The following is a 48,332-nucleotide window of genomic DNA, read 5'->3' as shown; positions in this document are numbered from 1 at the left end:
CAATCTGGGTGGTCATAACAGTTAAAAAAACGACCGTTTATTTGACCTTATAGTTGCAATTAATTCTGGTTCAAATTTTAATATATTTTTGTAAAGTTGAAGCAGTTTTTAAGTAAACTCCCAAACTCCTGTTTGACAGGACTTTGGNTTAGTTGCAAATAATCCTGGTTGAAACCGATGATTGCAGGTTGGTTGCAGTTAATCCTGGCTCAGTTGCAATTAATCCTGGTTGAAGTGTAATTATAGTTGCAAATAATCCTGGTTTGGAAATGCGTTGATTGCAGGTTTGAGTGATTAGTATTGCAGGTTATTACAACTAGTGGTGAAACAATTGCCATTATACCACTCGACCCAAACAAACCAGCCCAAGGTCAAGGGTTGACACCAGACGAGGTGAAGGAATTTTTACAATTCAATGAGAAATTGAAAAAATTGTCACAGCAGAAGCAGCAAGAGTCCAAGCAACAACCAAAACCCCAACAGCAACCAAGTCGTCAAAAGCCGCAACAACGGAATCGTTCCGACTCTGGTTTTGAATTGTAAAGCCATCTCAAAGGAGTCGCGCAAGCTATCGCTTGAAGAAGCGCATATAATAATGCAGAAGTATCGCGCAGCATCTTCATCTACCGGCGATCGCTCCGTGAGAATTGACCACCTCAAGCCACTGAACTACCTGGAGTTGGAATGTCAGCAGATGCAGCAGATTAGCGATCGCATTCATCGGAAAGTCACAATTAGTGAGCAAGAGAATAATCAACAAAGAATTAGGCTAGATGAATTGGCACAGAGTTTACCTCAAGAGGCTTTTAGCGAAATTCAACTAAACTTAGAGAAACCCAGAACAGTGTGGGTAGCAACAATAGTTGTAGAGATATCACGTCTAGAGGGTAAGCGAAGTATAGCTATCGTTATGAATGCTGCTACTTTCTCTGGTGCCACTGATATCGACTACTTTATTACCAATGTTTCTGCATCTGTTGTCACTCCAAAATGGATAGTCAACACCTATTCTCAACGAAATTGGGTGGAAGTTTTCTATCGAGAAGCAATCATGCTTTCTAGGATTAAAAGAATATCAAGTCCGAGATCAAACCAGTCTCATACGACATTTTATCCTGGTGTTTTGTGCCTATACTTTTATTCTTTGGCATCAGCTGACTGGTGGTTTGAGACGTAGGTGGGCAACTAAACCTTTGAACACCTTCGCTGAGGCTTTAGAAGCCTTTAGGGCTGCTATTTCTTTTCGTTTTTTTGAATGGCTCACCATAAATCGTGACGTATTTGCCGCTCATAAAGCCGAAACTGGCTTTATTTGGGCTTGATTTTTGTCTAAGTCCCACTATCGAACTTGAAAGGAGGTCAGCATGAACACCAAAGAAAGAATCTGGTGTTGCGCCGAGCCAAATCTTCCCAGTCCCCAGTTCAATGCATGAGCACAAAGTTTTGTAACAATTGTGGCTGGTTTGTGTAAAAGTTGCAATCAATCCATGAGATATATATGAATTCGCAACTTGGTGCGTTCTGATTCGAGGTCTTTTATGACTAATGATTGGAGAAAACAACTAGATGCACAACTTAAAGAATTAGCGATCGCAGCCCAACAATACACACACCTAACCAAGGAAAAGCGGATAGCTCTAACACGTCTGATAAATGCTATTTGGCAGTCAGGTAAGCTTGTTCGTCCTTATAAAGGCCAATTTCAACTACTTTACGAAGATATCTATGATGAGGCAGTACAAAATTTATTTTTCTATCTTTGTCAAGATAACAATATTAATAAATATGACCCAGAACGCGGCGAAGTAATGACTTGGGTAAATATGTTATTAACTAAACGTTTTTTCCCAGAAGCTATCCCCAAAGTTATCGGCAAAGAAAATGAAATAAATCTGGAAAACTCTCACTGGGAAAATATACCCTCATCTCAACCCATATCTTTATTTGAACAAGTAAGAGAATGTATAGAATCAGATCCAGAGTTAATTTTTTGCAAAGAACACATCAAAGGTCATCCAGAGGCAAATTTTCAAGCCATAGCTCAAAGAAGATGTTCTGGCATTTCTTGGAAAGATATTTCAGCAGAATGGGGTATTGGAATCACATCTTTACACAATTTTTACCAACGTTGTTTGAAAAAATTTGCCAATAAATTTCAAGAATATTTGTATATTTAATATTATCTAATTAGCTAGGAAAAATATGAGCAAAATCATAGAAGTTTTAACATTTTCAGCCCCTATACCTGTGGATGGAAGGCATCGAGCAGAAGAGTTACGCATACAACAAGCCACGCAAGCAAAAGGGGAACAAGTTTATCTCAATACTTTGGCTGTATCTTTTGTAAACTATTATCTATGTTGCATGGGATTTGAAACAGACTTGAATAAAAGTGACAGTTGGAATGTCATCCAACAGACACTTATGGATGTCGCTGATTTGTCGCTTAAAAACTTAGGCTTGTTAGAATGTCGCCCAGTATTGTCAGATACACAATTTGTTTATGTGCCGCCGGAAGTACAGTCAAATCGAATTGGCTATGTAGCTGTGCAGATTGGCAAATCATTTAGAGAAGCGAAGTTGCTGGGATTTGTCAAGCAGGTAGAAACTGATTTGTTACCCATTAACCAATTGCAACCTTTAGATGAACTATTGGAGTATTTAGAAGAACTTTCTCAAATCCAACTTGCTGATAATTCGCTGACCTGTAATCAGAATTTAGTTAATTTGAAGCAATGGTTAGAGAATATTTTTGAATCTGGTTGGCAAGAAGTTGAGACTCTTTTAGACACTCAATGTATCAATCCAGCTTGGAGTTTGAGAAGTGCTAATGGCACTTTTATTAGTAGGGGCAAGCTGATTGATTTACGAAAAGTTTTGAGCGATGCCTACGGCGGGCTACGCCAACGCGCAGTGGTTTTAGTCGTTACCCTACCACCAGAAAACGAGCAAGAAATGGACGTTATCGTAGAAGTACATCCAACAAATGGGCAACATTATCTACCCCCAAATCTCCATCTAATGATACTAGATTTTGAGGGCGCATCTGTGATGGAAGCTCAAACTAGAAGCAGCAATAAGAATATTCAATTGGAATTTAGTTGTGAAATGGGAGAACGTTTCAGCGTTAAACTAGCTCTGGGAGATATCAGCATTACAGAAAATTTTGTCATTTGTTAATCACAACAGCAGGGGTACTGCCAATGAGAAAATTAGTTGTGCTGAAGCTAGATGGTGATTTGCACTTAGGCGTGCAGGTAACGCTGGAAATTGGAGAAGAAGGCAAACGTCCCACTACAGAAATTACTGGCAAGCTGCCTTCAAATCTAGATATGGCAACAGCAATTGACCAGTGGCAGTCCATCTATCGCAGTTTGTGGAAATTTACCCGCATCAAAGCAAAAAAAATTATTTACGATGGTTCTATCTCCCAGCGACGTAAGGAGTATGACACAAAAGCTAGTGAGGTGCAGGAGCATTTGAATAACTGGTTGCTGTCAGAATCTTTTCGTCCCGTGCGGGAAAAATGGCTCAAACATCTGATGCCAGATGAAGAAGTGCGGGTGTTGATTCGCACTCATTGTTTGCAACTCAAGAAACTTCCCTGGCATTTGTGGGATTTGATAGATAGAGATTACCTCAAAGCTGAAGTTGTTCTTAGTATTCCAGAATCAGAAAGAGTAACATCTGTATTGCGGACATCTACCCGGAGAAATAAAATTAGAATTTTGGCAATTTTAGGCCATAGTGACGGTATTGATGTGGAGCAAGATCGGCAGTTACTAGAAAAATTACCTAATGCCGCTACAACTTTTTTAGTAGAACCTCAATATTCAGACATCAACGATAAATTGTGGAAACAACCTTGGAATATTTTATTTTTTGCAGGTCATACCAAAAGCGAAGGTGATACTGGTTGCATCTATATTAATAAGACAGATAAATTAACAATTGATGCACTCAGACATGACCTGAGAAATGCTGTTGCCAACGGTTTACAATTAGCGATTTTTAACTCTTGTGATGGATTAGGATTAGCGCGAGAACTACAAGATTTACAAATTCCGCAAATTATTGTCATGCGAGAACCAGTGCCAGACTTCGTAGCTCAAAAATTTTTAAAGCATTTTCTGGAGGTTTTTTCATCAGGACAATCTATATATACTGCGGTTCGCACTGCCAGACAAAGGCTTAAAGGAATAGAAAAAGAATATCCGGGTGCAAGTTGGTTACCAGTGATTAATGAACATCATGCGGTAGTGCCGATGACTTGGCAGTTGCACCGAAAAATGTTTGCTCTCAAGAGTGGAATGGCAATATTGCTGACAAGCTTGTTGGTAACAAGTTTGGTTTTGGGAGTGCGGTATTGGGGTTATCTGCAAACGTCAGAATTACAGGCTTTTGACCATTTTATGCAATTGCGATCGCAATTTGTCACCGAAAAACCTGACGAACGGATTTTAATTATCACTATTGATGAAGCGGATATCCAGTACCAACTTAATAAAGGAATGCAAATGCGATGGTCATTATCTGACCAAGCTCTTGCCCAACTATTAGATAAATTAAATAAGTATCAACCAAGAACTATCGGTTTAGATATTTATCGTGATGGGATTCTAGACCCGAAATATCAAAATTTAGCTACTCGTTTTCAGGAAGATAATCGGCTATTTTTTGTCTGCAAAGTTGCGACTATTTATGATGATGGTGATACCGATGGAATTCCCCCACCTGATGGAGTTTCCACAGAACGTTTGAGTTTTAGTGATTTTGTTGCAGACGAAGAAGATATTGCTCGTCGCCAACTTTTACATTTAACTCCTCCCTCAAAATCTCTGTGTACTACAGAATACGCTTTTAGTCTACAACTAGCACTTCATTATTTAGATAAAGAAGGCAAAACATCAAGTGTTACGAAAGAAGGTTATTTGCAGATTGGTAACGTTGTGTTTGAGCAACTAAACGAACACACTAGCGGTTATCAAAAAGTGGATGCATCTGGTTATCAAATATTGTTAAATTATCGTTCTCTCTCCTCTGTGGAAAAAATTGCCGAGCAAATTAGTTTGAGAGATGTGTTAGATGAAAAAATCCCATTAGAATCAGTTCAATTACTCAAAGACCGCATTGTTCTTATTGGTCTTTCTGCCCCCACCAATACAAACGATTTTTGGAAAACACCTTTTAGTTCTAATGCAAAACCGAAGCAAAAGCAAATACCAGGAGTCTTCGTACAAGCACAAATGCTAAGTCAAATCTTAAGTGCAGTTTTAGACAACAGACCTTTATTGTGGTGGTGGTCTGGATGGATGGAGGCACTTTGGATATGGGGATGGTCATTAATAGGAGGTATTACAGCATGGTATTATTCAAAACCGCTGCACCTGGGATTGGCGGTGATAGTAACACTTTTAATATTATTTGGGTTATGTTTTGGCATTTTTACATTAGCTGGATGGGTGCCACTTATTCCTCCAATATTAGCATTATTAGCTACTCAAGTAATGTTAATTTCATCGTTTAAACGTTTTCATCTTAATAAGAGAAGATCATTAAATTTTGGTCATGATTAGAAAAAAAATAATTCCAAGTGTTTGTGTAATTCCTCTAGTATTCATTAGTTTGATGAGATACTCACAATCAGTGCAGGCACAACTTCCTAATTCAATTCAAAACACTGTTAAAAATTCGCACTTCCAATCTTTTCGCCAACCGAAATTGCCCAGAAATGGCGCACCGACAGGTCGGCGCAGAGCAGGGGCTGGGCGTAATCCTGAGTGTCCTAACTCTCTGACACGTCTGACTGCTTTAGTCCCTGGCGATGCAGAGAAATCATTTTTAGCATCAACAGTTGCAGAGAATCCAACATTTTGGTTTTATGTTCCCCAATTGCCACAAACCACGCGTTATGGAGAATTCGTGTTACAAGTGCTAGATGGTAAAGATGTACAAAATGTTTATCGAACACCTCTTACTCTTTCTGGAAAATCTGGTATTGTTAGCATTACTTTGCCATTGCGATCGCAATATTCATTAAAAGCAGATAAAAAATATCACTGGTATTTTCATATTTATTGTGGCGATCCGCAAAAAACATCTGACAATTTTTATGTAGATGGGTTTGTGCAAAAACAAGTGTTGACAGAGGCTCTTAATAATCAATTGAAGACGGCAAAATCAAGGGAGTACATTGTTTATAGTGCCAATGATATTTGGTATGATGCTCTAACTAATTTAGGTCAACTGCGCCGCGCTAATCCGCAGGATGCAACTATTAATAAAGATTGGGTTGACTTATTAAATGTAGTTGGCTTGCAAGACCTTGCCAAAGAGCCAATTATACAGCATTACAACTTGGAAAAATAAAACTAATCACACGGTGAAGTTACTGATTTATTGGAGGTGCTATGTTAGGAATAACTCAAGGTTGGCAATGCTGGTGTAGTAGTTTGGTGGTATGTGGGGTATTAATTGCTTCTTCGCAAGAATATGTTTTTGCTCAAATTACCCCAGATAACACCTTGCCTAATAATTCCAGCGTCACAAGAGAGGGTAATATCTTCAATATTACTGAAGGAACGCAAGCAGGAAGTAATTTGTTTCACAGCTTTGGCGAGTTTTCTGTGCCTAATGGTAGTGCTGCTTCTTTTAATAATGCTGTAGATATTCAAAATATCATTGGTCGGGTTACGGGTGGGTCAGTTTCTAATATTGATGGGTTAATTCGCGCTAATGGTACAGCTAATTTGTTTCTAATAAATCCCAACGGGATTATTTTTGGGCAAGGTGCGAGGCTGAATATTGGTGGTTCGTTTGTAGGGACTACAGCTAATGCTATTGGATTTGGCGATCGCAGTTTTTTTAGTGCTTCAAATCCAGAAAGTTCTTCATCCCTGCTAACGGTCAATCCTTCAGCTTTACTGTTTAATCAAATCAAAACCGCATCTATCGAAAATAACTCAGTTGCTCCCTCCGGTTTAAATCCATCTTCTGAATTTATAGCAAGAGGTTTGCGCGTACTAGATGGCAAAAGCTTGCTGTTGGTAGGCAGTGATATCAATATCGATGGTGGAGGATTGTTTGCTTTTGGTGGGCGAGTTGAATTAGGTGGGTTATCAGGCGCGGGAACAGTTGGGTTAAATAGCAATGGTAATAATCTGAGCTTGAGTTTTCCAGATAGTGTAGAAAGAAGTAATGTTTTCCTTCGCAATGGCGCTCTGGTAAGAGTTACTGCTGATGATGGCGGAAGTATCGCGGTTAATGCTCGGAATTTAGAGATGACAGGAGCAAGTTCCCTGGTTTTAGGGATAGAAAGTGGGCTAGGTTCTGATAATAGTAAGGCGGGAAATATTGAGGTTAATGCAACTGGAGCAATTAGTCTTGATAATGTGAGTCAAATTGCTAATCAGGTGCGACGAGAAGCAAACGGACAGGGAGGTGATGTCAATATCAGTGCTAGCACGTTACAAGTGAAGGGAGGATCACAGGTGAGTACTGGTACTTTTGGTGCGGGTAAGGGTGGAAATTTAACCATTGATGTCCAGGATGTGCAAGTGATTGGTGGAAGTGCCGAACAGTTTCCCAGTGGCTTGTTTGCTTCCGCAGAGCCAAACTCAGGAGATGCAGGAGATTTAACAATTAAAACTAATACTTTGCTAGTACGAGATGGAGCACTGGTGGTAACTAGTACTTTTGGTGCGGGTAAGGGTGGAAATTTAACCATTGATGCTCAAGATGTGCAACTGATTGGTAGAAGTGCTGATAATCGATTTGGCAGTGGCTTAAGCACTTCCGCACAGGCAAATTCAACAGGGGATGCGGGTGATTTGACGATTAAAACTCATACCTTGCTATTGCGAGATGGGGCAGAGGTGAATGCTAATACATCTGGTGCGGGTAAGGGGGGAAATTTAACAGTCGATGCCCAAAATATACAATTTATTGGTAGAAGCACTGATAATCGGTTTGGCAGTAGATTGAGTGCTTCCGCAAACCGAAACTCAACAGGGGATGCGGGTGTTGTGACAATTAAAACTCATACCTTGCTATTGCGAGATGGGGCACAGGTAAGTGCTATTACATCTAGTAAAAGTAAGGGCGGAAATTTAACAGTCGATGCCCAAAATGTGGAATTAATTGGGACAGGTGCTGATAGCCGACTTCCCAGTGGCTTAAGTACTTCCGCACAGCCAAACTCAACAGGGGATGCGGGTGACTTGACGATTAAAACTCATACCTTGCTATTGCGAGATGGGGCACAGGTGAGTGCTAGTACATTTGGTGCGGGCAAGGGAGGGAATTTAACAGTAGATGCCCAAAATATACAAATTATTGGTAGAAGCGCTGATAATCGGTTTGGCAGTAGATTGAGTGCTTCCGCGGAGCGGAACTCAACAAACGATGCGGGTGATTTGACAATTAAAACTCATACTTTGCTAGTACGAGATGGGGCACAGGTGAGCACTGGGACATTTGGTGCAGGCAATGCAGGAAATTTGACCGTTGATGCCCAAGATATACAAGTGATTGGTGGAAGCGTTGATAGCCGGGTTATTAGTGGCTTATTCGCAGACGCAGAGCCAAGCTCAACAGGGAATGCGGGTGACTTGACGATTAAAACTCATACCTTGCTACTACGAGATGGTGCACAGGTGGGTGCTGGTACATCTAGTAAAGGCAAGGGAGGAAATTTGACCGTTGATGCCGAAGATGTGCAACTGATTGGTAGAAGCACAAATGGTGAATTTGCCAGTAGTTTGTATGCTTTCGCACAGCCAAATTCAACAGGCGATGCGGGTGATTTGACTATTAAAACTAATACCTTATTAGTGCGAGATGGAGCTGCAATAACCGTGCAGAGTTTGGGAACAGGAACCGCAGGCAACATGACATTAAATGCTCGCTCTATTCGTTTAAACAACAACGCCTTACTTAGCGGTAACACACAAAGCGCTAGAGTTAACCCAAATAGGGAGCAAGCGACAATTAACATTAACTCAGAAAATTTGATCATGAGCCGTAATAGCAACATCTTCACCAACGCCAGGGGCGAAAACGTCATCGGCGGCAATATCAACATTGACACCGATTTTCTCATTGGTTTTGAAAATAGCGATATCAGCGCCAATTCTGCTAACTTCCGTGGCGGGAATGTGCGAATCAATGCCCAAGGTATCTTTGGCATACAGTTCCGAGATGTGGCATCTGATAGCACAAGTGACATTACCGCCACAGGAGCAAGTTCCGATCTCAGTGGTTCTGTGGAACTAATTACACCTGAAATTGACCCTAACAGTGGCTTAGTTGAATTGCCAACAATATCAGTTGATACTGAAGTAGCCCAAGGCTGCTATAGTCCTAATTACGCTCAAAGCAAGTTTGCGATCGCCGGACGCGGTGGTTTACCAACTAACCCTAAAGATATTCTCACTCCTGATGCAACCCAAATAGATTGGGTGTCTCTGAAACCCAACAATAACAACCGTTCCCTACCACCTGTTACCACGAAACCAACTATCTCCACTCCCAAACGTATTGTTGAAGCCACAGGTGTAACGCTAAACGCCAAAGGGCAAATAGTCCTGACTGCTAATTCATCCACCGCTAGTCCTCACACTTCCAGACAGAACCCAATTCAATGTCATGGTAGCTAAAGTTAATCATATTTTTGTAGCGTCCTGCATCCTTATGTTGTTCAGCAGCCTGACGACTACATCCAGCAGGGCGCAAACAGTAGATGGCGTACAACTACCCCAAAACAATTCTCCCTCGCTTCCCCAACTCCCGCCGCCGCAGGATGTCCAACCACCTTCACCCAGAACACCACCAACACCACCAACACCACCACCGCAACTTCCGCCTCCAACCGAACTACTCAAACCTGAGCAACCACTGACACCAGATGAACCACTCCCCGAAACATCACAAATCTTCACTGTTAAGCAGTTTGAAGTCATTGGCAGTACAGTATTCAGCCGAGAAAAATTAAATCAGGTACTTGCTGAGTTTATCAACAAGCCCATAACATTTGCACAATTATTAGAAGCTCGTTCCAAAATTACCGAACTTTATATTAATGCCGGATACGTTACTTCTGGAGCTTATATTCCTGAACAAATTCTCACTACCGGTGTTGTCCAAATTCAGGTAATAGAAGGTAAATTAGAGGATATCCAGATAACTGGTACTAGGCGACTTAACCCAAATTATATCCGTAGCCGTATAGCTTTGGGCGCATCCACTCCTTTGAATCAAAAACGCCTACTAGAGTCCCTGCAACTATTGCAACTCAATCCTTTAATTCAAAACTTGTCTGCTGAACTGTCTGCTGGCTCACGTACTGGTGCTAATTTACTGGCTATCAAGGTAACAGAGGCAGATTCATTCAATGTACAAACAGTGTTTGACAACGGTCGTTCCCCCAGTGTTGGTAGTTTCCGACGGCAATTGCAAATAAACGAAGCCAATTTATTAGGGCTTGGAGATAGTATATCGTTAGCGTACAGCAATACTGACGGCAGTAACAGTATAGATGCCAGCTACAGCTTACCCCTCAATCCTCGCAATGGTACTCTCACCTTCAGCTATGGAACTACATCAGCTAATATCATTGAACGTTCCTTCAAGGAATTAGGTATTGCATCAGCTTCCCAATATTACGAACTTACATTCCGCCAGCCACTAGTGCAAACTCCTAACCAAGAGTTCGCTCTGGGAATAACCGCTTCTCGCAGAGAAACTGATATTTCTTCGTCTTTGCTAGAAGATAATGATGTTCCTCTTTCTCTACTTTCACCGGGGGCTGACGAAGAAGGACGCACCAGAGTATCTGCATTGCGATTTTTTCAGGAATGGACTTCTCGCAATAGCCAAGAAATAATTGCCGCTCGTTCTCAATTTAGTTTGGGAATTGGTGCATTCAATGCCACAATCAATAATAACGCCCCTGATAGCCGCTTTTTCGCTTGGCGAGGACAGGCGCAATGGGTACGCCTCTTAGCTCCTGATGCTTTACTATTAATTCGTGGCGATGTGCAACTGTCTTCCAAAAGGCTTTTAGCTTCAGAACAATTTGGTTTAGGTGGTATAAATAGTGTGCGGGGGTATCGTCAAGATTTCCTGTTGACAGATAATGGCGCTCTTGCTTCTGTTGAATTGCGACTGCCAATTGTGCGTGTACCACAATGGAATGGAGTTCTGCAAGTTACTCCATTTGTTGATGTTGGCACTGCTTGGAATAATTCGTCAAGTAGAGATGAAAGTAATACTAACACCCTAGCTTCTGTTGGTTTGGGTTTGCGTTGGTCACAGGGTAATAACTTTACTGCTGGTGTTGAGTGGGGTATTCCTTTAGTTTCTGTTGATACTCAAGGCAATACATGGCAAGAAAATGGTTTGTATTTTTTTGTACAATATAATCCGTTTTAATTTCACGCAGAGAGTTTTACAAGGTCTTTATGATAATTAATTAGAAGGAATAGATATCAAAAACAAGTAGGATTTAAGAATTTATATGAGATTTTTAAGGCATTTTTTACTAGCATTCTTGACTGCATTTCTCTCCATATCTTTCCCGTATTTTTTGGAATCATCTAATTATTTAACGGCAGCTTTTGCAAAATCTAAAATCGTATTGTCTCCTGATTTAGCAACATCTGCTGTTAACCCCAGCCAGATTTATAGCCTAGTGCAGCAAAGTCAAGCACTTTATGAAGCGGGACAGTTTGTGGAAGGGGTACAACTTCTAAAAAAAGCAGCAGCTGAATTTAAAGCTAATAATGATGCGTTGAACGAAGCTATAGCTTTGAGCAATCTTTCTTTAGCCTACCAACAACTAGGACAATGGCAAGAAGCAACTGAAGCGATTCGCAATGCGATAGCTTCGCTTAACGCACAAAGTATTAAACTATTACAAACTTTCAAAGATTCTAATTCTTCCCAAGCTCAATCGCAAATCTTTGCCCAAGCTTTAGATGTGCAAGGAAGTCTGGAGTTAGCACGGGGGCAAACTGAAGCCGCTTTGGGTACTTGGCAAGAAGCAGCTAAAATTTATCAACAATTAGATGATACATCGGCACTGATTCGCAATCGGATTAATCAAGCCCAAGCAATGCAAGCTTTGGGAAATTATCTGCAAGCACATAAAACATTAATATCAGTACAAGGAATTCTCCAAAAACAAGCAGATTCTTCTCTGAAAGCCACAGGATTGCAGAGCTTAGGGAATGTGCTACGAGGTTTGGGTTATTTAAACGATTCGCAGAAAATTTTAGCAGAAAGTTATGCTGTTGGTAAGAAAGTAGGAGATGCGATCGCTCAAAGTAATGCTTTACTAAGTTTAGGTAACACAGCCCGCGCTCAAGCATCCCCTCAAGTTAGTTTAGGTAACTCAAACAGCGCCGATAATTACACTAAAACAGCAATCCAATATTATCAACAGGCCGTGCAAATTGCATCTGCAACACCTACTGTGCGCCTCCAATCTCAACTAAATCTATTAAGACTCTTGGTAGAGCAAAAGGAATTTAGCACAGCAAAAGCATTATTATCCCAAATTCAGTCTCAGATAAACAATTTGCCTCCAAGTCGGACGGCTGTTAATTACCGGATTAACTTTGCCCAAAGTCTGAGCAAAATGATCCAGAACGAAGTTCAGCCAAAAGATATTGCTCAAATGCTAGCGCAAGCTGTAGGAATTGCTAAGAGTTTAAAAGATGAACGAAGCGAATCTTATGCAATTGGTACTCTTGGCGAACTGTACGAACAAAGCGGACAATTATCTGATGCCAAAGGACTTACGCAGCAAGCCTTGGTGAAAGCTGAGTCTATTGATGCTCAAGACATTGCTTATCAATGGCATTGGCAGATGGGACGGATACTTCAAAAGCAATCTAATATCCCAGCAGCAACAGCAGCTTATAATCGAGCTTATAACGCCCTTAAATCCCTTCGTAACGATTTAGTTGCAATTAATCCTGACGTACAATTTTCTTTCCGCGAGAGCATAGAACCACTGTATCGACAGTACGTTGATTTACTGTTGCAATTGGAGGAAAATACAAATCAAAAGTCAGATAAACTCCTTCAAGCCCGCGAGGTAATTGAATCTCTCCAATTAGCAGAATTAGATAACTTTTTTCGTTCGCCTTGTTTACTACCAAGAGTTGGACTTGATAAATTAGTTGAAAAAGAAAAATCCACAGCGGTTATCTATCCAATTATTTTAGATAACCGACTAGAAATTATTACTAGATTGCCAGGGCGAGATACAATTTACCACAATACTACTAAAATATCTAAAAATGTATTAGAAAACACTGTAGAACAATTACAAAAAGATTTACCGATTGCTAGCCGAGAGCCTGATGTTAAGCAGTATTCACAACAGTTATATGATTGGTTAATTAGACCTATTGAAGCAAATTTAGCAACCCAAGAGATAAAAACTTTAGTGTTTGTACTAGATGGTGCGTTGCGGAATATCCCAATGGCTATTCTCTACGACAAACAACAGCAAAAATATCTAATAGAAAATTATGCTATTTCTTTGGCCCCTGGTTTGCAACTTGTCGATCCCAAACCTTTACAAAACGTGCAGCTAAATGTTTTAGTTGCTGGAGTTGAGCAAGAACGCTTAATTGAAGGTCAATCCTTTTCTGAACTCTCAAATGTGACACAGGAATTAAAACAAGTCCAGTCTGAAGTTAAAACAAGTAAAAAACTTTTAAATCAGGATTTCACTCAAACTAATCTGGAAAAGCAAATTCAATCTACTCCGTTTTCAGTGGTGCATCTAGCAACTCACGGGCAATTTAGTTCAGATGTTGAACAAACCTATATTATTACCTGGGACGCTCTACTGAAGGTTAGAGAATTAGATAATTTACTACGAACTAGGGGTGAAAGCCGACCAGAAACAATTGAATTACTCGTTCTTAGTGCTTGTAAAACTGCTACGGGAGACAAACGAGCTGCTTTGGGATTAGCAGGCGTGGCGGTGCGGGCGGGCGCACGCAGTACCCTAGCAACTTTGTGGACAATAGATGATGAATCTACTAGCGAGTTTATGGGTGAATTATACCGACAGTTGGATGCTGGGGTAACTAAAGCCCAAGCTTTGCAACGCGCCCAACTGGCAATTTTAGCTAAAGAAAATCGCCCATATTTTTGGGCACCTTATGTTCTTGTGGGCAATTGGTTGTAATTATACTGATATATGGGTCATAGGCAGTCAAAGTTTAATCATTTGCACTGACAAATGAGTTGTATTGAATCTCTCAAGTCAAGCAGATGATTATTTTATTATCTTTAGTGAAAAATGGGAAGAGAAAAACTATTGATGTTATTCAGTACGGGAAGTAGAGGTGGTGTTTGCTTGTAGCCAATCTTGAAAGAGGGATTTAAAGATTTGCTCTCGACTTTCACTGAATTCAGCAGGGAAGCGCTTCTCAATTCTGAGAATGTGATAACCCAGTTTTGTATGTATTGGCCCAATCACTTCGCCTTCTTTTGCTTGAGAAATAGCTTGTACAATCTCTGGCATTAATTCTGATAAAAAGCGAACGCCAACAAAGCCACCATTTTGTTTAGACTGTTTACCTTTGGAGTATTCTAATGCTTTAGCACAGAAAGATTCATTTGATTCTTGAATTGCATAAATTACTTTCTTCGCTTCTGTGAGGTCGCTGATTAGAATTTGAGATAGAGCAACACGTTGATAATGTTGACGATGACTCAAATAATGAGCATCAATAACATCTCCAAATAAATGTTCTTTTAACTTTTTTGTAAGTAATTCTAATTTGATACCCCTAGACCAATCTTCTACAGTAATTCGTTGTTGTTGCAGCCAAGCCAAGGTTTCAGAAATTCCTAGTAATTTATGTTCAAGTCGAAATGCATCTCCGGCTGTTTGCAATTCTTCATCAGTAACAGTTAAGTCAAGCTGTTGACACATACTTAAAACACATGCATTTCGTTCAGCTAAAACTGCATATTCAGCTATTTTGTGACAAGAGCGCAGGTAAGCAATCACATCTTCGTCGGTTGCTAAAGCAATTTCTGGCATAGACACTAATTCTATGTTTTCTAAAGTTTCTATCATGGTTTTGTTTTCCTATGAAATTTGATTTGGGTGAGATTGTTGCTGATTAGCTGCGATAAATTAGTTTTTCAGAGGGAATTTTAGGAACTGTCAATTTATTACGATGTAAATCGCCGTAAAGATTCATGTATTCAACTTCAGCAGTCGTTAACTTACCTTGCTGAACACCTGCGATCGCCGCATCAATTTCTTCGCGCTTAGTCAAACCTGTTAAGCAAACATCAACACAGTTCTGCGTTAAGGAGTATCGGTATAAGTCAGGAACGGTAGGTTGCCAGCATTTTTTAGGTAAGCCAACTGGAACATCCCAAAGTGCGCCTGAGTGAGAACCTGTCGATTTGAAGGTAACAATACCTGGTCGAGATGGGTCTTGCGCGTTCAATTGATTAAATATCTGACTCTGAGCAGACCGATGAGCAACATTGTGTCTGACCATAACTACATCCAATAGGTCGTTATGCAAGTACTGTTGTGCTAAATTAATATCGTGGAACGAAGCACCAATATAGCGGACGGCTCCCATTTTCTTGAGTCTTTCTGAAGCGCCAAACATTCTTTCAATGGTGCGCTGATAGACAGAATTAGTGCCTCTTAAATCAGGAGAAAGCTGCAAGCAATTCTGTAAAATTGACTGATCGTTGGAACCAATCCAGCCCCAAAACAACACGTCAATATAATCAATATTTAGTTCTACAAATTGATCTAATAAAGCGGCTAGTGCCATTTCTGGACTCTTGATATAAGTCACAGTTGCCAGTACTACTTTTTCCCGCACTGAGGAGCGACGGCTACACATCTGACGCAGTGCCCCAGACATGGAACTGTAAATATAATGGTGCAAATCGCTAGAGTAGAAAAAGTAATTAATCCCACGCTCGAAAGCGTAAAGTGTATCTTCACTTGAGATGCCACCACCACCACCCAAGCCGAGACAGCTAACTGTTAAATCAGTTCGTCCTAGTTTGCGGTAAAAGGGTAAGTCTGACTCTGGGAATTTATTTGTTACATGACTAACTTTGCTGACTGAGGCTACTTGAGGCGATGCGAGATCGGTTAGTTTCATTAGTCTAATGGAATGTATATGTCTTCAGAGTTGGCATTCAGATAAGAATGCTGCCAATCAATTCCTAAAAGGGAGAAGTGTTGATGGATAAATGCCATCCGATTCTGGGGAGATTCATCACCTGTAGCCCGTGCTTCTAGCAAGCCATTGGCAACAATTTGACAGCGATTCATCCCAAAACTTTCTACAGCAGCAAATTTACAATCTGGTTCTTCTGCTAAAGCAAGTCCAGGCGCAAGTAATTTTGTAAACAGGGGTACTTCTGTGCGGAAATGCAATTGATTTTCTGCATAAACACTTTTTAGCACTTGTCTGACTATTTCATAATTGCTTTTTTCAAAGTAGAGAACCCCTGAGTCATAGCGTCCGTAATCAGAAGGGTTGTATAGCACTTTAAAGGTGAAGGGAATTCTGATTTGGTTTAATTGCTGTGTCAGGCTTTCCATGACGACAACTGCACCTTCGGGTGTCAAGTTAAAGTAAACTCTGACTGTCTGAGGATGAGTGTCTGGGCCAGCATCGCTAACAGCCATGTAAAATCCATTTTGAACTAAATTTCGAGGCATTCGGATAGCTACTAAGTTGCCTACAGATGCAGATTGTTCGGCAGGTTGTAAATGGCGATCGCGCTCAATATGCAAAGTCAAACCGCCTTTGTTGACAGCGAGACTTTCATCACTTTCTTGGCGCAGCACACACCAACCTGGATCGAAGTAGCCTTCACCAAGATTACTTTTATGTAGGCGATCGTAAAACTCTACGTCTATTCCTAGAAAAGTATTGTTTTCTAGATTCTGATGAAGTACTAGATTATCTGAACTTGCATTTGCTGCTAGGGCAGTTTGCATAGAGCCATTGTAATAAATACCGTAGAGAAAACTTTGCAGTTGTAGACTCAGGTATTTATTTTGAAGCTCCAGAGGTATTTGTTGAAAACGAGTTACTATCTCAGCAGGGATTTCAAAGGGTTTGTAAGCTGGATGGCTAATACAGAAGTTAGGCTTTATTGCAACATTGTTGGCTATGTCTTGCAGAGAATCTAGCACAGAAGTTGATAGTGAACTTTGAGGATAATCTAGTAGTTGCATATTACAAATTCCGAATTACAAATTACGAATTAGCATGAGTTCAGATTCTGCTACGCCAAAAACAGTAGGGATGGATTGTTCTGGACGGCACAACAAAGTCTTAGCAACCTGAAGCATACAGATACCCGTATTACCAAAGGATTTTTGGTATTGGAGCATTGCTTGAATTTGCTGAATCAAGGCAAGACCAGAAAACTGCACAACTCGTCTCAAAAAATCAGGGCGGCGCTCTATAATTTCTGGAAAGTTATCAAAATAAGCTTTAGTAAGCGCTGCAATAGAAGGTTGGAGTAGATCAAGCGGTGTCATAGCTAGGCGTAAAGATTCTTCGACATCGATAGATTTACTCACAACCAAGCTGCTTAACCAGATTTGTAGATAGCTGGCGATGAGCGTTCCTAAATCAAATGCAGGGTCTCCCCAAGCGCCGCGCTCCCAATCAATTAATCGAATGATGCTGTTAGTGGATTGTTCTAGGCCTTCTTCCCAATTGTTATGTAAGAGGATATTGTTCAGCTTGAGGTCATTATGTGTTAAACAGCACGGTACAAATTCATTGATGAGTTGTGCGATCGCTTTTCCAAGGCTGTCATATCGCTGATAAAGAGCAAAGAATTTGAGTCCATCGGCGGGAACCTGACCAAAAATTTCAGGGCTAATCCGCTCCAGACCCTTTGTGAGAGATGAACTATGAGAAACATCGTCACGATTCTGAACTATAAAGTCCGGATAATTCTGATGATCTAAGGTTGCTCGATGGATGGTAGCCAAAGTTTTCCCAGTTTTAGTTGCAATCTCAATTGGAAAAATATTTTCTTTGGCATAAAAGTTGCTCAGATCGTCGTAAGTACTCAAGTAATTGAAGACGATGATCGAATTATCTGCGTCAAAATGGAGAACTTCTGAAACTAACGTACAAGTGTGAGCAAGCTCTTGAAATTGTTTTAAGAACTTATGAATTAGCCACTCATTCAAAAACTCACCAGCAGTTTTTCTATTATGATATAGACGCTCCTGCTTCACGAATAGTTTACGTCCATCTCGTAAGCTGATTAACAAATTAAAATTTTTGGCAGCTTTTAGTTCTGGTTGCTTGAAATCTTGCTCTTCCTGAGAACAGAGGTTCTGCATGATTAAATATCCAAAAACATTTTGAGAGTTTAACGAAAATTTCATAGCTTGGTACTCTTCCTAACTTTGATAAGCTCAAATACGTTTGCCCTAATTGTTCCACTGAGATTTTTATTTAATATCAGTTAGTTATACTTAGCTCTGAAAAATTTGCTCTATCCACACTCTAAAAAGGCAAAGTTTATTTTTTTTCTTATCCTATAAGTTGCTGTAATAAATTCTAAATTTCCTCCTGGAAAAGGTTTTTAAAGTCAGAATAATTAAAAATTGAAACCTTTTTCAGGAGGCTTTCATCTTATTTTTATCAGTCTACAGAAAGGATGTAAACCCATCTCTACGATCATGAAATTTCTTGAGTTCTTTAGATACAGCTACAGACCCAGCAAATATGCCAACTATGCCAGCTACAACAGCGACACCAACAGGGCTTCCACCCCCATGAATCCAATCAAACTCTTCTTTATTTATCTCATTGAGATAACTTTCTTCATCTGAAAGCAGATCAAGCCCAGAAACATTGAGATTGCTGATACGGATAGTTGTCATTGTGTCCTCCTTTGAGTATTTATGTTAATTCATTGATTCAATTTTTGGTTAGCTCTAATACTAAAGTTGTAGATGGCATTCAGGAGCTAGTAAACTGATTTTCACTGACTTCTTCGATAGCTGAAAGAAATCGCTGTTAGGCAAAAAATCATAGCTAATTTGATAACTACAAACTTAGTACTAGTTATTCAGGCATTATTCCAGCCAACAATGCCACCTAGGGCGGCAACACCAGCAGCAGCACCGGCAACGCACCATTTTGAAGATCGGACAGCATAGTAGCCTACAGTCCATACCAAGAATGGCAAACCACCGTAGAGGCCGTCAAATTCGCTGTCAACCAAATCTCTCATATAGCCTTCAGAATCAGAAAATAAATCGGAACCAGCAGGATGCAAATCAGAAATGTTGATAGTAGCCATTGCTTTACCTCTTGAATGAAATTGTTTGAAATTGAATTAGCTGTAAACTGCTTTGTTACAGGTTAGTTAGCTTCTCCTTGACCAGTAAAGAGGGTTACAGCAGCGATGGTTAGCACAACACTCACACGAACCGACCATATTATAGGAGTGGAACCACCGTAGGTAGCATCAAGTTCACCATCACCCAGCTCATTAATGTAGCTCTCAGAATCAGAAAACAGATCGGAACCAGTAGGATGCAAATCAGAAATGTTGATAGTAGCCATTGCTTTACCTCTTGAATGAGTTTTGAATTGGATTAGCTATATATCGCCTAATCACATTTCAATCTTCAGAGATTCAATCTATAATTTCAAGACTTAAAAACTTCTTCTTTATGCATAATTCCATGAGTTATGTTTTAATTATTCAAATATTTAATATTCAAAAATAAAAGTACTTTTATCTGAAAAATTACAGTGCAGTAGCGCGTTAATACTGCTAATCATCTAATTTCAAACTGAAGCTATGTTTTTTGTTGTAGATGGTGCTGTTTTTAGTTTGTCACACCACCAAAGCTTAGAAAGCCTGACTTCTGACTGTTCATCCGAATATTGTAAAGCTTTGTAACGAAATGTGGAATTCCCGGAGTTTTGATTCAGAGAAGTAACAGAGGTTCTCAGGAATTATCCAGATTAATTTTTATCTGGGCATTCCAAGTTATACCAGGAGGAATTGCTGTGGACAAGCAAGGTCTATACTTAACAACTTTCCAACACAAGCTTTTGCTCAAAAGTCTAGAAACAGATTTACGTCCAGAATATCGCCGTCGGATTGAAATCATATTGTTGGCAGATTCAGGTCAATCTCAGACTCAAATTTGTGAAGCGTTAGGATGCTCTCAGGAGACGGCACGGCACTGGATGACGATCGCCCAAACAGGTCAAGCTCACCATTGGAGCGATCGCCCGATGGGTCGTCCTAAGGCTGTGAATGAGCAATATCTGGCTCGTTTGCAAGAACTGGCAAGCCATAGTCCGCGTGAGTATGGCTATTCATTTGAACGCTGGACAGGGCAATGGTTAAGCAAGCATCTGACAAAAGAGATGGGGATGAAAGTTAGTGCTTGCCACATTAACCGCTTGCTTAAAGAAATGGGACTTTCGACTCGACAGACACGCAAAACTGCCGAGAACGAAACTGATAACACAAAGAATTCTCGGATTACTATTGGCAACTTGCTACCAAATCCAGAGCCGGATTTTCGCTGGTCATTGAATTTCGCTAAAACAAGCAACTAATTCTGCGGTTAAACCCCAACAAATCATGGTTCAGAACAAAACAGAATTTTCCACTCAACAGCTTGCCCAAACCTTGGGTCAGACTCTTACACAACAGGAATTTTCAGACTGCATCAAACAAATTGAAATTCTCCAACCAAGTGCAGGCAAACTGTTCTGGCAGACAGCAGACGCAAGCGTTGGCATTTATATAATTCTGGCAGGTAAAGTCAGATTGCTCGATCGCACCGATAATTTAATCGCTTCTGTGGGTACGGGAACATCATTCGGTGAACTAACGCTATTTCCAGAAGAACAATTTCAACCTTACGCTGCTAGGGCTTCGGTAAATCTCAAAGTTGGTTATATTCCCGGAAATTATTTGCGATCGCTCATCCGCAAGTATCCTTCTATTGGGCAGCATCTTCACCATCAAGCTGTACTTTGGGATTTACTGCTGTTGTTTCGCCAAAATGCGGCGCTGAATAATGCTGCTTACGAGGGTGTCATGCAAATCCAACCATTGCTAGAGCAGCACAATCTCCAAATTAACAAACTTCCATCTTCTTTACTCAAAGACCAGCAACTTTGGATACTGCGTCGCGGCGAACTACTGCACACATCAGGACTCAAACTCACTGCTGGCAATATTTACGCCTTGTCTCAGTTACCTCAAGTACGTGGTTGGCAGGTAACTCAAAGTTCGCAACTATACAGCCTCAGCCGTTCGCATTGGGGAACAGCACTGGAATATGTACCACAACTGGCTGAACTCGATGCTAACAACCACCCAGTTACAGCGTCTGAGCCTGTTATATTTCCCCAATTTACTGTTGAGCCAAAAAAACAGTCCCAGAAAAGAATTAATAAAGCCTACTTCCCTAACCCAACCGTAAAAATCAGTCATCTATGGCAACGGATAACTCGACGCTATCCTTTCTTTGAACAGCAAAGTGCATCTGATTGTGGTGCGGCTTGCTTAGTAATGGTTGGTCTTTACTGGGGTAAGCGTTTTAGCGTCAATCGCCTGCGGGACGTTGCCAACGTTGATCGTAATGGTTCATCGCTGCGAGGTTTAGCAGCCGCAGCAGAAAGCATCGGGTTTTCGACTCGACCTGTAAAAGCCAGTCTCGATAAACTAGCCCAGCAAAGCCTCCCGGCTATTGTGCATTGGGAAGGGCAACATTATATTGTTGTTTACGAAGCTAGAGGCGATCGCATTATCGTGGGAGATCCTGCTATTGGTCAGCGTACCCTGACTCATACAGAATTTACAGCAGGTTGGACTGGCTATACTTTATTACTTCAACCTACAGCCCTACTCAGAGAAACAAAAGAAGCTAGCACTGCTTTCTGGCAGTTTTTTGAATTAACTAAACCTCACTGGCTGGTGTTATTGGAAGTATTTATTGCTTCTATTCTCATTCAAATTTTTGGTCTGATTACACCACTATTTACGCAATTATTGTTAGACCGAGTAGTTGTGCAGCGTAGTGAACTGACATTAACGGCTGTAGGCATTGGCTTAGTCCTTTTTAGCCTTTTTAGAGTTGCCATAACTGGACTACGACAATACCTTTTAGACCACACAGCTAACCGAGTGGATCTAGCGTTGATTGTGGGTTTTATTAGCCATACCTTCCGTTTACCTCTGAAATATTTCGAGTCTCGCTACGTTGGCGATATTATTTCTCGCGTCCAGGAAAACCGCAAAATTCAACGTTTCTTAACTGGTGAAGCACTATCTATTTTTCTCGATTTACTAACAGTATTCGTCTATCTAGGATTGATGTTTTGGTATAGTTGGAAAATGGCATTATTTACCTTAGTGATTGTGCCACCATTTGTATTATTGGCGCTGATTGCTACACCTTTTTTACAACGTGTTTCCCGCGAGATTTTTGGCGCACATAATGAAGAAACTGGGTATTTGATTCAGTCTCTCACAGGCATCCGCACGATTAAGTCTATGGCTGTTGAGCAGACAGTACGCTGGCATTGGGAAGAACTTTTTGGCAAGTCAGTGAAAAAGACTTTTTCTGGGCAGGTAATTGGCAACACACTGCAAATATTTAGTTCTGGCATTGAAGCTGTAGTCACGGCAGTGTTATTGTGGTTTGGGGCGTGGCAAGTGATTCAAAACGAACTCACCATTGGACAACTGATTGCTTTTAATATGTTACTAGGTAACGTGATTAATCCCTTTCAAAGGCTGATTTTGCTGTGGAATGAGTTGCAAGAGATACTAATTGCTGTTGAGCGAATTAATGATGTGATTGATGCTGAACCAGAAGAAGATTTACAACACCAATCTCATCAATCTTTACCACCAATTCGCGGTAACATTCGGTTTGATAAAGTTACTTTTCGCTATCATTCAGAAAGTGATATAAACACCTTAGAAAATATCAGTTTTGAAGTCCAACCAGGAGAGACGATCGCACTTGTCGGACGCAGTGGTTCGGGAAAGACAACGATATCTAAGCTGATATTGGGGCTGTATCCGCCCACAGAAGGGAAGATTTTGATTGATGGCTATGATATCACCAGTTTGTCGCTGCGATCGCTCCGCCAGCAAATTGGTGTAGTTGACCAAGATACCTTTCTGTTTGGCAGTACAATTCGGGAAAATATTAGTTTAGGTCATCCTGAAGCCTCTTTAGAAGAAGTCATAGAAGCCGCTAAACAAGCAGGCGCACATCAATTTATTAAAGAACTACCGATGGGCTACGAAACCCTTATCGGTGAAGGAGGAGGAACGCTTTCGGGTGGACAAAGACAACGATTAGCGATCGCCCGCGCCCTTGTAGGAAATCCTCGACTACTGATTTTAGATGAAGCTACCAGTAGTCTTGATGCTGAATCTGAACGCATCATTCAAACTAATCTCAACACAATTCTTCAAGATAGAACAACAGTAGTAATTGCACATCGGCTTTCAACAGTACGCAATGCTGACAAAATTTTGGTACTAGATAAAGGCTTGTTGGTAGAAAGTGGTACGCACGAGCAATTAATGGTTAAACGCGGTCACTATTTCTACCTCAATCAACAACAACTGACAAAATAATTACTAATTCGTAATTGAAGGATATAAGTCCCTTGATTAGTCAATGGAGACATAAACGCTCATTAATAAGATAACTAACAATGACAAACGAATTTCCGACACAAGAGCAATTGAGTCAGAATGGTCACTATCCTAGTAGTCAACTGGACTTAAAACCTCAGTCAAAATCTTCTATATCTCTCAGTGAAGATTGGTCTTCTTTAACCAAAGAGTTAATTGATACATTGCCACGAATTTGGACACGCGGATTGCTATATTGGCTAGTAATATTTGCTGCGATCGTTTTACCTTGGGCGATGCTATCTAAAGTAGACGAAACAGGTAGTGCTAGAGGACGACTTGAACCTCAAGGCAGAACTGTAAGATTGGATGCACCTGTTACCGGAAAAGTTGTAGCCATCAAGGTTAAAGAAGGAGAAACTGTCAAAGCTGGACAAATTTTACTGGAGTTAGAGTCTGATTTAACTCGCACTGAACTACAACAAACTCAGTCTAAGCTAGAAGGTCAACAAAATCGCGTAAATCAGCTTCAGTTATTAAAAAATCAACTCACAATGTCTTTACGCACTCAACAATTACAAAATCAAGCTCAACAGTCTGAGCAACTTGCTCAACTTGACCAAATTCAGCAACGGCTGAATTCCAGTCAACAAGTATATATTTTAGAAAAAAATCGCCTGAAATTAGCTAATAATGAAAGACAACGTTATCGATATCTTTGGCAAAAAGGTGCTATTTCTAAAAGTAAATTAGAAGAAATAGAAGGCGCTATGTTTGAACGCCAGGGACTTCTAGAACAAGCTCAATCAGATATCCAACAAGCTACTACCGAAATTACCAAGCAACAAAGCACCAATCAACGTATCAGTCGTACAGGTGAACTAGCAGTTTTAGATAGTCAAAAGCAAATTAAAGAACTTCAATCTCAAGTTGTCGATGTACTATCAGAAATTAACCAAACCAAAAAACAAATTCAGTCTTTGCGATTTCAAGTACAACAGCAAACTCTTCGCACTCCCACTGATGGCACAATTTTTCAGTTATCTATAAATAATGCCGGAGCAGTTGTACAACCAGGACAAATGATTACTCAAATTGCACCTCAAGGAGTACCTTTGATATTTAGAGCCGAAATGCCCAGTCAAGAAAGTGGTTTTCTCCGGGTAGGAATGCCTGTAAAACTGAAATTTGATGCTTATCCTTTTCAAGATTATGGAGTAACTGAAGGCAAACTTCGCTGGATTTCGCCAGACTCTAAAGTTGTAGAGACTTCCCAAGGTAAGGTAGAAAACTTTGAACTAGAAATTGAATTGCCAAAAACTTATATCCAAACTAAAAATAAACGGATTTTATTAACACCAGGTCAAACTGCAACTGCTGAGGTAATTGTTCGGGAACGTCGCATTATTGACTTTGTATTAGATCCATTTAAGAAGTTGCAAAAAGGCGGTTTAGAACTTTAGAAAAAGTCGAGCAAAAATAAATTATTACTAAGGAGTTAATTTATGTCAAAATTTCTTGCTGTTTCCCAAGACGACATTATTAATGAAATCAAACTTTCCTGCCAAATCCCTACTATTGTCAAGAGTATTATCAGCCGTAAGATTATTATAGATGTAGCCCAAGAAACAGGTATAAAAGTTGAGACAAAAGAACTTCAAGAAGCCGCGGATAGCTTGCGGATGATGAACAAACTTGAGAATGCTGAAGTTACTTGGTCTTGGCTACAAAAACACGGTCTTTCTTTAGATGATTTTGAAGAGTTAGTTTATTATAATGTTCTCTCCTCAAAGTTAGCAGAACATTTATTCGCCGACAAAGTTGAACAGTTCTTTGTTGAAAATCAATTGGATTATGCTCAAATAGTCATGTATGAAGTTGTCTTCGATGATTTAGACTTGGCAATGGAAATGTTTTACGCAATTCAAGAGGGTGAGATTACTTTTCCTGAAGTTGCCCATCAATATATTCAGAATGATGAGATACGCCGATGTGGAGGATATAAGGGAATACTGAGCCGTATAAATTTGAAACCAGAAATATCAACAGCTGTATTTGCAGCAACTCCACCTCAGCTTCTTAAACCAATTGTTACCTCTAAGGGGGTACATTTTATTAATGTTGAGGAAATTATTATACCCCAATTAAATAAAACCTTACATTTAAAAATTATTTCTCATCTATTTTCCGAATGGCTGAACCAGCAATTTGAGAAAATTAAAATTGAAGTCGAGGATATCTGCTGAATTTAACTGGCGGCTCAACTGGTTATGGGTTTGTGATGAGTTAGTATCTCACGTCAACAGAAAGACAGAAATTGGAAGAATACTGTACAAAAACAGGAAGACCCGCTACTGATGTAATTCGGGAATTACTGCGTTATTTAAAAGTTGACAGTGTCCAAGTATGTAAAAATCTGCCATCTTCTGAAGTTTCAGAATTAGCTAGCCTTCAAAAATAAGTCTCTCCTCTGCTCCGTCGATTTGCCCTACGGTGTACACACGAGATTTATGAAACCCCTGTTGGATAAGGATCTTGACGAAAAAATAGGCTAAATTAAAAAACGCCGAAACCCTTGCTATGTAACAGTGCTGTAAATAACTTATTTTGACTCCTCTTTTCTCCGGCTTTGTGAGAAATCCGGGTTTAAGCGCTTTAGCGCTTACTACAAACCATGCAAAGCATTTAAGCTTCAAAATGGATTGTAAAGTATGGAAAAATACACGCCGTTTTCTTGCCATGTCCTTTCCCTCGAATCAACAGATACTAAAGGAATACCCCAATCAAGACGAGCAGTAAAGCGATCGCTTTGACGCCACTGCAAACCCAGACCAACGGACGCTAGGGTGTTAACGTCTGGATTTTCTCTACCTGAATTCCAAGTGCTACCTGTAGCAAACTGCAAACATAGTCGGAAACTACCAACGCTAGGCGATCGCATAAATGGGGTACAGCACTACTTGAACGTGAGTTCGAGGGTTAGAAAAAGGCAAAAAGCTTGCTATGTATGGATTTGCATAACTGGATGGATTTGCACAACAGGGCATTCACGGCAGCGATCGCTACGATTGATAGAGAATCGGTAAAAAGTGACAAAAAAAAGCCGAAACTAAGAATATCTAACAAAAATGAGGGTCAGGGCTTAGTCTACCATCGTGCTTATACTTATTTGCCTAAAAAACCTTCGATTGATATTTACCCTTCATATTTGCCTGCACTACCTCCTGCCATTTTTTAGTTCCGTCGAACTCACGTTACTTGAGTATTGAAGGACTTAGCCTCCCTCACCGTAATTGATAGCACACTTGTACCAGGACGGGAGCCTGCGGCGAGTTCGGCAGACAAATTTTGAATCAGAGGATTTTGTTGCAGTAGTTGCAGTGCTTCTAGTAAGCGTTCCCGTTTTAAAGGTGGTAATGTGGCTAGAGCTAAACGACTGCGTACATAATTGCGGTTACTTTGTATATAACTACTTTTGTACAAAATTGTAATTTCTTTAAAGTACAAGAGTGCAATTGTATAGTAGTATTTTTCTGCAACAATTAATTTGTACTATGGATCAATGCAAAAATCTCATACTCCTACAATCGTCACCTTGGGATTGGCAGGGGGACAAGGGAAGTCTACTGTCACCTTAATGCTGGGTCGATATCTAGGACGGTTAGGTATTCCAGTACTGTTCATTGATGCAGACCCGCAGTCATCACTCACAAGTTTTCTAGGGGTTAAGGTGCAACCAAATACCCCCACTTTGCTGGAGGTAATCACCCAGTCGGAAGAAAAAACACCCCTTATTAATGCGATCGCCCCAGTACCGGATGTCCAACTTGACAACGACACCATCAGCAACGCCAACTTATTTTTGATACCTTCAGACGATGGCTTAGAGAATGCTAACTACAAATTGGCATCCAGCGGCATTAGTTTGTTTATCCTGAGAAACCGCTTGCAAGCCATTGCCAACAACTTTGGGGTAATAATTGTAGATCCACCACCAGAGCGATCGCACCTTGCCCAAACTTCCCTCGGTGCGGGGGATAAATGGATAATCCCGGCAGAAGCCAACGTCAAGGGAGTGCAGTCTTTGGTTAGAACACTCGGACTGGTAAAGGAATTTCAGCCCGCATTACCCTATGGCTCACTCGTGGGAGTAGTCCCCTTCCGCGCAAAATGGACGGGTGTCAACCCCACAAAAGCTACTAAAAGCAGTATCGAAGCAATGGGCGAAATAGTGGGAAAAGATTTGATGTTACCCCACCTGCTCGAATCTGATGTATATAAAAATGCTATCAACCAACGGGTATCACCAAGCGATTTAGGACAACCGGGATTGGAATATCCAATTTCAGTATTGGCACAGAAACTAAAACCAGCATTAGCCGAACAGTACGCAAAACTTATTCCGTCATTAGCAGTGTAATTTATAGTAGCAGGAGCAACCAATGAGCCTTTTAGATGAAATTCGCGATCGCGCAACCCAACCTACCGTGGAGCCACGTATTGATGTATTGCAACAACCGACTACTACTGACACTTTAACTCCTTTGGATGTAGCAACTGAAGGAGTGCAGCAACCAGCGCTCGATACGAACCTCAAACAGCTAGAAGAATTACTCGCAAATTACCCAGAAATCGCTTCTAGAATTCCTGTAAGGTTGGAAGTTCCCATTAAAGACGAAATCGACGAACTGTGCAATCGAGAGAAAATGACAATCGAAACATTACTTGAGGCTTTCTACGTAACCTGTAAAGATAAAGAATCCGTGATGCGGCAAGTTATCAAGGAAGCCAAGAAGCGGCTCAAAAGTAGGAAAGAAGTGGGGAATATTCGGTCGAGTCTCACCAAACTTAATAACTTAACTAAAAATAGAAAATAGTAACGTGCGATCGCACTCCGAACAACAACGGCTGTGCCGACGTGTAATCGTAAGAAAAGCGTGACGAAAAACTCAAGTTGAAAGAGGAGAAAAGCAATGAATACCTTGCAGACTGTCAAAATTGCTTTATTCCTCAGCAATCTTATAATAACGATTATCTCAAACCAAATCTTCCAATAACGCCGTGATTTTACCCTGCGCCTTAGTGCGGTTGTCGTCGTAAATCATCAAAGTATTCAAACTCGCATGGCGGCTTAACTTTTGCACGCTTCTGACATCTCCACTACTCGCATCCAGCGCCGCCGTTACCGACGAATGCCTGATTCTGTGCGGGCTGATAGTTTTAGAAATACCAGCCCGCTTTGCAATCGCCACAACAATCTTGCGGATACCATCGCCCGTCAACCGATGCCCTTTCAGCGGTCGTAGCGAAATAAACAACGGTTGCTTGATATCTAACTCCCGACGCACATTCAACCAATCCTGTAGCGCATTGCAAGTTTTGGGATGCAAATCGATATTTTCCTTTTGGGTTCCCCTACCTTTTCCCAAGATAGCCAGCGTCCTTGCATACATATCCAAATCTTCAATATTGCAGTGGGAAACCTCCTCACGTCTGAGGGCATTTGCCCACAACAGCCGCAGCAGCGCATAATCCCGCTTCCCTTTCAACGTTTCCCTATCGGGTACTGCTAACATTTTCTTGAATGCTTCCGGACCAATCCCTGTCGTATCCCGGTAGGGCTTTACCTTCTCACACTTAATATCTGCAAGCGTCCAGTCGCACTTCCCCACCTTATAGGCATAATTAACCAGTGCCTTAATTGCCGCCAACCGCCTGTTGACAGTCGCTTCCTTCAACTCCTGGTCAACCAGCATCGCCTTATAGCGCAATACCAGCGTCACCGCCGAAAACCTGTCCATTTGTAGAAATTGTGCCACCAACACCGCAGTTGGTTCTTGACCGCACACCGTCATGAAAAAGTTCTTTAAATCCTTCGCATACTCGTGGCGAGTACTTTTGTTGCGCTTGCCCACCAATAATTCCTGCAACAAATCGCGTTCGAGGGCTAGAGCAAAGGGATTTGCCCTTACGAGTGAACCATCATCATCTGGTGGCGGCATAAACTATCGAAAAGATTCATTTTCGATACTTATTTTACGCTAATTATGTATCCCTTAATCTAATCGGTTGCCGCCACTCATCGAATCGCATCAGTACTGTTCTTTTATTCATGTTTCTGTACCAACAACGGGGCAGGCATAAACTGATATCCTGATAGCATTGCTATCTGTTTGATATCGTGCTTCATCGATATCAATACTGCTATCACCATGCCTGACACTAGTAATGACAAACCCAGCCAGATGATCCGCATCCCCACTGTGTTAATTCCCGCAGTTAGGGAATTATCCCGGTTGCACCGACAAGGACGCACAAGTGAGGTACTTCACTCTCTGGATGAATTGATATTGGCGTTGGATAGCAGCAGTGACAGCACATCTAATGCTACAAGTCAAATAATATCGGCAATTTACGAACGACTTGATAATTTGGAGTCGCAATTGTTGGGTGAGTCGAATAGCAATGAAACGGACTCAGCCAAACGTCTCGCCTCACTAGAACAAAAAATCGAGGGTATGACAACTCGGATGGCACAATTTGCTGATGCTATTATCCAGATACAAAATAACCTCAACAACCAACCAAAGCGAAATAAATCGTATTATAACAATTCATATTATCAAGGGCAAACTGTTAAAATTCAGCCATTAACGGAAGACAATTTAGCTAAAAGATTAGGTGTGAATGTAGAAACTGTACGCAAAGAGAGAAGTAGTCAGCCACCACCACTTTTTGTCGGGTGGTCTAAGCGTAAAGATAGTTCAGGCATTGGGTGGGAATTTAACGAAAAAACGGGACTGTATCATCCGGTTAGTTAGACAGTCCAAACACGTTTTAAGTATTAGCTGGGCGTGATATATAAAAAATCCCTCCCAACAAACGAGAGGGATGTATTTTAAACATGATTAATCGATTATTTATCGAAGTTGTTGGTTTAACCAAGCTGATAAATCAGCAACACTAGAAAAGTCTAATAATGCTTCTCCTAAATTCTCTAATTGTTCAATAGATAATCCTTGAACTCGCTCGATTAATGATGCATCAATTTCACCAAGACGGCGATTAAGTTGACGTATAACTAGACGTTGTTCTCCTTCTTCCCTTCCCTCTTGTTTAGCTCTTTCCCGGTCTTGTTGATAAAGTGGTTGTAGTCGCATAATTAACTCCTGATCGTCTGATGATAATTCTTGATTAATTATCAAATTTTCACGCAAGTTGTAAACTAATTCGAGTATTGCTTGCTGGTATGGGTGATTTAATGGTAACGCTTGCAACTCGACAATCGCTTGTGACTGCACACTTCCCCTACCTAAAAGCCTCAACCACAACGTCTCCGGTGTTTCCGGTAATTGATGTATGGCAACAATTGCTGTCCGTAGAGCATCCCCTAAAAAGTATACTCCTGATAACCACCCCTCTTTTTGGTTAACGTTAAAGCTAGATAATAAGCGTTCAGATATGGTTGGAGTCAGAACCCACAGTTTGGGTATTTCCGACTCCTGGAGTTTGGTTTTATTTCCTGAGTGCTTCTCGTCGTAGTCCACCCTTTACTTCTAATAATTTTAGAATACAATCGCATATTTCATCGGTAGAGACAGGATTGCGGAATGGTTCTAATATTGCAGGATATTCGGCAAATCTTCCTAGCAATCCCAGCACTTGTAAATTAGAGGTTTGTTCGACTTTATGAGTGAACAATACATCTATTTCTTTTATCTCTCCTGATACTTTTTCGGATGATTTTACCTCTCCATAATCTTTTAATAATTCTTCTAAATAATCCTTGGCAAACTTGTCATGTATAAAGCGGGTCATTTAATTTAATGCTGGATTTGTGGAGATGCAATTAGTGTTATTTTACCTTTTTTTATCAAAAAAAATAATGTATTTAATTTTTTTTATAAAAAAATAATGTATTTCAGTTGCTTGTATGCAAAGGTTCTTACTTGCAACAATATAATCCTTCCAGCGATGCAATCGCGGGTTGTAGACGTATGTTAATTACAATTTTATGAATAAATATAAATCCTGTTATGGTAGCTATATTTTTATGAAAATGAATTAATTGATGCTATCAATCTGAATTAAGTCATCTTAATTTTTGTTGGTTATTCATTAGTTATCCTTCAAAGTCGAGTTTGCTACCGTTGAAATGGTTGTAAATCTTGACTGCCTCAAACCAACTAGGTAGCGTCACCTCAACTTCTTCTAATTCATTCCCATTGCTATCCACCAAACCATGTACAATTTGTACTCTTGGTAATGGTGTTTCCCCATTTGCGGAAAACTTTTTAATTTGAATTGTACCAGCCTTACGTGCTTCAAATGTACCTTCCACGGTGCTTTCATTGGTAAAATAATGATTGATGCCAATAAAATACTCTTTCGCTTTTCTGGTATCTGTCAAGTGCATGGAGAAAAACTTCATAGCTGACTCTTTACAAGATGCTATTTTTTTAGGATTGGTAAATTCATCAATAACTAGCTGTTGCTTTTGTTTGGGTACTTCTTTAATTCTCGCTAACCAACGTGAGCAAGCTTCTTCTAATGCCTGTCCGATTTCTGATTCGGATTCTGCTTTAATTTGTGCATCTAATAATTGCCACACTTTCCAGTTTTCCCCAGTAGCGTGACGGTCGATAAGCTGGTATATTGGAGCATCAAAGCAATATTTACGGATTATTGCTATACAGCCTGCTGTGTTGGTCTTTCCGCTACCTTGGGAACCAATTAACCACAAAGGTTTGTTATTTTTGATAATTGTGTACAGCCAACCATCTTCCCATTGTTTTAATGCTTCTAATAGTTGGTTGACTCTTTCTTGGATATAGGAATCTGGGTTACTTGATTCATCAGAATCACTATCAGATTTTTTACCTAATATCTTTTGGGTATCTGATAAAGCCTTGTGCTTATCCCGCAAGTTTTCAGCAATCTTTTTATCCATATCGGAATCGGCTAAATCAAATTGTTTGAGAGTAGATGTGTGGGTTTTATCCTGTATCTCAAAGGAGCGCTTTAACTTATCTTGCATTGCTTCGATGGATATAAAACCGTGTTTTACCTTCTGCTTGTCCCAAACTCGGTTAGTCTGTAAGTTCTTAAACTCACGCTCATTTTGATTAGAGACAGTACTGATTTTGATACAAGTTTTGTATGCTTCTAATTCCGAATGTGCTGATAGTTCGTCTATTTCTGCCTTTTTAGTCCAGCTTAAGTAAGCGATTCCAGAGGCTATAGGAGCAACTAAAAACCAAATTGCATTCTTATTACTAGCAGGGATGTGACGAATGCTGAATGATGATTCGGGTAATGGTGTAGACGATTCAAATTGCTTTTGTGACCATATCTCTTTGAGCAATTTATGCTCGTAGTCGCAATATTTTTTATCTAAGCTCTTTTGCGAACGTTGGCTAAATTCTTCACCGTAGCGAGGTGGTAAGTTGGCAGTTTTCGGGCAGAATTTAATTGCTACTAAGTCATACGGACGATTCGACTGACTTAAATACATCGCACTTGATAAAGCAATTGTTACCCCGATAACTGTTAACCCTGAGTAGACTTTCATCTTCTTTTTGAGTCAATAATCGTGTAGATACCAGCTAAGACGAGTAAACCACCTACAATAATAAATCCATTTTGCTTGTCTTCGGGTAGCTTATTGAAAGCTGTAACTGTATCCTGCAATTGGTTGTAGGTTTGTTTTGATGAGTTAACAATATTCAAAAAACTACCCAAGGCACTCCACATTACAAATGCAGTTACTAAGGTTGAAAATCCAAATTTAATAAGTTTACCCATATTGTCAGCTGACCATTGTCCATCTTTGCGATTAATATTTATTCCATCAAATACTTCTCTATTGGTTATTTGATTGATTAGGAGGATTGATGCTATTGCTAATGCTATTCCTTGTGTTCCACTGGTAATAATTAAAAATCGGGCTAGGCTATAGGAGGTGATACCCCAAAAGCTTGTCTCTAATCCCTTTAAAATACTTCGATTTTTGTTTAGCTTTCGGTTGAGATTATCCTTGTAGGCTTTAATAGCTTCAATTTCATCGGGAGTAAATGCAGTATCTTCTTGGATTGGGTAGTTTGATGAAATTGTGGTATTTTCTCCTAACTCAAATTCGGGCATCATAGAAATCCCATAATGTGTTTTGATTTTTTACCTCCAGTTACACATCTGTCTGGAGGCTTTTTAATTAACGTCTCGGCTTCGCTCGACGTAAAGAATGAGCGTAGTCGAAGGGTTAACTGAAAATATCTCTAATATTGTTCCAAAACTTAATTACTGGGTTTGTTGAGTAATGTTTCTGGGGAATCAGGCTTAAATCGCTGTCTGAGCCATTCTCTAGTAGGTGCTTAATCTTTTTATCCTCATAATCCGCATCTGCTTTCATTTGTGCTAAGAATGGCTTGTTTGAAATAGATTCAAGGCTAGCTTTGGCGTTAACTGTAGCCATTTGAGTATCTATCCAAGCCTGCAATTCGATGACATCTAGCACATCATCGTGACGTTGGTTCTCGGCTTCCAGCTTGGCGAATAAACTAGCTTTGTACTCTGAAATCAGGTTGTTGTATCGGGTGTTCTCTAAAGTTACGTCACTAGCGGCTTTATCAATTGCGATCGCCCCTTTAGAACCAGACTTGTAAATATCAGCTAGGGCTGTGTTGTACTCTGTTGTACCTTCGATATAGGCTTTAAGATTTTCTCGGATAAGCGGCATTGCCATAGCTAAACGCTCTCCCGTCCGCCCCATGTCTCCTATTTCTTTTAAAGCCTTTTCATCCCCGTTTACGGCTCGAATTATTAGAGAATTATTGATGCCGAACTTATTAGCAGTAGCTTTTTTAATCTCTTTACCGTAGGTTGAAATGTGGTCGCGTATATGTTTTGATGCTTTCATTTTTAATCATCCTTGCATTGATGACGACAGAGATATCCTTGGTCAATTAAACGTTGCTCTCGTTGCCGGTGAGTTAGCGGTTTAAAACTCCAAATAAACTGAATTAGTAGAGGCAATAGTGCAATCCCAAACAAGAGCAAATAAACAGTATAGGGATTAAGTTTTGAACGCGGCTGCAATGATTTTTGATAGTTCTCTCTGCTTGGGTGACTGGGAGCGAAAAAAGTTGTTCATTTCCCCGAACTCCCCGACCAAGGTTTGATTTAATTGCTTTCTCCGGAATTCGATATGTTCCCTGGCATCCTTTATTTTCTGCTCTAACTTATTGGAACGATGGTCATGGTAGGTAACAATCGCTTCTACGACGGACTCAATAAAACACTCATGGTCGAGAAAACTATCTTTAAGACCAGTCGCTAAATCTACTACTTCAACTTCTGATAATTCAATCCCTAATGCCGATGCTTGCGACGCTACTAAATCCTGTTTTTGTTCTGAACTAATTACTATTTCTGATGATTCATCCTCATATGAGTCAGGCTGAAGTATTTCGTTAATTCCAGGTTCATTAACTAAATTCTCGCTAAGAAAAGGCTGGGGGATTGGTTCTAATAAGCTATCGCTCTTCGCTACTGACGGTAGCGGTACTTCGGCAATACTGAACTTATCTAACAACTTCGCAGTTATCAAATCAGCCAAATCCGAAGTTAAGTTTTCATGGTTATAGCCAAGTGAACTAACTTCTTCCAATAAGACAGCACGAGATTTTTTAATGTCCTTATGCGATAACCGAGATTGAATCCGCTTTATATAATCTGTCATGATGCCTCCTTAATAAATGTTTGAGAAACGTTATTTATTTCTTGACGCAGTTTGTATGTGTGAGCCGCAAGGATTACTGGGTACAATTCTTTGAGTGAATAAATGCGTGTTTGACGAAACCCATTAAGCGGTTTGAACCACTTTGTCAGAGTGTTGGCATGAATTGTTATGTTGTATTGTTCAAACAATTCAAGTAACTGCTTTCCACTAATTTCTGATGCTTGATTAGCTATTAATTCGTTAGCTGATTTGACGGAATTAACGATTGGCACAAGTCTTAAGTCACATTTTGGTAGCTGCTTTTTAATTTCAGCCAACCACACAACATTCTGTTTTATTAGCGGAAAGTTATTCCCAAAGATAGGTTTTAATCTGTACCAACTAGCATCGCTGATACGCTTTCCTAGCACCGACTCAAATAACTCCCTTGCTTCTTTTTGGTCTAGTTTTGTCATGGACTGAACGATTAAATGAGTGTTAGAAGTTACCTATGCTTGCTTACCCTGCACTCGTAGTGCTACATAAAATTGCAATCACGGGTGCTGACTGGCAGTTTTCAGTGAGTGATCTCAGCAGGCTGTGAAAGTCACATTTCTTTACGAACTGCATCGATGATTCATTGCTGCTGACAGCTGCACTTTATGAAATGAAAATTTACAATCGTTTCTTTCAAAGGGGTGAATGCTCGAATCGATTTAGCAGCAGGGATGGTGCAATTTTCACTCCTTGTGAAAGTGATTTTTTTTTTGCTTTTTCTTATTTCTTGGATAAATTGCCTCATAAGAGTGTTAATGCCTTGGTGTGTATGGGGTTGAGGGTTGTAGTCTAGACTGGGCAACTAAGTTAGCCGTTTAGGACAGACAACGAACTTTTATACTTGATTTAGTTTAGCACTAGTATAGCGCTCAAACACCACCCATATAGTGCTAGTCTAGTAAAGACCAAAACAGAACGGAAAGTTTAGCATCTACACGACGCTGATACTATGGAAGAGGTATTTTACAAAGAGTTGATAGACAAAATGGCTGAACTGCCCTCTGGCGGAATCCCATTATCCGAGCATGACCTTGACTGGTTTAAAGTGATGACCAACATGGCAGAAAGGTCTGTTCGGGCTAATCTAGGAAGTGTTGTTACGACCTTTGTCTGCAAATGGAAAGATAATTATAAAGAGAAAATCGAGTATGAGGCTAATAAATATGGTCTAACTTTTGATGAAGTTTTCGCTATATACCGTGACTCTTCTACCGCGAAAGAAGCCCTAGAAAGAAGGCAGCAATTGATTAATGAAAAAAATCAAAGGTAATCTATTCTAAATCGATATACAAAGATGAAGTATGAACATTGCTCCCTATCAATCCCTTAGCCTTGGCGTCGTTACCACCGTCCGACCGCTTTCAATACGGTTCGGTTAAGGAGGTTATCTGTTGGGGCAAGCTGTTCTTGAGCAGGGGGGGAGAAAAAAACTGATTTTTCTTCCCCTGCCTCAAGAGCCTCCCCTGCTTATCCGAACCGTATTGCGACCGCTTTAAGTTATAAGTTACCTAACTTGCCAGCAATTTAGCTTTGACGAATTTGTTGGGGCGACCAACAGCAAACTTGGTGGCGTACCTCACCGAACAAGCAGTCAGAATTAAATATCCTAGCGAATTCCCTCCACCTATTCAGGAGAAGAAAAAATGACCGATTCAGCGCGATTCGATGATATATATTCACGGTTAAACCAACTCACCGCCGACGTGAGCAACCTTAAAATTCAAGCTAGTACTTACGGCACAACTCAAAATGCCACAGTTCAGGCGGTCGATATGATTATCACCTTAACTTCTGAAGTGCGAGGAATCAAAGCGGAAATGCGAGAAATGCGGAGTGATATTGCTGAAATATTACGGATATTACGCGATCGCAACGGCGGGACTAGTATTTAAAAGGATTTTTATGATACAAGGCAAGTTAGAAATTACCATCAAAATCAACGAGCTGCCCCAAGCCCAAACTGTAGAAAATGGTTGGCAGCAAATAGAGATTGACTGCGACGGACGGATCATAACTATGGTCGTCAAGCCCAAAGTATTCAAGAAACTGACCGATGCCCAAGCCAACTTTCCAGAATGGGTCGCCGCTATTGCTGGCAAGATGGGTGAGGCAACTGAAAACGGATTTGTGCTGCTGGAGCCGAACATCCAGGTCTTCGAGAAGAAGCCAAAAGCCGATAAAGTTGCAGAAACTTAATTTATAGTTGCAGTTTTTTGAGGCGGGTGATACTTATTTTACTTTTCCCGTCGATGGGAATTTCGTATTAAAAAGCCCGAATATATCGGGCTAACAAATTATAAATTTTCACGATTTTTAGATACTTACAAAATCTAAGTTAAATAATTAAAATAGAGTCTAACCTAGCTTTAAATCGAGATTCTCAATCTGTAGTTGTTCTGCAAGGGTTTTTAAATTCCCAATTAATGGTGGAATAATTACAAGGGTTTGCTTTTTAATAGATATTCTGGAATTAGAGTACTCTTCAGAGTTGTCACTAGCGATATGTTTAATTATCGCTAACACTTCCTCGTCATTTAACCTAATATCATTTCTAATACTCTCTACTGCTTTTTTCAACTTGTGATTTTGCAAATCGTTTTCAAAATTTATGTCAGCAACTAACTGAAAATTTATTGCATCGTTGCTTTCGAGTATGAGTAAAGCTGCTAAAGAGCTGTCTATCCTTCTAATAATTTTATCGTTTAGAGCTTCTGAAGAAGAACATTTAAAAATAGTTTCAAGCTGTTTAAATGTCCAATCTTGTCTAAATTCAAACAAAATCCTCAAAAATATTAATTGATTCCAAGTATAAAGAATAGGGTTTTTCTGAGGCACGACTAGCTCGGCTTCTTCCAGTTTTCTGAGCTGATGCCTGGTAAGTCCTGATAGCTGTTCAGCATCCCTCTGTGTAAACGCTCTCGCCTTTTGCAATCTCATCAAACCAGCTTGCCGTTTCATCTTTTTCCAAAAAAACAAAATTTGTTTGTAACAAATTGTTTTAATATGGCGCTATTTTGTATAAACGCCAATAAAACCAAGTAAATTACAAAGTGTTCTACCGAATCAGATGTAACAGCATCTGCTTTTTGAAACACGATAAGGGATTTGCGGTATGGCACAAGCAACTCGCACTACTAAAATTCAAGCAGATCAGAGTAGATTTGTCATCACTGACAACGGCACATCTAAAGAAAGAGAATGCCGTGTATCTATATCCTAATCTAGTTCTAAAATTCCGAAAGCGGGGTATATCAGGCTGCGACTGGGGGGTGGCACGATGAAAACCCCGCCCGACAACATTGAACAGAACCACTGCTCTGAATGGCTTTCTTCCGGTGTAGACCCAGGAATTATTGCTCTCAACGTCCGCTCGGTCGAGGGCGAATTATCTGGCGTTGGGGGAGAATATTCTTTACCTGTAGCCGAATTTCTAAATATTCCCATTCGCCCAGGACGCTGGATAAATCGCCAGGGCTTTAAAGATGAGGGTAAATTAAATCGCCTTTCCTGGGCGAGAAGTGCAAGTGGTTGGCTCTGCCGAGGGCTAGACCCACAAAACAATTGGCAACAAATGCACTGGGGTTGTTTTAAAGCGGACTCGCCCTGGATTCACTGCGACGGGGATAAGAAAAAACCCCGCAAGTACGAACATCCTCAAGGTGAGCCTACACGGGCATTTTTCTTGAGAGTGCCGCTAAATGTTTGGCAACTTGTAGCAGAACGCTACAACGTGCCAATGCCAGAAAATATTGTGGTAGATTCTCTAGGCGAGGCAATTGGTTTTTGGGCTTGGGTACTAGAAAAAGAAATTCCACTTATCATTACCGAGGGAGCCAAAAAAGCAGCAGCGCTATTAACGCTAGGTTTTGCAGCTGTAGGACTACCTGGAATTAACTCCGGATATCGTAAAACACAAGAGTCAGGCGAACAAAATAATTATCACTTAATTCCAGATTTAAAGCCATTCGCCACCACTTTAAACCCAATTCCCGGTTTCAAGCCATTCGACGGTAGGGACATTTACATTTGCTTTGACAATGATCCAAAGCCGACGACAAAGCGTAACGTTGTTATTGCGACTTGTCGATTAGGGAAACTGTTCTCCGATACCCACAGCACAGTTAGAGTTATCCAACTTAATGGTGAAGAAAAAGGTTGTGATGATTGGATTGTTGCCCACGGTCAGGAGGCGTTTGAAAAACTTTACCAAAAAGCTAAAACCTTAAGACTTTACCGAATTACAAATCGAGTTTCCGGTCTTACCTATAAGCCAGATTTAGTTTTAAATCAACGCTACTTGGGTGAATTACCACGAACTGAAAGCGGACTAGCATTTGTTAAATCGCCTAAAGGGACAGGTAAAACGGAAAGCCTAGATAAATTAGTCACCGAAGCGATTGGAATCGGCAGACCAATTATTTCATTGACTCATCGCATTCAGCTAGGAAGACACCTTTGCGACCGACTAGGACTTACGTGGATCAGCGATAAAGACCCAGTTCTTGGTAGGAGATTTGTCGGGTTGTGCATCGATTCGCTCTGGAAATTAAATCCAGAGAATTACCGTAACGCCATTCTCATTCTCGATGAAATTGAGCAAGTAATTTGGCATGTTTTAAATAGCACTACTTGTCGCCAACGCCGAACTGAAATTCTCAAAAAATTAAAGCAATTCATAAATACAATACTCAGCACTGGTGGTTTGATAATCGGGCTGGATGCTGACTTATCTGACCGCTCTATTGATTATTTACTTGAATTAATTGAAGGTGAAATCAAGCCCTCCCCTTGGATTTGTGAAAATAAATACAAACCAGAAACTAAGACCAAAGTTGTTTTCTATGATTACCGTAATCCCAGCAGGATAGTACGTCAACTCGAAGAATCTCTTGCGGATGGGGAAAAACTTTATATTTGCGCTGATTCTAGAGATGGTACATTTAGCACCACAGGCTTAACTCAAAAGCTCCAAAAACGATTTCCTACTTTAAGAATATTGTGCGTGGATGCCAATACCACTAGCACATTAGGGCATCAAGCAGTAGGATTTGTTGACAAGATTAATGAAGAAATTACCAATTGGGATGTGGTAATTTGTAGCCCCTCAATTGGTAGTGGGGTTTCAATTGACGTTAAAGGACACTTTGATAAAGTATTTGGAATTTTTATTGGTGTAATTCCTGATTGGGAGGCACGGCAGGCATTAGCGCGAGTCAGAGAACCAGTTGAAAGGCATGTTTGGTGTGCAAAACTTGGGGTAGGTTTTGTGAATAAATCCATCCGTTCCACCAACTACAAAATTATTGTGTCACTGTTGATAAATAATGCTAAATACAATTTCATCCGGGCTGAACTAACTCCACCATCACAGAACGTTGATGACTTTTTAAAGGGACATTTTGAACCGGCACACATTAAAACTTGGGCTAAAAATGCAGCAGAAATTAATGCTTCTATATGGCATTACGGAGAGTGCATGTTTGAGGGGCTAAAGGAAGAGGGCTGCACAGTTGAGGTAAAGAGTGATAATGAGTTAAACCGGAAACTAGATGAAATATGTAGTGAGCTACAGGCGCTGAATAATCGGGAGTGTTCGGATGAAGATTATTGGCGAATGTCAGAACTTGATAAAGAAAGACAAAAGATCGTCGATATTCTTAAACTTGAACAAAATAAAGATGCACTAATTCGGCAAGAACTCAAAAGTACTTCTCTTGACCGTAAAGAAACAAAATACAAAAATGTAAGTAAAGTGCCGTTACCAACTGAAGAGGAATACGAGGAGCTGGCAAGCAAAATTGTAAAAACACAAAAGGAAAAATGTCAAGAACAAAAATACACCTTGGAGCAGATGTATGCGAGTGCTGTACCGATAACACCAGAGTTGGTGAAAAAAACGGAGGAGAAAAAATATCACACCCGCATTCAGCTAGACTTCTTCCGCACCCACAACCCAGAATTCTCAAAACTTTACGACCGCAAGCAAGTCTCCCACCAAATTGAGTGTGGTGAACAAATTTATCTCCCGGATCTAAAAAATATCACATTACAAGTTGATAGTTTTAAGGCGCTCAAAATTGAGGAATGGATAAAACCAGGTATCGTAGTCACCAAGGATAGTCCAGAATTATTAAGTTACCTGGAATGGGTTTTGGGTTTCAGAAGAGATATTCACAAGATATTCGGCATCAACTTAAATAACCACGTTCCCACTCATAATGATGAGACGGTGGTAGATCCCATTGGGATGCTCAATCGCCTTCTAGAATTGGTTGCATTGAAATATACGAGTGAACAAAGAAATGGTAAGCGAGGCGAAAAACGTTTACGAACTTACACTTTGGATGAAACATTACTTAATGATGAGCGCGTTCAAATATTTCCGAAATGGAAAGAAAAATGGCTTGACGAATTCCTGAAATCTCAGGAAACGGCTAATCCCCTTATTTGGTCGGAAAAATGTATCACTATGATACCGTGTCCAGCAGATTCTAATAATATAACAATACAAAAAGTGCTGGACACCAACTCAGGAGTGCTGGACACCAACTCAGAAGTGCTGGACACCAACTCAGAAGTGCTGGACACCAACTCAGGAGTGCTGGACACCACCCCGGAAGTGCTGGACACCAATGAAATTTATTCTCCCCAGCCAAAAGAGAAAACCTGGGCTAAACAACTTCAAGAAGGGGCTGTGGTGAGGTGGACCCAAAAAACTGGTAAATGGATTGTAAAAGTACTGGGAACGGCAACGGCTTACTTGCAATGCCTAGATGGTAGCTGGCAACAGTGGTGCTGGGATTTAAATGAATTGGTTGCAGATTAATTTTTTCCTCTTAAGAGGGAATTTCTACGAAAAATTCATTTCCAGCAATCATCACACATTAAAGCGTTTTTTGATGCCCATCCGGTGTAAAGCGAATGCACCACCCAGTAAGAGTGCTTATTCTTTATGAGCGAAAGTGCGATCTTTTCGTTCTTCGCGATCGCTCTTCATGAAGTAACCGATTACTCGGTTGCTGGCTGATAAATTGAGCGCAACTCTTGTAAGTTGCTGACTGTTTCTAGCGCTGTAAGAATTGCCCTTAATTGTTCGATACTCTCCAGTTGAGAGATATCTGGCAACAAACTCAACCCCTCGTTACCAAATTTCAGTTTTAAACCTAACTCAATTCCCTCTAACAGTCCTTCTCTGCGGGCATTACGCTCAAAAGAAGTAACATATTTCATACGCTGCTCCGCTTCTAATTGTCCTACTTCGACACGAAACTCTCGCTCTAAATAAAATGGTAGCGTTAGCATCCAGTCTACGAAAGCCAACAAGTTGAGAACATCCTCTCGTTCAAATCCCTGCTCGTATAACCTTCTTACCAAAGCTAGCTTTTGTGCTTTACGCTCAACACGATTGTCACGAGTTTGTAGTGCTGCCAAATGCGCCAAAACTACGGTAGCAAACGGGTTACGGCTGGCTGAAAGTTCAGATAACCTTTGCTCGTAGTCTACCAGCTTCACTACAGGAAATCTAAAATCCACTGTACACCCAAATAACTCGTAACCAAATTGTGACGGTCGCCAGTTCACACGTTCGTCACCCAACACAGCCAAAGAAGCACAATAGCGATCATAGCGGTCAAATATCCGATAATTGTAGCTATACATCCTCTTTGGGAAGTCAGATTCCTCTTGAGATTGCACCTCGACATGCAAAAGCACCCACGCTTCTTCCCCGGAAGTGCGATAAATCTTGACTAACTTATCGACAAGTCGTTTGCCAAGTTCAGCGTCACGTACCACAGATTGTAATTCAGTATCGAGAAATTCAAACCCTCGACCCCAATCAATTTCCTCATGCGCTTGAGGAAAGAAAAATAATACAAATTCCTCAAAATAACGCTGTAAAATATCCTTCCAGGGTGAATCATACTCAGTTGGAGGATTAGTCATGCGAGCACTCTCATTATCTTCTTCAGCTGCATCTCAATATACGACATCTTGCAAGCACAATATTTCAAACTACCTATTTCAAGTTAACCGCCTTGAAATTAATCGAATATTGTGTATGTCCGTACCAAATCCCGCATTTAATAATAATCGCTCAAGCTGAGATTAATATGAAAGCAACGAGTGGTTTTCAACTTACCTTGCAGCCACATTCATATCTTTTGACAATGCTATAACGCAAGGGCAAGCGGTTAGACAAACTTAACCGCTCCCGTTGAGATAACAAAGATATCCCCAAAAATAACCGAATCTTAACCACAGCAAATATTCAAAGAGAGCGAATGCAACGCAGCACTCGGACAATAATCTCCCATTCCGAACCCATTCCGAACCGATAAATATCTTCTGCACGCACGCTCAATCCCAAATATAGCTACCAATAAAAACGTAACTAACAACTTATTATATAAAGTGTATAGCTACCAAATTGCCACTTTGCGTTTGCACCCATCGTATTCGTCGCAATCCCTACATTTCTCAAGCGCGTCTATCCCTTTCATCGCCATAAACATAAGTAGATATACATATAATCACCCTAACTGAGACTAACAGTAAGCCCTTGCAACAACCCACGACAAATGGGGACAGCCTTCATCCGAAAATGTCGTGGGGTGTCGAGGATCTATTAAACAAGGCTGTCCCCATAACTCTTGGTCAGGTGTCGCCCATTAAAATCTTGAAAAGCCTGATACTTATAGTTATCTTCACCCACACAATACGAGACTGCTTTTTCCTCAAATTTAGTAATTCCACGTTAGGCAGTCGATGAGCGATTTGAATAGTATAGAGAATATTTTAACTATTTATATAACTATGGCACGCAGCGCACAATTAATATCCGATTCCAAAAACAAACTCAAAAAAGTTAGCGCCATCCTTGAAGCCAAAGCAAAGCAACCGAAGAACTTAACTCTACAGCAATTTATCCAAGCGCTCTCCACCCAAATCGATAAAATGCTGGCAGTGGGTTATACGCTACAAGAAGTTGCAGCAATTCTCAAATCAGAAGGGGTTAACGTGCAACCCACAACAATTAAATCTTATCTCTTGAAAGCACGAGCAAAAAACTCCAGTACGGCAACTAATAATCCCGCATCAACTCAATCAAAGTCAGATATTAATCGCAAACCAAGTAACAATAAGCAAGCGAAAAATAACCAAGCAACTGCCAATTATAACTCAAATAAATCTGACAGCACACAAGCACTCTTCACGAATGAAGCAACCGAAACTGAAACTATTCAACCACCCGCACCAGCAGCAAACCAAGCTTCTGAGAGTGCAACACCCCAATCACCGACACCAACAAATCAATCCAACCCACCATCAATAAATAATAACAGTACAGCTAGCGCTGTTACAAAAAATAAATCCCGCACTTCAAAGGATACGAATACCACTCTTTCTACTTCAACATCGGGTGATAAATCTCAGAAGTCTGCTAAAACTTCCCACAATAATTCTCAACTCCAAGCAAACGGTAGTAGCAATCAACCCATGCAAAACGGTAACTCAAACGTGCTGGAGGTACAACAATCGCAAGCAAACCAACAGTCATTGCTGGATAAAACCGATATTAATTAGTGCGTTTATTGCAGGTTTATCGCTTTTGTAATTGACGAGTAATTATCTGTGAGATTGCTCCGGTCTAAAATCATACAGAGTACTAATTAATCAAAACTAGTTATTGAACGAGCAATGAGCAATTCCGCATCACCAAAGTCAAATATTGGTGCAAGAATACCGTCTGCATGGTTGGCAGAACTAGATGCATATGTCTCATCGAGTGGGAAAACAAAAAGTGATGTTATTAACGAGGCTATCGGAGATTATCTCAATAAAAGCCAGGTGACTATTGTTGACCGAATTACCACAATCGAAAATAAATTAGCACAAAATAATCAGACTTTTGATATTGCACTATTAAACCAACGTCTCGACAAGTTAGAAGATATTCTGCAAGCAATATTACAAGCGCTTGGTGATATCAAACCCGAAATAAAAATAGTTGAAAAATTGAGGGAGACAATTTCTGATGGTGAACGGTATGGAGGAATCACCCAAACCGAATTACTAGAAAAATACCAGCTTTCGTACCACGCACTCGATAAGGAAGCGAAAGAAAAAGGTATACCATTTCATGAAGTCGTAAAAGAGAAAACCGGCTGGTACAAAAAAGACTCTAATAAAAGACGCTCTCGGTGGCTGCCTCTGGAGAACAATGTTAATACAACTATTCGAGAGCTTAATGGCGATATTCACAGTAACGGTAAAGAACCGACTCTAGTAAGCGATATAAATGACTCTTCAAGCAATGTTAACGGTGCTAACGGCTTCAGGAATACGTTAGAGTAAAATCCAACAGCAAGGTGCGTAATTCCATCACTGTGCTTACTTCGACAAAACCCACAATAAGATCAAGTGGAAACTCACACCCGCACTATTACCAGAGCGCAAAAATAAACTTACTTAAAGATGTTAACGTTGTTAACGCTACTCCTGGCATACTTTGATAAAACCCACAGTCGAATCGATTTGGAGTGGTACAGTTTACCCACCAGTGGAAGATAGCCCAACCAGTTAATCGGCGTTTTTCTGTGTTAGCGGCGTTAACCCCTGTGCAATAACGCCTGTCATGAATGGTGGTACAGTTTACCCATTAGTGCAAGGTAGCCCAACCAGTTGTGAGGCGTTTTTCTGCGTTAACAGCGTTAACATTATACAACTGCCGCTGTCACGAATGGTGGTACTCTCTTTGGGATGCAAGGAATGTTTGGTGTATACTAAAAAGCCCCAATTAATGGGGAATATTACTTCATTCTTTGTGGGAGCGATCGCACAAAGTCCATGAAGGAACATCGTACTTCGCTCCCTTGTTGACTCATGTGCAGCGTGACGGACGATGCCCCGCACGGCAGAGCGATCGCATTGCTCCCAAGGCTGAGTTTTTCACCCCACTCATACTTAAGTTGATGGGGGAGCGACACCACTACAAGAAAATATACCAGCAGAAGCGTGGAGAGCATGTTGGGCGGTACAGTACCAGTACCACGCGATGGCGCGATGGCGCCCGCAAAGAGTGCGATCGCACTCGACGTAGCACCCATAAGTGTCAGCAGAAAATGGCGCAGTTGCACAGTACCACCCATTCGTTGAGTGCATCACCCACGTTTAGCAAGACTTCTGGATAGTCTGTTGTTGGTGGCTGTCTGACCCACAGATGCAAGGAATGTTTGCTGCATCCATAATTCCGCAATTTTACTAAGGACGTTACTATTATTAGCTAGCTACGGTGGTTGGTTGTAACCACAACTTGCTATGCAAACTCCTAGTCAGAAGAAAAAGAATAAGGCTTTATCTACAACCGACGAAACTACAAGTAGAAGAACCATTCGTCATCCAGTGAGCTTTTCGCAACTTGAAAGCGAAAAAATCAAGCAATATGCTACAAACAGCAAACTGTCGATATCTGAATATTTACGTCGTGCAGGATTAAGACGAAAAATAACCACTCCATTATTAAAAGAACAGTGGCAATTTTACAACCAATTAGCACAACTAAAATTGATTGCCAGCCAACTTAAACAAAATTTTACAGCAGCATCAGACAATAACGATATTGGCAATCTCGTTGAACAACTCGAACAACTGCATTCAGATATGTGGACAACTACGCAGCAGTTGTTAGATATCGATAGAGATATGGATGATGAAACTGAAACTTTATAAAATCGAATTATAGTTTTGTTGAGCCAGATAAATCTTGATTCCCAAAATCTTTAAACACGGTAACTTTCTCCCCACTCTCAAGTATGTACTTGGGAAAGAAGGTGCATCAATCATCGGCACTAATATGAATAGTGCTACACCCAACGAACTAGCACGAGAATTTTCGCTTGCCAAACGTTCCAACCCAGAATTTAAGAATGCTTGCGCTCATATAATATTATCTATCCCCCATCGTAGTAGCGAACATGCCTTAGGCGAATATCACGAACATTTAGATGATTTGCAATATGCTTCTGTCGGTAAACGCTTCCTAGAAGAAATGGAATATTTGGGTGAGAGACTCCACAAAAGTCAGTATGTAATGGGCAGACATACTGATAGAGAACACGAGCATATCCATATTATTGCCAGTCGCATCAAGATGGATGCTACCATAGTTCCAGATTCTTGGGACTATAGTAGAGCCGAAGTAGCAGCACGCAAGTTAGAAAAAGAATTTGGGTTAGAAGCAACACCTTGCAGTAATGAAAAAGTTGTCCAAAAGCTGCAAGAAATAGGAATTATTGCAAGTGTTAGTCCTACGCTTAGAAAACCACCAACTATCAAACAATTAAAGCATACATCAGGTAAACCACCAATAGTCGAATTAATCGCAGACGCAGTTGATGAAGCCTGTTCTGATAAACCAACCTTTACTCAACTAGTTAGCCGACTAAAAGAAAATAATATAATTGTGCATCCCAAGTTAGATAATCAGAACAATATATTGGGTATTGCTTATGAGATGGATGGGATAAAAATAGCTGGATATCAAATAGGTAAGGGATATTCGTTCCCCGGTTTACAAAAGTATTTAGGTGTAGTATATGGCGAATCAGGACAACAACCAATTTCAACAAATAAGCGAAGAGGAAAACGACTTACAGATGCAGCAAGCATTAAACGAATTACTGCAAGTCTTGAACCAATTGCCGCAATCCTTAACACAGTGGGTAGAGAAAGTTCAGTCGGTAGAGAATCAACAAGTATTGATAAAGTCGGAGATAGTCAATTTATCACAGACGATGCAAGCGTTGTCGAATCAATTATCGACTCCGAACCAATTAATAACCAACCAGACAGCAACGTTACAGAAAATAGAGCA

At 40.4% G+C, this 48,332-nt stretch carries 40 protein-coding genes and 4 pseudogenes; 25 read left to right on the top strand and 19 right to left on the bottom strand.

Annotated features, from left to right (window positions below):
• Positions 1–300 precede the first annotated feature (300 nt).
• The 9 genes and pseudogenes from TOL9009_RS0100225 to TOL9009_RS0100185 all read left to right on the top strand — a co-directional run bounded on the left by TOL9009_RS0100225 (position 301) and on the right by TOL9009_RS0100185 (position 14,206).
• On the top strand, positions 301–543 hold the full coding sequence (locus TOL9009_RS0100225; RefSeq protein ID WP_029630350.1) for a hypothetical protein: 243 nt from the start codon (positions 301–303) through the stop codon (positions 541–543).
• Positions 544–754: 211 nt separating this feature from the next.
• Positions 755–1,322: pseudogene (locus TOL9009_RS37180) on the top strand (IS701 family transposase); the annotation flags it as partial.
• Between the two features lie 216 nt (positions 1,323–1,538).
• Positions 1,539–2,177 (top strand): hypothetical protein, encoded by a 639-nt coding sequence (locus TOL9009_RS0100215; RefSeq protein WP_029630348.1) that lies wholly within the window; start codon positions 1,539–1,541, stop codon positions 2,175–2,177.
• A gap of 25 nt (positions 2,178–2,202) precedes the next feature.
• Positions 2,203–3,180 (top strand): DUF1822 family protein, encoded by a 978-nt coding sequence (locus TOL9009_RS0100210; protein WP_029630346.1) that lies wholly within the window; start codon positions 2,203–2,205, stop codon positions 3,178–3,180.
• Between the two features lie 23 nt (positions 3,181–3,203).
• Positions 3,204–5,576 (top strand): CHASE2 domain-containing protein, encoded by a 2,373-nt coding sequence (locus TOL9009_RS37175; protein WP_051502706.1) that lies wholly within the window; start codon positions 3,204–3,206, stop codon positions 5,574–5,576.
• A 52-nt stretch (positions 5,577–5,628) separates the two neighbouring features.
• On the top strand, positions 5,629–6,369 hold the full coding sequence (locus TOL9009_RS0100200) for a DUF928 domain-containing protein (RefSeq protein ID WP_242055567.1): 741 nt from the start codon (positions 5,629–5,631) through the stop codon (positions 6,367–6,369).
• A gap of 41 nt (positions 6,370–6,410) precedes the next feature.
• Positions 6,411–9,656: a two-partner secretion domain-containing protein gene (locus TOL9009_RS37170; protein ID WP_051502702.1), complete on the top strand. Its 3,246-nt coding sequence runs from the start codon at positions 6,411–6,413 to the stop codon at positions 9,654–9,656.
• A gap of 34 nt (positions 9,657–9,690) precedes the next feature.
• Complete coding sequence (locus TOL9009_RS0100190; protein WP_242055565.1) at positions 9,691–11,430, top strand: ShlB/FhaC/HecB family hemolysin secretion/activation protein; 1,740 nt, start codon at positions 9,691–9,693, stop codon at positions 11,428–11,430.
• Between the two features lie 154 nt (positions 11,431–11,584).
• Complete coding sequence (locus tag TOL9009_RS0100185) at positions 11,585–14,206, top strand: CHAT domain-containing protein (protein ID WP_242055563.1); 2,622 nt, start codon at positions 11,585–11,587, stop codon at positions 14,204–14,206.
• Positions 14,207–14,344: 138 nt separating this feature from the next.
• Here TOL9009_RS0100185 and TOL9009_RS0100180 read toward each other — a convergent pair whose 3' ends face one another.
• From TOL9009_RS0100180 to TOL9009_RS0100150, 7 genes are all read right to left on the bottom strand, one after another.
• Positions 14,345–15,106: a peptidylprolyl isomerase gene (locus TOL9009_RS0100180; RefSeq protein ID WP_029630339.1), complete on the bottom strand. Its 762-nt coding sequence runs from the start codon at positions 15,104–15,106 to the stop codon at positions 14,345–14,347.
• 46 nt (positions 15,107–15,152) lie between these two features.
• Positions 15,153–16,169, bottom strand: a complete 1,017-nt coding sequence (locus TOL9009_RS0100175; RefSeq protein WP_029630333.1) for an aldo/keto reductase — start codon at positions 16,167–16,169, stop codon at positions 15,153–15,155.
• Positions 16,169–17,257 (bottom strand): T3SS effector HopA1 family protein, encoded by a 1,089-nt coding sequence (locus TOL9009_RS0100170; RefSeq protein WP_029630331.1) that lies wholly within the window; start codon positions 17,255–17,257, stop codon positions 16,169–16,171. Before TOL9009_RS0100170 ends, TOL9009_RS0100175 begins: the two co-directional genes overlap by 1 nt.
• Before the next feature lie 15 nt (positions 17,258–17,272).
• Positions 17,273–18,433 (bottom strand): aminoglycoside phosphotransferase family protein, encoded by a 1,161-nt coding sequence (locus TOL9009_RS0100165; protein WP_029630329.1) that lies wholly within the window; start codon positions 18,431–18,433, stop codon positions 17,273–17,275.
• A gap of 264 nt (positions 18,434–18,697) precedes the next feature.
• Complete coding sequence (locus tag TOL9009_RS37165) at positions 18,698–18,934, bottom strand: hypothetical protein (RefSeq protein WP_038295509.1); 237 nt, start codon at positions 18,932–18,934, stop codon at positions 18,698–18,700.
• A 188-nt stretch (positions 18,935–19,122) separates the two neighbouring features.
• Positions 19,123–19,356 (bottom strand): hypothetical protein, encoded by a 234-nt coding sequence (locus TOL9009_RS37160; RefSeq protein ID WP_038295506.1) that lies wholly within the window; start codon positions 19,354–19,356, stop codon positions 19,123–19,125.
• Positions 19,357–19,418: 62 nt separating this feature from the next.
• Positions 19,419–19,622, bottom strand: coding sequence for a hypothetical protein (locus tag TOL9009_RS0100150; RefSeq protein WP_029630328.1), 204 nt, complete (start codon positions 19,620–19,622; stop codon positions 19,419–19,421).
• Positions 19,623–20,033: 411 nt separating this feature from the next.
• On the opposite strand from TOL9009_RS0100150, the gene TOL9009_RS0100145 reads away from it, so the two are divergent.
• From TOL9009_RS0100145 to TOL9009_RS0100130, 4 genes are all read left to right on the top strand, one after another.
• Positions 20,034–20,636 carry a helix-turn-helix domain-containing protein gene (locus TOL9009_RS0100145; RefSeq protein ID WP_051502704.1) on the top strand — a complete coding sequence of 201 codons (603 nt, stop codon included), beginning with the start codon at positions 20,034–20,036 and terminating at the stop codon, positions 20,634–20,636.
• Between the two features lie 25 nt (positions 20,637–20,661).
• Positions 20,662–23,685, top strand: coding sequence for an ABC transporter transmembrane domain-containing protein (locus tag TOL9009_RS0100140; RefSeq protein ID WP_029630324.1), 3,024 nt, complete (start codon positions 20,662–20,664; stop codon positions 23,683–23,685).
• Between the two features lie 80 nt (positions 23,686–23,765).
• A complete protein-coding gene (locus TOL9009_RS0100135; RefSeq protein WP_029630322.1) occupies positions 23,766–25,148 on the top strand; it encodes an HlyD family efflux transporter periplasmic adaptor subunit in 1,383 nt (460 codons plus the stop codon).
• A gap of 42 nt (positions 25,149–25,190) precedes the next feature.
• On the top strand, positions 25,191–25,931 hold the full coding sequence (locus TOL9009_RS0100130) for a peptidylprolyl isomerase (protein WP_029630321.1): 741 nt from the start codon (positions 25,191–25,193) through the stop codon (positions 25,929–25,931).
• 446 nt (positions 25,932–26,377) lie between these two features.
• On the opposite strand, the pseudogene TOL9009_RS37155 reads toward TOL9009_RS0100130, so the two are convergent.
• Positions 26,378–26,632, bottom strand: a pseudogene (locus TOL9009_RS37155) (ShlB/FhaC/HecB family hemolysin secretion/activation protein); the annotation flags it as partial.
• 60 nt (positions 26,633–26,692) lie between these two features.
• Here TOL9009_RS37155 and TOL9009_RS48655 point away from each other — a divergent pair.
• Positions 26,693–26,923 carry a hypothetical protein gene (locus tag TOL9009_RS48655; protein ID WP_038295502.1) on the top strand — a complete coding sequence of 77 codons (231 nt, stop codon included), beginning with the start codon at positions 26,693–26,695 and terminating at the stop codon, positions 26,921–26,923.
• A 17-nt stretch (positions 26,924–26,940) separates the two neighbouring features.
• Here the strand turns inward: TOL9009_RS48655 and TOL9009_RS0100115 are convergent.
• Positions 26,941–27,141 (bottom strand): annotated as a pseudogene (locus TOL9009_RS0100115) (ShlB/FhaC/HecB family hemolysin secretion/activation protein); the annotation flags it as partial.
• Between the two features lie 106 nt (positions 27,142–27,247).
• On the opposite strand from TOL9009_RS0100115, the gene TOL9009_RS0100110 reads away from it, so the two are divergent.
• Both TOL9009_RS0100110 and TOL9009_RS0100105 read left to right on the top strand, forming a co-directional pair.
• Positions 27,248–28,105 (top strand): ParA family protein, encoded by an 858-nt coding sequence (locus TOL9009_RS0100110; protein ID WP_029630316.1) that lies wholly within the window; start codon positions 27,248–27,250, stop codon positions 28,103–28,105.
• Positions 28,106–28,127: 22 nt separating this feature from the next.
• A complete protein-coding gene (locus tag TOL9009_RS0100105) occupies positions 28,128–28,562 on the top strand; it encodes a hypothetical protein (protein WP_029630314.1) in 435 nt (144 codons plus the stop codon).
• A 159-nt stretch (positions 28,563–28,721) separates the two neighbouring features.
• Here the strand turns inward: TOL9009_RS0100105 and TOL9009_RS0100100 are convergent, their stop codons facing one another.
• Complete coding sequence (locus TOL9009_RS0100100) at positions 28,722–29,687, bottom strand: tyrosine-type recombinase/integrase (protein WP_029630312.1); 966 nt, start codon at positions 29,685–29,687, stop codon at positions 28,722–28,724.
• 210 nt (positions 29,688–29,897) lie between these two features.
• On the opposite strand from TOL9009_RS0100100, the gene TOL9009_RS0100095 reads away from it, so the two are divergent.
• Positions 29,898–30,506 (top strand): hypothetical protein, encoded by a 609-nt coding sequence (locus TOL9009_RS0100095; protein ID WP_029630310.1) that lies wholly within the window; start codon positions 29,898–29,900, stop codon positions 30,504–30,506.
• A 99-nt stretch (positions 30,507–30,605) separates the two neighbouring features.
• Here the strand turns inward: TOL9009_RS0100095 and TOL9009_RS37145 are convergent.
• The 6 genes and pseudogenes from TOL9009_RS37145 to TOL9009_RS0100065 form a co-directional block, all read right to left on the bottom strand.
• Positions 30,606–31,503, bottom strand: a pseudogene (locus TOL9009_RS37145) (DUF4351 domain-containing protein).
• A 304-nt stretch (positions 31,504–31,807) separates the two neighbouring features.
• A complete protein-coding gene (locus TOL9009_RS41810) occupies positions 31,808–33,256 on the bottom strand; it encodes a hypothetical protein (RefSeq protein WP_051502701.1) in 1,449 nt (482 codons plus the stop codon).
• The gene (locus TOL9009_RS0100080; protein ID WP_144238091.1) at positions 33,253–33,831 is read right to left on the bottom strand and encodes a hypothetical protein; all 579 of its coding nucleotides are present in this window, start codon (positions 33,829–33,831) and stop codon (positions 33,253–33,255) included. The genes TOL9009_RS41810 and TOL9009_RS0100080 overlap by 4 nt, the downstream gene beginning before the upstream one ends.
• Positions 33,832–33,943: 112 nt before the next feature.
• Positions 33,944–34,600: a hypothetical protein gene (locus tag TOL9009_RS0100075; protein WP_029630307.1), complete on the bottom strand. Its 657-nt coding sequence runs from the start codon at positions 34,598–34,600 to the stop codon at positions 33,944–33,946.
• A 156-nt stretch (positions 34,601–34,756) separates the two neighbouring features.
• A complete protein-coding gene (locus TOL9009_RS0100070) occupies positions 34,757–35,422 on the bottom strand; it encodes a hypothetical protein (RefSeq protein WP_029630305.1) in 666 nt (221 codons plus the stop codon).
• On the bottom strand, positions 35,419–35,877 hold the full coding sequence (locus tag TOL9009_RS0100065; protein ID WP_029630303.1) for a hypothetical protein: 459 nt from the start codon (positions 35,875–35,877) through the stop codon (positions 35,419–35,421). Before TOL9009_RS0100065 ends, TOL9009_RS0100070 begins: the two co-directional genes overlap by 4 nt.
• Positions 35,878–36,407: 530 nt before the next feature.
• Between TOL9009_RS0100065 and TOL9009_RS0100060 the strand changes: the two genes are divergently transcribed.
• From TOL9009_RS0100060 to TOL9009_RS0100050, 3 genes are all read left to right on the top strand, one after another.
• Positions 36,408–36,728, top strand: a complete 321-nt coding sequence (locus TOL9009_RS0100060; protein ID WP_029630301.1) for a hypothetical protein — start codon at positions 36,408–36,410, stop codon at positions 36,726–36,728.
• Positions 36,729–37,101: 373 nt separating this feature from the next.
• Positions 37,102–37,350 carry a hypothetical protein gene (locus tag TOL9009_RS0100055; protein ID WP_029630299.1) on the top strand — a complete coding sequence of 83 codons (249 nt, stop codon included), beginning with the start codon at positions 37,102–37,104 and terminating at the stop codon, positions 37,348–37,350.
• 10 nt (positions 37,351–37,360) lie between these two features.
• Positions 37,361–37,654 (top strand): hypothetical protein, encoded by a 294-nt coding sequence (locus TOL9009_RS0100050; RefSeq protein ID WP_029630298.1) that lies wholly within the window; start codon positions 37,361–37,363, stop codon positions 37,652–37,654.
• Between the two features lie 159 nt (positions 37,655–37,813).
• Here the strand turns inward: TOL9009_RS0100050 and TOL9009_RS0100045 are convergent, their stop codons facing one another.
• Positions 37,814–38,434, bottom strand: coding sequence for a hypothetical protein (locus TOL9009_RS0100045; protein WP_144238090.1), 621 nt, complete (start codon positions 38,432–38,434; stop codon positions 37,814–37,816).
• 301 nt (positions 38,435–38,735) lie between these two features.
• Here TOL9009_RS0100045 and TOL9009_RS37135 point away from each other — a divergent pair, with 301 nt between their 5' ends.
• The gene (locus TOL9009_RS37135; protein WP_051502700.1) at positions 38,736–42,284 is read left to right on the top strand and encodes a plasmid replication protein, CyRepA1 family; all 3,549 of its coding nucleotides are present in this window, start codon (positions 38,736–38,738) and stop codon (positions 42,282–42,284) included.
• Between the two features lie 182 nt (positions 42,285–42,466).
• Here TOL9009_RS37135 and TOL9009_RS0100030 read toward each other — a convergent pair whose 3' ends face one another.
• The gene (locus TOL9009_RS0100030) at positions 42,467–43,402 is read right to left on the bottom strand and encodes an RpnC/YadD family protein (RefSeq protein ID WP_029630294.1); all 936 of its coding nucleotides are present in this window, start codon (positions 43,400–43,402) and stop codon (positions 42,467–42,469) included.
• A gap of 870 nt (positions 43,403–44,272) precedes the next feature.
• On the opposite strand from TOL9009_RS0100030, the gene TOL9009_RS0100025 reads away from it, so the two are divergent.
• Together TOL9009_RS0100025 and TOL9009_RS37130 are read left to right on the top strand one after the other, a co-directional pair.
• A complete protein-coding gene (locus TOL9009_RS0100025; RefSeq protein ID WP_144238089.1) occupies positions 44,273–45,043 on the top strand; it encodes a hypothetical protein in 771 nt (256 codons plus the stop codon).
• A gap of 114 nt (positions 45,044–45,157) precedes the next feature.
• On the top strand, positions 45,158–45,814 hold the full coding sequence (locus TOL9009_RS37130; RefSeq protein WP_038295498.1) for a ribbon-helix-helix domain-containing protein: 657 nt from the start codon (positions 45,158–45,160) through the stop codon (positions 45,812–45,814).
• Between the two features lie 455 nt (positions 45,815–46,269).
• Here the strand turns inward: TOL9009_RS37130 and TOL9009_RS0100015 are convergent, their stop codons facing one another.
• Entirely contained in the window at positions 46,270–46,566 is a 297-nt protein-coding gene (locus tag TOL9009_RS0100015; RefSeq protein ID WP_144238088.1) for a hypothetical protein, read from the bottom strand.
• Positions 46,567–46,777: 211 nt separating this feature from the next.
• Between TOL9009_RS0100015 and TOL9009_RS0100010 the strand changes: the two genes are divergently transcribed.
• Positions 46,778–47,188 (top strand): plasmid mobilization protein, encoded by a 411-nt coding sequence (locus tag TOL9009_RS0100010; RefSeq protein WP_029630288.1) that lies wholly within the window; start codon positions 46,778–46,780, stop codon positions 47,186–47,188.
• 34 nt (positions 47,189–47,222) lie between these two features.
• The coding region (locus TOL9009_RS37125) for a relaxase/mobilization nuclease domain-containing protein (RefSeq protein ID WP_186227435.1) at positions 47,223–48,332 on the top strand (1,110 nt) is incomplete at its 3' end.

Origin of the sequence: [Scytonema hofmanni] UTEX 2349 (genome assembly GCF_000582685.1) — a bacterium.
Taxonomy (GTDB): Bacteria; Cyanobacteriota; Cyanobacteriia; order Cyanobacteriales; family Nostocaceae; genus Hassallia; species Hassallia hofmanni.
This window is presented reverse-complemented; position numbering and strand designations above follow the sequence as displayed.

Bases quoted from the DNA above. Each gene is read 5' to 3' on its own strand.
- TOL9009_RS0100215 (WP_029630348.1), top strand. From the start codon at position 1,539: ATGACTAATGATTGGAGAAAACAACTAGATGCACAACTTAAAGAATTA.
- TOL9009_RS0100210 (WP_029630346.1), top strand. From the start codon at position 2,203: ATGAGCAAAATCATAGAAGTTTTAACATTTTCAGCCCCTATACCTGTG.
- TOL9009_RS37175 (WP_051502706.1), top strand. From the start codon at position 3,204: ATGAGAAAATTAGTTGTGCTGAAGCTAGATGGTGATTTGCACTTAGGC.
- TOL9009_RS0100200 (WP_242055567.1), top strand. From the start codon at position 5,629: ATGAGATACTCACAATCAGTGCAGGCACAACTTCCTAATTCAATTCAA.
- TOL9009_RS37170 (WP_051502702.1), top strand. From the start codon at position 6,411: ATGTTAGGAATAACTCAAGGTTGGCAATGCTGGTGTAGTAGTTTGGTG.
- TOL9009_RS0100190 (WP_242055565.1), top strand. From the start codon at position 9,691: ATGTTGTTCAGCAGCCTGACGACTACATCCAGCAGGGCGCAAACAGTA.
- TOL9009_RS0100180 (WP_029630339.1), bottom strand. From the start codon at position 15,106: ATGATAGAAACTTTAGAAAACATAGAATTAGTGTCTATGCCAGAAATT.
- TOL9009_RS0100175 (WP_029630333.1), bottom strand. From the start codon at position 16,169: ATGAAACTAACCGATCTCGCATCGCCTCAAGTAGCCTCAGTCAGCAAA.
- TOL9009_RS0100170 (WP_029630331.1), bottom strand. From the start codon at position 17,257: ATGCAACTACTAGATTATCCTCAAAGTTCACTATCAACTTCTGTGCTA.
- TOL9009_RS0100165 (WP_029630329.1), bottom strand. From the start codon at position 18,433: ATGAAATTTTCGTTAAACTCTCAAAATGTTTTTGGATATTTAATCATG.
- TOL9009_RS37165 (WP_038295509.1), bottom strand. From the start codon at position 18,934: ATGACAACTATCCGTATCAGCAATCTCAATGTTTCTGGGCTTGATCTG.
- TOL9009_RS37160 (WP_038295506.1), bottom strand. From the start codon at position 19,356: ATGGCTACTATCAACATTTCTGATTTGCATCCTGCTGGTTCCGATTTA.
- TOL9009_RS0100150 (WP_029630328.1), bottom strand. From the start codon at position 19,622: ATGGCTACTATCAACATTTCTGATTTGCATCCTACTGGTTCCGATCTG.
- TOL9009_RS0100140 (WP_029630324.1), top strand. From the start codon at position 20,662: ATGGTTCAGAACAAAACAGAATTTTCCACTCAACAGCTTGCCCAAACC.
- TOL9009_RS0100135 (WP_029630322.1), top strand. From the start codon at position 23,766: ATGACAAACGAATTTCCGACACAAGAGCAATTGAGTCAGAATGGTCAC.
- TOL9009_RS0100130 (WP_029630321.1), top strand. From the start codon at position 25,191: ATGTCAAAATTTCTTGCTGTTTCCCAAGACGACATTATTAATGAAATC.
- TOL9009_RS48655 (WP_038295502.1), top strand. From the start codon at position 26,693: ATGGATTTGCATAACTGGATGGATTTGCACAACAGGGCATTCACGGCA.
- TOL9009_RS0100110 (WP_029630316.1), top strand. From the start codon at position 27,248: ATGCAAAAATCTCATACTCCTACAATCGTCACCTTGGGATTGGCAGGG.
- TOL9009_RS0100105 (WP_029630314.1), top strand. From the start codon at position 28,128: ATGAGCCTTTTAGATGAAATTCGCGATCGCGCAACCCAACCTACCGTG.
- TOL9009_RS0100100 (WP_029630312.1), bottom strand. From the start codon at position 29,687: ATGCCGCCACCAGATGATGATGGTTCACTCGTAAGGGCAAATCCCTTT.
- TOL9009_RS0100095 (WP_029630310.1), top strand. From the start codon at position 29,898: ATGCCTGACACTAGTAATGACAAACCCAGCCAGATGATCCGCATCCCC.
- TOL9009_RS41810 (WP_051502701.1), bottom strand. From the start codon at position 33,256: ATGAAAGTCTACTCAGGGTTAACAGTTATCGGGGTAACAATTGCTTTA.
- TOL9009_RS0100080 (WP_144238091.1), bottom strand. From the start codon at position 33,831: ATGATGCCCGAATTTGAGTTAGGAGAAAATACCACAATTTCATCAAAC.
- TOL9009_RS0100075 (WP_029630307.1), bottom strand. From the start codon at position 34,600: ATGAAAGCATCAAAACATATACGCGACCACATTTCAACCTACGGTAAA.
- TOL9009_RS0100070 (WP_029630305.1), bottom strand. From the start codon at position 35,422: ATGACAGATTATATAAAGCGGATTCAATCTCGGTTATCGCATAAGGAC.
- TOL9009_RS0100065 (WP_029630303.1), bottom strand. From the start codon at position 35,877: ATGACAAAACTAGACCAAAAAGAAGCAAGGGAGTTATTTGAGTCGGTG.
- TOL9009_RS0100060 (WP_029630301.1), top strand. From the start codon at position 36,408: ATGGAAGAGGTATTTTACAAAGAGTTGATAGACAAAATGGCTGAACTG.
- TOL9009_RS0100055 (WP_029630299.1), top strand. From the start codon at position 37,102: ATGACCGATTCAGCGCGATTCGATGATATATATTCACGGTTAAACCAA.
- TOL9009_RS0100050 (WP_029630298.1), top strand. From the start codon at position 37,361: ATGATACAAGGCAAGTTAGAAATTACCATCAAAATCAACGAGCTGCCC.
- TOL9009_RS37135 (WP_051502700.1), top strand. From the start codon at position 38,736: ATGAAAACCCCGCCCGACAACATTGAACAGAACCACTGCTCTGAATGG.
- TOL9009_RS0100030 (WP_029630294.1), bottom strand. From the start codon at position 43,402: ATGACTAATCCTCCAACTGAGTATGATTCACCCTGGAAGGATATTTTA.
- TOL9009_RS0100025 (WP_144238089.1), top strand. From the start codon at position 44,273: ATGGCACGCAGCGCACAATTAATATCCGATTCCAAAAACAAACTCAAA.
- TOL9009_RS37130 (WP_038295498.1), top strand. From the start codon at position 45,158: ATGAGCAATTCCGCATCACCAAAGTCAAATATTGGTGCAAGAATACCG.
- TOL9009_RS0100015 (WP_144238088.1), bottom strand. From the start codon at position 46,566: ATGGGTGCTACGTCGAGTGCGATCGCACTCTTTGCGGGCGCCATCGCG.
- TOL9009_RS0100010 (WP_029630288.1), top strand. From the start codon at position 46,778: ATGCAAACTCCTAGTCAGAAGAAAAAGAATAAGGCTTTATCTACAACC.